The sequence below is a fragment of the Roseobacter sp. OBYS 0001 genome (assembly GCF_019654895.1).
Taxonomy (GTDB): domain Bacteria; phylum Pseudomonadota; class Alphaproteobacteria; order Rhodobacterales; family Rhodobacteraceae; genus Roseobacter; species Roseobacter litoralis.
The window spans coordinates 57672-115342 of record NZ_BPES01000001.1 but is presented as its reverse complement, the minus strand read 5'-3'; the positions used below and the strand labels follow the sequence as shown (position 1 = coordinate 115342).

The 57671-nt window shown below is 57.9% G+C and carries 55 protein-coding genes, 1 tRNA gene and 1 other RNA gene (2 of these 57 cut by a window edge); 29 read left to right on the top strand and 28 right to left on the bottom strand.

Features of this window, described 5'->3' with window-relative positions; translation table 11 throughout:
* The 4 genes from betB to K5Q35_RS00540 all read right to left on the bottom strand — a co-directional run.
* Positions 1-750, bottom strand: the 5' portion of a protein-coding gene (gene betB, locus K5Q35_RS00555) for a betaine-aldehyde dehydrogenase (protein ID WP_220798052.1). The gene continues 708 nt to the left of window position 1, outside the view; the window shows 750 of its 1458 coding nt (coding positions 1-750); it begins with the start codon at positions 748-750; its stop codon lies beyond the left edge, outside the window.
* Positions 751-789: 39 nt separating this feature from the next.
* Positions 790-2298 carry a choline-sulfatase gene (betC, locus tag K5Q35_RS00550; RefSeq protein ID WP_220798051.1) on the bottom strand — a complete coding sequence of 503 codons (1509 nt, stop codon included), beginning with the start codon at positions 2296-2298 and terminating at the stop codon, positions 790-792.
* Positions 2295-2870 (bottom strand): choline-responsive transcriptional repressor BetI, encoded by a 576-nt coding sequence (gene betI / locus K5Q35_RS00545; RefSeq protein ID WP_220798050.1) that lies wholly within the window; start codon positions 2868-2870, stop codon positions 2295-2297. Before betI ends, betC begins: the two co-directional genes overlap by 4 nt.
* 76 nt (positions 2871-2946) lie before the next feature.
* Positions 2947-3852, bottom strand: coding sequence for a DMT family transporter (locus tag K5Q35_RS00540; protein WP_220798049.1), 906 nt, complete (start codon positions 3850-3852; stop codon positions 2947-2949).
* 192 nt (positions 3853-4044) lie between these two features.
* Between K5Q35_RS00540 and K5Q35_RS00535 the strand changes: the two genes are divergently transcribed.
* Entirely contained in the window at positions 4045-4299 is a 255-nt protein-coding gene (locus tag K5Q35_RS00535) for a hypothetical protein (protein WP_220798048.1), read from the top strand.
* Between the two features lie 66 nt (positions 4300-4365).
* On the opposite strand, the gene K5Q35_RS00530 is transcribed toward K5Q35_RS00535, so the two are convergent.
* A complete protein-coding gene (locus K5Q35_RS00530; protein ID WP_013961105.1) occupies positions 4366-5106 on the bottom strand; it encodes a YebC/PmpR family DNA-binding transcriptional regulator in 741 nt (246 codons plus the stop codon).
* Between the two features lie 456 nt (positions 5107-5562).
* Between K5Q35_RS00530 and K5Q35_RS00525 the strand changes: the two genes are divergently transcribed.
* On the top strand, positions 5563-7335 hold the full coding sequence (locus tag K5Q35_RS00525) for an SLC13 family permease (RefSeq protein WP_220798047.1): 1773 nt from the start codon (positions 5563-5565) through the stop codon (positions 7333-7335).
* Positions 7336-7615: 280 nt separating this feature from the next.
* On the opposite strand, the gene K5Q35_RS00520 is transcribed toward K5Q35_RS00525, so the two are convergent.
* From K5Q35_RS00520 to mgtE, 6 genes are all read right to left on the bottom strand, one after another.
* Positions 7616-8086, bottom strand: coding sequence for a hypothetical protein (locus tag K5Q35_RS00520; protein WP_220798046.1), 471 nt, complete (start codon positions 8084-8086; stop codon positions 7616-7618).
* A gap of 3 nt (positions 8087-8089) precedes the next feature.
* A complete protein-coding gene (locus K5Q35_RS00515) occupies positions 8090-9871 on the bottom strand; it encodes an SLC13 family permease (RefSeq protein ID WP_013961101.1) in 1782 nt (593 codons plus the stop codon).
* A gap of 51 nt (positions 9872-9922) precedes the next feature.
* Positions 9923-10828, bottom strand: a complete 906-nt coding sequence (locus K5Q35_RS00510) for a DMT family transporter (RefSeq protein WP_220798045.1) — start codon at positions 10826-10828, stop codon at positions 9923-9925.
* On the bottom strand, positions 10825-11637 hold the full coding sequence (locus K5Q35_RS00505) for a TIGR00282 family metallophosphoesterase (protein ID WP_220798044.1): 813 nt from the start codon (positions 11635-11637) through the stop codon (positions 10825-10827). Before K5Q35_RS00505 ends, K5Q35_RS00510 begins: the two co-directional genes overlap by 4 nt.
* Before the next feature lie 242 nt (positions 11638-11879).
* Positions 11880-12452, bottom strand: a complete 573-nt coding sequence (locus K5Q35_RS00500) for a 5-formyltetrahydrofolate cyclo-ligase (RefSeq protein WP_220798043.1) — start codon at positions 12450-12452, stop codon at positions 11880-11882.
* Positions 12449-13840, bottom strand: a complete 1392-nt coding sequence (gene mgtE, locus K5Q35_RS00495; RefSeq protein ID WP_220798042.1) for a magnesium transporter — start codon at positions 13838-13840, stop codon at positions 12449-12451. The genes K5Q35_RS00500 and mgtE overlap by 4 nt, the downstream gene beginning before the upstream one ends.
* A gap of 106 nt (positions 13841-13946) precedes the next feature.
* Between mgtE and guaD the strand changes: the two genes are divergently transcribed.
* The gene (gene guaD / locus K5Q35_RS00490; protein WP_220798041.1) at positions 13947-15245 is read left to right on the top strand and encodes a guanine deaminase; all 1299 of its coding nucleotides are present in this window, start codon (positions 13947-13949) and stop codon (positions 15243-15245) included.
* Positions 15246-15257: 12 nt separating this feature from the next.
* Here the strand turns inward: guaD and K5Q35_RS00485 are convergent, their stop codons facing one another.
* From K5Q35_RS00485 to K5Q35_RS00470, 4 genes are all read right to left on the bottom strand, one after another.
* Positions 15258-16598, bottom strand: a complete 1341-nt coding sequence (locus tag K5Q35_RS00485; protein ID WP_220798040.1) for an 8-oxoguanine deaminase — start codon at positions 16596-16598, stop codon at positions 15258-15260.
* Positions 16595-17401 carry a histidinol-phosphatase gene (hisN, locus tag K5Q35_RS00480; protein WP_220798039.1) on the bottom strand — a complete coding sequence of 269 codons (807 nt, stop codon included), beginning with the start codon at positions 17399-17401 and terminating at the stop codon, positions 16595-16597. Before hisN ends, K5Q35_RS00485 begins: the two co-directional genes overlap by 4 nt.
* Positions 17402-17479: 78 nt before the next feature.
* Positions 17480-17857 (bottom strand): helix-turn-helix domain-containing protein, encoded by a 378-nt coding sequence (locus K5Q35_RS00475; protein WP_013961093.1) that lies wholly within the window; start codon positions 17855-17857, stop codon positions 17480-17482.
* 472 nt (positions 17858-18329) lie between these two features.
* Positions 18330-19205: a LysR family transcriptional regulator gene (locus tag K5Q35_RS00470; protein ID WP_013961091.1), complete on the bottom strand. Its 876-nt coding sequence runs from the start codon at positions 19203-19205 to the stop codon at positions 18330-18332.
* Positions 19206-19327: 122 nt separating this feature from the next.
* Here K5Q35_RS00470 and K5Q35_RS00465 point away from each other — a divergent pair, with 122 nt between their 5' ends.
* From K5Q35_RS00465 to rnpB, 7 genes are all read left to right on the top strand, one after another.
* Positions 19328-19543 (top strand): DUF1127 domain-containing protein, encoded by a 216-nt coding sequence (locus tag K5Q35_RS00465; protein ID WP_220798038.1) that lies wholly within the window; start codon positions 19328-19330, stop codon positions 19541-19543.
* 176 nt (positions 19544-19719) lie between these two features.
* A complete protein-coding gene (locus tag K5Q35_RS00460; protein ID WP_013961089.1) occupies positions 19720-20457 on the top strand; it encodes a Bax inhibitor-1/YccA family protein in 738 nt (245 codons plus the stop codon).
* A gap of 315 nt (positions 20458-20772) precedes the next feature.
* A complete protein-coding gene (gene gatC, locus K5Q35_RS00455) occupies positions 20773-21060 on the top strand; it encodes an Asp-tRNA(Asn)/Glu-tRNA(Gln) amidotransferase subunit GatC (protein ID WP_013961087.1) in 288 nt (95 codons plus the stop codon).
* Positions 21060-22547: an Asp-tRNA(Asn)/Glu-tRNA(Gln) amidotransferase subunit GatA gene (gatA, locus tag K5Q35_RS00450; RefSeq protein ID WP_220798037.1), complete on the top strand. Its 1488-nt coding sequence runs from the start codon at positions 21060-21062 to the stop codon at positions 22545-22547. The genes gatC and gatA overlap by 1 nt, the downstream gene beginning before the upstream one ends.
* Before the next feature lie 41 nt (positions 22548-22588).
* Complete coding sequence (locus K5Q35_RS00445) at positions 22589-23296, top strand: hypothetical protein (protein ID WP_259650422.1); 708 nt, start codon at positions 22589-22591, stop codon at positions 23294-23296.
* Between the two features lie 2 nt (positions 23297-23298).
* Positions 23299-23931: an N-acetylmuramoyl-L-alanine amidase gene (locus tag K5Q35_RS00440; RefSeq protein WP_220798035.1), complete on the top strand. Its 633-nt coding sequence runs from the start codon at positions 23299-23301 to the stop codon at positions 23929-23931.
* A 59-nt stretch (positions 23932-23990) separates the two neighbouring features.
* Positions 23991-24391, top strand: an RNA gene (gene rnpB / locus K5Q35_RS00435) — RNase P RNA component class A.
* A 231-nt stretch (positions 24392-24622) separates the two neighbouring features.
* Here rnpB and K5Q35_RS00430 read toward each other — a convergent pair.
* Positions 24623-24844 carry a DUF2061 domain-containing protein gene (locus tag K5Q35_RS00430; RefSeq protein ID WP_013961081.1) on the bottom strand — a complete coding sequence of 74 codons (222 nt, stop codon included), beginning with the start codon at positions 24842-24844 and terminating at the stop codon, positions 24623-24625.
* Positions 24845-24968: 124 nt separating this feature from the next.
* On the opposite strand from K5Q35_RS00430, the gene K5Q35_RS00425 reads away from it, so the two are divergent.
* Both K5Q35_RS00425 and rpmG read left to right on the top strand, forming a co-directional pair.
* Positions 24969-25817: a helix-turn-helix domain-containing protein gene (locus K5Q35_RS00425; protein WP_220798034.1), complete on the top strand. Its 849-nt coding sequence runs from the start codon at positions 24969-24971 to the stop codon at positions 25815-25817.
* A 233-nt stretch (positions 25818-26050) separates the two neighbouring features.
* On the top strand, positions 26051-26218 hold the full coding sequence (rpmG, locus tag K5Q35_RS00420; protein WP_013961079.1) for a 50S ribosomal protein L33: 168 nt from the start codon (positions 26051-26053) through the stop codon (positions 26216-26218).
* Between the two features lie 101 nt (positions 26219-26319).
* On the opposite strand, the gene K5Q35_RS00415 is transcribed toward rpmG, so the two are convergent.
* Positions 26320-26979, bottom strand: coding sequence for a ceramidase domain-containing protein (locus K5Q35_RS00415; protein WP_220798033.1), 660 nt, complete (start codon positions 26977-26979; stop codon positions 26320-26322).
* A 98-nt stretch (positions 26980-27077) separates the two neighbouring features.
* Between K5Q35_RS00415 and K5Q35_RS00410 the strand changes: the two genes are divergently transcribed.
* The gene (locus K5Q35_RS00410; RefSeq protein ID WP_220798032.1) at positions 27078-27767 is read left to right on the top strand and encodes a metal-dependent hydrolase; all 690 of its coding nucleotides are present in this window, start codon (positions 27078-27080) and stop codon (positions 27765-27767) included.
* A gap of 10 nt (positions 27768-27777) precedes the next feature.
* On the opposite strand, the gene K5Q35_RS00405 is transcribed toward K5Q35_RS00410, so the two are convergent.
* Positions 27778-28227 (bottom strand): nucleoside deaminase, encoded by a 450-nt coding sequence (locus tag K5Q35_RS00405; protein ID WP_013961076.1) that lies wholly within the window; start codon positions 28225-28227, stop codon positions 27778-27780.
* Positions 28228-28290: 63 nt separating this feature from the next.
* On the opposite strand from K5Q35_RS00405, the gene K5Q35_RS00400 reads away from it, so the two are divergent.
* The 15 genes from K5Q35_RS00400 to K5Q35_RS00330 all read left to right on the top strand — a co-directional run bounded on the left by K5Q35_RS00400 (position 28291) and on the right by K5Q35_RS00330 (position 45152).
* A complete protein-coding gene (locus tag K5Q35_RS00400) occupies positions 28291-29148 on the top strand; it encodes a pseudouridine synthase (protein WP_220798031.1) in 858 nt (285 codons plus the stop codon).
* Between the two features lie 275 nt (positions 29149-29423).
* Positions 29424-30308 (top strand): 5-bromo-4-chloroindolyl phosphate hydrolysis family protein, encoded by an 885-nt coding sequence (locus K5Q35_RS00395; protein ID WP_013961074.1) that lies wholly within the window; start codon positions 29424-29426, stop codon positions 30306-30308.
* 33 nt (positions 30309-30341) lie between these two features.
* Positions 30342-31538 (top strand): toxic anion resistance protein, encoded by a 1197-nt coding sequence (locus K5Q35_RS00390; protein WP_013961073.1) that lies wholly within the window; start codon positions 30342-30344, stop codon positions 31536-31538.
* 79 nt (positions 31539-31617) lie between these two features.
* Positions 31618-32490, top strand: coding sequence for a DUF2927 domain-containing protein (locus K5Q35_RS00385; protein ID WP_374758565.1), 873 nt, complete (start codon positions 31618-31620; stop codon positions 32488-32490).
* Between the two features lie 27 nt (positions 32491-32517).
* Positions 32518-33654, top strand: a complete 1137-nt coding sequence (locus K5Q35_RS00380) for an SPFH domain-containing protein (RefSeq protein ID WP_220798030.1) — start codon at positions 32518-32520, stop codon at positions 33652-33654.
* Positions 33655-33741: 87 nt separating this feature from the next.
* Entirely contained in the window at positions 33742-34167 is a 426-nt protein-coding gene (locus K5Q35_RS00375; RefSeq protein WP_220798029.1) for a hypothetical protein, read from the top strand.
* The gene (locus tag K5Q35_RS00370; protein ID WP_220798028.1) at positions 34164-35270 is read left to right on the top strand and encodes a TFIIB-type zinc finger domain-containing protein; all 1107 of its coding nucleotides are present in this window, start codon (positions 34164-34166) and stop codon (positions 35268-35270) included. The genes K5Q35_RS00375 and K5Q35_RS00370 overlap by 4 nt, the downstream gene beginning before the upstream one ends.
* Before the next feature lie 43 nt (positions 35271-35313).
* Positions 35314-35760 (top strand): D-aminoacyl-tRNA deacylase, encoded by a 447-nt coding sequence (gene dtd, locus K5Q35_RS00365; RefSeq protein ID WP_220798027.1) that lies wholly within the window; start codon positions 35314-35316, stop codon positions 35758-35760.
* A gap of 30 nt (positions 35761-35790) precedes the next feature.
* Entirely contained in the window at positions 35791-36903 is a 1113-nt protein-coding gene (locus K5Q35_RS00360; RefSeq protein ID WP_220798026.1) for a glycerate kinase, read from the top strand.
* A 53-nt stretch (positions 36904-36956) separates the two neighbouring features.
* Positions 36957-38948 carry a CocE/NonD family hydrolase gene (locus K5Q35_RS00355; protein WP_220798025.1) on the top strand — a complete coding sequence of 664 codons (1992 nt, stop codon included), beginning with the start codon at positions 36957-36959 and terminating at the stop codon, positions 38946-38948.
* Positions 38949-39065: 117 nt separating this feature from the next.
* Positions 39066-40661: an ABC transporter substrate-binding protein gene (locus K5Q35_RS00350; RefSeq protein WP_013961065.1), complete on the top strand. Its 1596-nt coding sequence runs from the start codon at positions 39066-39068 to the stop codon at positions 40659-40661.
* 13 nt (positions 40662-40674) lie between these two features.
* A complete protein-coding gene (locus K5Q35_RS00345) occupies positions 40675-41631 on the top strand; it encodes an ABC transporter permease (protein ID WP_013961064.1) in 957 nt (318 codons plus the stop codon).
* Entirely contained in the window at positions 41628-42440 is an 813-nt protein-coding gene (locus K5Q35_RS00340) for an ABC transporter permease (protein ID WP_013961063.1), read from the top strand. The genes K5Q35_RS00345 and K5Q35_RS00340 overlap by 4 nt, the downstream gene beginning before the upstream one ends.
* The gene (locus tag K5Q35_RS00335) at positions 42437-44074 is read left to right on the top strand and encodes an ABC transporter ATP-binding protein (RefSeq protein ID WP_220798024.1); all 1638 of its coding nucleotides are present in this window, start codon (positions 42437-42439) and stop codon (positions 44072-44074) included. The genes K5Q35_RS00340 and K5Q35_RS00335 overlap by 4 nt, the downstream gene beginning before the upstream one ends.
* A gap of 241 nt (positions 44075-44315) precedes the next feature.
* On the top strand, positions 44316-45152 hold the full coding sequence (locus K5Q35_RS00330; protein WP_220798023.1) for an alkaline phosphatase family protein: 837 nt from the start codon (positions 44316-44318) through the stop codon (positions 45150-45152).
* A 56-nt stretch (positions 45153-45208) separates the two neighbouring features.
* Here K5Q35_RS00330 and K5Q35_RS00325 read toward each other — a convergent pair whose 3' ends face one another.
* From K5Q35_RS00325 to K5Q35_RS00315, 3 genes are all read right to left on the bottom strand, one after another.
* Entirely contained in the window at positions 45209-47092 is a 1884-nt protein-coding gene (locus tag K5Q35_RS00325) for an acyl-CoA synthetase (protein ID WP_220798022.1), read from the bottom strand.
* 114 nt (positions 47093-47206) lie between these two features.
* A complete protein-coding gene (locus K5Q35_RS00320) occupies positions 47207-49018 on the bottom strand; it encodes an ABC transporter transmembrane domain-containing protein (protein WP_013961059.1) in 1812 nt (603 codons plus the stop codon).
* 248 nt (positions 49019-49266) lie between these two features.
* Positions 49267-49340: transfer RNA gene (locus tag K5Q35_RS00315), tRNA-Gly, on the bottom strand.
* Positions 49341-49535: 195 nt separating this feature from the next.
* On the opposite strand from K5Q35_RS00315, the gene K5Q35_RS00310 reads away from it, so the two are divergent.
* A complete protein-coding gene (locus K5Q35_RS00310; protein ID WP_220798021.1) occupies positions 49536-49700 on the top strand; it encodes a hypothetical protein in 165 nt (54 codons plus the stop codon).
* A gap of 321 nt (positions 49701-50021) precedes the next feature.
* Here K5Q35_RS00310 and K5Q35_RS00305 read toward each other — a convergent pair whose 3' ends face one another.
* The 7 genes from K5Q35_RS00305 to K5Q35_RS00275 all read right to left on the bottom strand — a co-directional run.
* Positions 50022-51521: a phospholipase D family protein gene (locus tag K5Q35_RS00305; RefSeq protein WP_220798020.1), complete on the bottom strand. Its 1500-nt coding sequence runs from the start codon at positions 51519-51521 to the stop codon at positions 50022-50024.
* A 164-nt stretch (positions 51522-51685) separates the two neighbouring features.
* Complete coding sequence (locus K5Q35_RS00300; RefSeq protein ID WP_220798019.1) at positions 51686-52054, bottom strand: cupin domain-containing protein; 369 nt, start codon at positions 52052-52054, stop codon at positions 51686-51688.
* Positions 52055-52095: 41 nt separating this feature from the next.
* Positions 52096-53763, bottom strand: coding sequence for a mechanosensitive ion channel family protein (locus K5Q35_RS00295; RefSeq protein WP_259650421.1), 1668 nt, complete (start codon positions 53761-53763; stop codon positions 52096-52098).
* A 46-nt stretch (positions 53764-53809) separates the two neighbouring features.
* Positions 53810-55123 (bottom strand): mechanosensitive ion channel family protein, encoded by a 1314-nt coding sequence (locus K5Q35_RS00290; protein ID WP_259650420.1) that lies wholly within the window; start codon positions 55121-55123, stop codon positions 53810-53812.
* 50 nt (positions 55124-55173) lie between these two features.
* Positions 55174-56304 carry a BamA/TamA family outer membrane protein gene (locus K5Q35_RS00285; RefSeq protein WP_220798018.1) on the bottom strand — a complete coding sequence of 377 codons (1131 nt, stop codon included), beginning with the start codon at positions 56302-56304 and terminating at the stop codon, positions 55174-55176.
* A 159-nt stretch (positions 56305-56463) separates the two neighbouring features.
* The gene (locus tag K5Q35_RS00280; RefSeq protein ID WP_220798017.1) at positions 56464-57645 is read right to left on the bottom strand and encodes a carbohydrate porin; all 1182 of its coding nucleotides are present in this window, start codon (positions 57643-57645) and stop codon (positions 56464-56466) included.
* Between the two features lie 9 nt (positions 57646-57654).
* Positions 57655-57671: the end of a hypothetical protein gene (locus K5Q35_RS00275; protein WP_220798016.1), read on the bottom strand. 877 nt of this gene lie beyond the right edge of the window; 17 of the gene's 894 nt are visible here — the last part of the coding sequence; its start codon lies beyond the right edge, outside the window — the gene reads right to left on this strand; its stop codon occupies positions 57655-57657.

The window sequence follows — 57671 nt, the reverse complement described above, 5'->3', positions numbered from 1 at the left end:
CATCGTGACGTGTTTGATGCCGGCAGCCGCTGCGGCATAGACCTTGCGCCCGGTCGGCACAGAACCGGTCAGGGACACCTTGTCGACCCGCGCATCGCTGACCAATGCAGCCCCCACGTCGCCCAGACCCTGAATCACATTGTAGAGCCCCTCGGGCAGGCCCGCAGCATGCAGAATCTCGGCCACCTTCAGGGCGCATAGCGGCGTCATCTCGGACGGTTTGAACACCATCGCATTGCCGCAGGCCAGCGCTGGCGCGCCCTTCCAGCAGGCGATCTGCGTCGGATAATTCCACGCACCGATCCCGACACACACGCCCAAGGGTTCCCGGCGGGTATAGACCCAATCCTCGCCCAGCGGGATATGTTCGCCCGTCAGCGTTGCCGCCATACCGCCGAAGTATTCCAACGCATCCGCACCGCTTGTTGCATCGACCACCGATGTTTCCTGATAAGGTTTTCCGGTGTCATAGGTTTCCAGCACGCTGAGGTCATGATTGGCCGCGCGCATCATGTCCGCAGCACGGCGCAGGATGCGCCCGCGTTCGGTGCCTGTCATGGCCCCCCATGCGGCCTGTGCGCTCCGCGCCGCATCCAGTGCTGCATCAATGATCGCAGGCGTTGCGGAATGCACCGTTGCGATCACCTCACCGGTTGCGGGGTAAATGACCTCAATCGGTGCACCGTCGGTATCTTCGACATATTGCCCGTTGATGAAATGGCTGGCGGTGGGTTGGGTTGGATAGCTCATCAGCTGTGTTGCCTTCGGTGAGGGGAGTTTTGGGCGTGGTTACTCACCGCGCGGAAACCGTTTGCTGTCTTCAAGGATGTTGAGGTCCATGTGATTGCGCATGTATTGCTCGGATGCGGCGCGCAGGGGCTGATAGTCCCACGGGTAATACCCGCCCTCACGCAAAGCTTCATAAACGACCCAGCGGCGCGCCTGACTTTTGCGCACGTCTGCATCAAAGGCGTCGAGATCCCAGCGGGCCTCCGCTTTGCTGCGCAGGGCCGACACCGTACCCTGATGATCCGGGTGCTGCGCAAGGTTTTGCAGCTCATGCGGATCGCTTTCCAGATCGAACAGTTGTTCGGGATCGAGGACACATTTGTTGTATTTCCACTGGCCATAGCGCAGGGACACCATCGGAGCATAGGAGGCTTCCGCTGCATATTCCATCGCAACGGGTTCTGTGCGTTCGACCCCCTGCCCCATGGGCACCAGCGACACCCCGGTGGTCCATGCCATCACCTCGTCCATTGACACGCCCGCAAGGTCACAGAGCGTCGGACAGACGTCGATATTGGACACGGCCGTTGTCTGCAGCCCCGGTTCCATTTGCGGCGCAGAGATCATCAGCGGCACCCGTGAGGATCCCTCGAAAAAGGACATCTTGAACCACAACCCACGCTCGCCCAGCATATCGCCATGATCCGAGACAAAGAGGATGATCGCCTCCTGCCGCGTGTCTTCCAGCGTTTGCAGGATTTCACCGATTTTGTCGTCGAGGTAACTGATATTGGCAAAATACGCGCGTCTGGACCGTTCGATATCGCGTTTCGTGATGTCAAAGCTGCGCCAGTCATTCGCATCGAAAATGCGCTGGCTGTGCGGGTCCTGATCGGCGTAGTCAAAGGCCGCGACCTCAGGCTGAAGATGCGCACAATCCTCGTAGAGATCCCAGTATTTCTTGCGCGCCACGTAAGGGTCATGCGGATGGGTGAAGCTGACCGTCAGACACCAAGGGCGCGCATCCGCCCCGCGTGACAGGTCGTAGAGTTTGCGGGTCGCGTTGAAGGCCACCTCGTCATCATATTCCATCTGGTTGGAAAACTCGGCCACACCCGCGCCCGTGACCGAACCCATATTGTGATACCACCAGTCGATACGCTCGCCCGGCTTGCGATAATCCGGGGTCCAGCCAAAATCCGCCGGGTAGATATCGGTGGTCAGGCGCTCTTCGAAGCCGTGCAACTGATCGGGGCCGACAAAATGCATCTTGCCCGACAGGCAGGTCTGATACCCCGCCCGCCGCAGATGATGCGCATAGGTCGGGATCGAGGAACAGAATTCGGCGGCATTGTCATAAACGCCGGTGGCTGAGGGCAATTGACCCGACATGAACGCGGCACGTCCTGGCGCACACAGGGGGCTGGCGGTATAGGCGTTTTTGAACCGTGTTGAGCGCGCGGCGAGCTTTTTCAGGTTTGGCGCATGCAGCCAGTCCGCAGGGCCATCGGGAAAAAGGGTGCCGTTCAGCTGGTCAACCATCAGGATCAGGATGTTCGGCTTGCTCATGCGGGGCGCTCCAGCAAGGTTGAAAGCGTGGCAAGCGCGGTATCGCGCGCGGCGGCGGCACTTTTTGAACGCGACAGGGCGGCGCGCAGGTATAGACCATCTATCAGCGCGGCGATCACCTCTGCATGCGCGACCGGATCGGGCGAAATCGGGCGCAAGGCGTAAATGAGGTTAGATTGAAGGCGCTGTTGATAGACCCGCAACAGCCGCAGCGTGTCGGGATTTGTCGCGGCCGAGGCATAAAGCGTCATCCATGCGCTGATGGTTGATGGCGTAAAACAGGACGGCGCAAAGCTGGCGTTGATCAACGCCTCCGCGCGGGCGCGCGGTGTCGGGGCAGCACGCAGACTGCGGCGCACCTCTGTTCCGAAATCGCGCAGGATTTGTTGCATCGCCGCCAGAAATATCTGGTCCTTGCCGCCAAAGTAATGATGCGCCAGTGCGGTGGACATGCCTGCGCGTTTCGCAATCTGACCAACGGTGACATCCAGCGATCCGCGCGCCCCGATCTCAGCGATGGTGGCATTGACCAAGGCCGTCCGACGGATCGGTTCCATTCCAACTTTTGGCATTTTTCCTCCGGGTCTGACCACACAAGCCATCCCTAAAAGGATTTTTATTGATCCGTCAATCAATAAAAAACCGACGCTATCCTTTGGTCTCGTTCAGCGTCGGTGTTGTCGGTTTGCGCTTGAGCACCGCTTCGCGCCAAGTGATGAAGGTGACGGAAGACAGGATCACAACTCCGCCGACCACCACCCAGATGTCCACCGCTTCACCAAAGGCGAAATATCCCAAGAGCACCGCCCAGATCAGCTGCGTGAAGGTGACAGGCTGCGTGACGGTGACCGGCGCTGCGGCAAAGGCGAGCGTCATGGTATAGTGGCCCGCCACGGCACAGCAGGCGATGCAAAAAAGCAAAAACAGCTCCCAAAGGGTCGGTGTCACCCAGTCGATCAGCGCAAAGGGTGCCAGCACGATGGTGACGAAAATCGACAACATGGCCACGACCACAGATGGTTTGACCTCATCCGCCGTGACCTTTGCCGTGAGATAAGACGCGCCAAAAGCAAGGGCCGTAAACAGCATGGCAAAATGCCCGCTGCTGATTTCACGAAACCCGGGCCGCAGGATAATGAACGCCCCGATCAGCGCCATCACGACAGCGGCAATGCGCCGAAAGGCCAGCTTTTCGCCAAGAAACACGGCGGCCCCAATGGTCACATAAATCGGGGCGAGGTAATTCATCGCCGTGACATCCGCGAGCGGAATGCGCGTCATGGCGTAGAACCATGAAATCACGCCAAGCCCGTGGATCACGCCGCGAAACCCGAAGAGTTTCCATTGGCGCGGGGTCAGATGCGCGGCCCGCAAGGCCCCGATGGCCGGGATCAGAAAAACAAGCCCGAGCAGATACCGCAAGAAAGCCATCTGTGCCGGCGGCAGCCCGGTGCCCATGAACTTCACCAGCGCCGTAACGGAGATGAAACACACACCCGTCACGAGCATCCAGAAAATGCCGGTCAGGGGTTGAGAGGTCTTGGTCATGGACATGCGCCATAGACACCTTCGTGGTGAAGTAGTGCAAGGGGGATATCTGAAAACACCGCGCTTATTGGTCTGAGCTACGTCGTTCCGTTCACGGATACTTTATCCATGAAACTCTAATCACATAAATCTGATCAGGGATGATTGGCGTATAAATTATCAATGACCATATCTTGTTGAGAGTAAAAGGGAGGCCTGATGTTTGAAAATCTGAACCGCCTCGATCTGACGTCGAAAGACATCGACATGATCGAGGCAGCGCTGCACACGCAAAAGAAAATTCTGGCTGTCCAGAGCGAGGCAGGCGGTACAGGCGCGCGGCGCAAACTGACAGACATCAAGCAGTTGATGAAACGTGTTGGCCGTGCACGGAACATGAACTACAAAGGGCCAGCCCAATCATGGACGCAAATGGCCCGAACGATGCTGACCGGGCAAAGTACATCCGGCTGATGTGAGGGCCACATGGTGGCTCTGCCCCCGGATGTATGACGGCGCCTGTGTCGTTTGTTGGCCGTATTAGATCTGCTCCATCACCTCGTCAGAGGCTTCAAAATTGGCGGTGACACGCTGCACGTCGTCGTCATCCTCCAAAGCGTCGATCAGGCGCATCAGTTTTTGCATCCCCTCAAGGTCCATTTCCGTTGTGGTCGTTGGCTTCCACACCAGCTTGGTTGACTCGCTTTCGCCCAACTCAGCTTCAAGCGCCGTCGCAACCTCATTCAGGTCCGTATCAGCACACCAGATGATGTGACCATCCTCAGAGCTTTCGACATCCTCTGCCCCGGCTTCAATTGCCGCCATCAGCACCGTATCTGCATCGCCCACCTCGGCTGGGTAGGTGACCTCGCCTTTGCGGTCGAACATAAACCCGACACTGCCTGTCTCACCGAGGTTCCCGCCGTTTTTGGTAAAAGTCGAGCGCACGGTGGAGGCGGTACGGTTGCGATTGTCCGTCATCGTTTCCACAATGACCGCCACACCGTTCGGGCCATATCCCTCATAGCGGATTTCTTCGTATTCGTCGCCGTCACCCACCTGCGATTTCTTGATCGCGCGGTCAATGTTATCCTTGGGCATGGATTGCGATTTGGCTTCTTTTACAGCCAATCGCAAACGCGGGTTTTTCTCAGGATCAGGATCGCCCATTTTTGCAGCGACTGTGATCTCCTTACTGAGTTTGGAAAAGAGCTTTGCCCGCACGGCGTCCTGACGCCCTTTGCGATGCTGGATGTTTGCCCATTTTGAGTGGCCTGCCATGTGGTTTTCCGTCCCTGACTTCAGCGTGAGCGCATTCTATAAAACAGGAGCGCCAGAAGGGGCAAGGCCACGGCCTCTAAACCTGCGCATTTTACCCTGCCGCAGGCGTTCAAATCTCACATAACCATAAACGCGTTTCAGCCTCGCTCCAACGGTACGGGTTAACGCATTGTACCGCGCGGGAGAGGCTTAAACGCTTGTGATTAAACCAGATTTCGCGCGGTCATCTACGTCAAGACTTGCGGTTGGCCTTTGGGATGTTGGGCGTTGGACACTTATTTGCCTGCCAAATTGCGCACAGATGTCATCGACAGCCGAAAAAGACCAACACACCCCAGATCCGCCCGACCGCCCCCCGCGCCAAATGCCCGAGTGGTCCGTTGATCCGATCGTGGAGTAACATTCGGCATATTCCCCCTTCCCCCCCGGGACCGCCTATGCGTAGATCGACAGGTTATGACAACCGAACAAATCATCCTCTTTTCCCTTTTTGCTGCAGTTTTCGCCATGCTGTTATGGGGGCGTTTACGATATGATATTGTTGCCTTTTCTGCCCTGTTGATTGGCGTCGTTTTGGGCGTTGTGCCCACGCAGGACGCGTTCTCAGGCTTTGGGCACCCGGCCACGCTGGTCGTGGCATTGGTGCTTGTTGTCTCGGCGGGTCTGGTGCGATCTGGTGCGGTTTTTCTCATAACACGCACTTTGGTGGACGCGTCGCGCAGTCTGGGCGCGCACATCGCACTTATGGGGGCCATCGGCGGGGTTTTGTCAGCCTTCATGAACAATGTGGCCGCCCTCGCCCTGTTGATGCCGGTCGACATACAGACCGCCCGCAAGGCGGGTCGTACCCCCGGGTTGAGCCTGATGCCGCTGAGTTTCGCGACAATCCTTGGCGGCATGGTCACGCTGATCGGCACGCCGCCCAACATCATCATCGCTGCAATCCGTGAAGAAAGTCTCGGCGCGCCATTCGCGATGTTTGATTTCGCCCCCGTCGGCGGTGCCGCGGCCATCGCGGGGCTGGCATTTGTGTCGCTAATTGGCTGGCGGTTAATCCCCAATCGCGAAACGGATGCAGGGCAAAGCAATGATATTTCACAATATATCGCCGAATTGACAGTGCCCGACGGAAACAAACAAATCGGCAAACGCGTTGTGGAATTGACCGAAGCCGCAGACAAGGCCGATGTCGCCATTATCGGCCTTATTCGCGGCGGCAAACGCCGCTATGGACAGGCGCGCAACACCATTATTGAAGCAGGCGACGCACTGGTTTTGGAGGCAACGCCCGAAGCCCTGGATGAATTCCGCTCGAGCCTTGATCTGGCCGTCGCAGATGCCACGCGCGAAGAGGCGCTGAATGCGGCCGGCGAAGGTGTGGAAATCATCGAGGTCGTGGTGCCGGAAGACGCGCGCATCCAGGGCAAGACCGCGCAGGCCATTGGACTTGCATGGCGTCAACGCAGCGTGCTGCTGGGCGTGTCGCGTCGTGGCAAGCGTCTGACCAAACGTCTGCGCCAAACGCCCATTCAAACGGGGGACATTCTGTTGCTACTGGTGCCGCGCGACAGTGGCCCGGATGTTGCGGACTGGCTTGGCTGTCTGCCACTGGCGGATCGTGGACTGGCGGTCACCGTCAACAAAAAAGTATGGCTGGCCATAGGTTTGTTCGGGGCTGCGGTCTTTGCGGCCAGCGTGGGCCTGTTGTATCTGCCAATTGCCATGGGGCTGGTCGTCGTGGCCTATGTCCTGACAAAGATCATACCCCTCGCTGAGCTTTATGATCACATCAACTGGCCGGTCGTGGTGCTGCTTGGCTCCATGATCCCGCTGGGGGCCGCACTCGAAAGCTCGGGCGGCACGGAGTTGATTGCAGCTGCTTTGGTGTCTTTGACCAACGGGCTGCCCGCATGGGCCGTTCTGACGGTGCTGATGATTGTCACGATGAGCCTGTCTGACGTCCTGAACAACACGGCAACCACCATCGTCGCAGCCCCTGTGGGCATCCAGATGGCGCAAAGTCTTGGTGTGTCACCGGATCCCTTTTTAATGGCCGTCGCCGTTGCCGCCTCAAGCGCGTTTCTGACGCCCATAGGCCATAAAAACAACACCTTGATACTGGGTCCGGGTGGATACGGCTTTGGGGATTACTGGCGCATGGGCCTGCCGTTGGAGATTATCGTCGTCGCCGTCAGTATCCCCGCAATTCTGGTGTTCTGGCCGTTGTAGCATCGGCAAAAAACGTCTGCATCGCTCGTTAGGATGGGTTTTTTGGTCATCCTCCGACGTCGTGCTGAACCTGCATAGGCTGGGCCCCCTCTGCGATGCTCTTATCTGGCTCGCGAATAGTATGTCCGGTCGGTGGCTGCCGCATCCGAGTTCAAAAGCACTGACCGGGAACTAAATCGCGACACGAAACCATTCTTTAACGGGTCAAAGACTAAGGTCTAATGTGGTTCAAGGACAGGCCCGGAACATGCTTTCATACTCAAGAAACGAAATGTATCAGTCACGCAGAAACGCCAGTGAAGTTACACCCGCCTATGAGGATGCTGGGCTTTTCAAGACTGCAATATGCCAGCAAATGCTTGAGCTTATTCCGCAAATGCGCCGAAATAGCCGGGATGATCTTATTGTGCGCGGGTTTGTCGACAGGAAAACCGAAATCGATATTTTCTTTTCCGGTCGTCGAACGGCTGAAGTCGGTCCATTGGAAGCACAACTCAAAGCACTGATGTCGATCGCGCGCAAAAAAGCCTCCGATGCTGGCGGCCGGCCGCCTGACGTAGATAAAATCAGGCTGCCCGTCCGCGTTGAAGGCGCTTGGCGACGCAGCAGGCAAATTGATGACAGCGGTTGGGAAACGGGGTCCTACCATTTCGTTGTTGCGCGGTGGTCCCTGCTCGACAAAGACGGCAGCACCGTTTCCTTTGGTGAGCCGCCAGTTGTCTAGGGGTTGAACACTGCACTCAAAGGCCATGTTTCAAAGCGGCCAAATCAGCGGAATGACGAGTGACACGATCACTGCCATGCTTAAGTTCAACGGCAAACCCACCCGCGTAAAGTCGGTAAACCGGTACCCACCGGGACCATAGACAAGGGTGTTGGTCTGGTATCCGATCGGGGTGGCAAAGGCGCAAGACGCCGCGATCATCACTGCGACAACCAAGGGGCGCGGGTCCAATCCCAAAGCCGTACCCAACCCAATCGCGAGCGGAGTCATAATGACCGCAACCGCATTGTTGGACACGATTTCAGTCAAGGTGGACGTCATCGCAAACACCACCAGCACGACGACGGCGGGCGGCATCATCATCAAGGTGGGCGAAATACTGTCGACAATCAATGCGATGGCCCCTGATTGCTGCAGCGCCGCGCCGATCGTCAGCATCGAAAAGATCAATGCGAGCAGCCGCCCTTCGACAAAGGAGAACGCTTCATCCGCATCAATGCACCCCGTCACCAACACGACCGCCACCGCGACGACGGCCAAGAGCAAAATGGGCGCGACGTTAAACGCAGCAAAGGCAACGATCCCGGCAAGTGCTGCGATGGCGATGGGCGCATGGCTGCGCCGATACGCCCTTTCCGTGGGGTGCGAGACGTCAACAACATCCATATCATCGGCAAGGCGCTGAATATCCGCCGGCGCCCCCTCCAGCAGCAGGGTATCACCAACCTTGACGATCAGAGAATCCAGCTTCTGCCCGATGTTCTGGTTCCGACGGTGCACGGCCAACGGATAAACGCCATACCGTCGACGCAGGCGCATCCCGCCCAGCGAGCGCCCGACCATGCGACACCCCGGCGTGATCAACACCTCAACTGTGGTCGTTTCCACCGCAGACACCTGATCCACGCGGCGCAATTCCTTGTTAGTTTGCAGGCTCAGCAGTTCGGTCATTTGCGTACGCAAAACCACCCGGTCGCCGACCTCCAGTTCAACAGCCTTCAGGTCGCGGCGCAAAGACAGGTCTCCGCGCACGACATCAATCAAACGCACGCCCTCACGTTTGAACAGTTGCACCCCAAGTACCGCGCGCCCAATCAGGTTGCTGTCCGGCGGAATGACCGCTTCGGTGAAGAATTTCATCTTTGATCGGTCCGTCAGCATGTTCGCCATACTGTCACGGTCCGGCAAAATACGCGGCGCGATAAAGGCGAGATAGATCAGACCCCAGGCGCAAACCACCAACCCAATTGGCATGATTTCAAAAATCGTAAACGGCGCGAGCCCCTCGGTGCGGGCCACCCCATCGACCAACAGGTTTGTCGAGGTGCCAAGCAACGTGAGCGAACCGCCCATGATGGCCGCATAGCTCAAAGGAATCAGCAGTTTGGACGCCTTTACGCCAAGTGTTTTGCTCAACTGCACAACGATCGGTATCATAACCACGACGACAGGCGTGTTGTTCATGATCGCAGAGGCCCCCATGACGGATAAAATCACCCCGGCAACCGCGGATTTGGGCCGGACCTTTGCCTGTTTTTCCGCCGCCCGCGTCAACACATCCAACGCGCCGGTGCGCACCAAGGCCCCCATGACGATGAACATCGCGGCGATTGTCCAGGGCGCTGGGTTGCTCAGGACGGCGCGCGCATCGTCGTAGGGCAATACCCCCATGACCAGCATCAAGGCCGCGCCCGCAATTGCAACAACCTCGGTTGGGAAAGTTTCGCGGACAAACAAAACGAACATGATGCCCACAACAGCAAGTGTCAGGAGCGGCGCTGCCTGTGCGGGAAGCTGAAAGAGGTTTATCAATGCAGAAGCGCTCCGTGCTTTGCTGGCCTGACGGTCACTGTCGCTGATCGGTCAGGCTTGAGCAAGCCCGCCTTTGCTCCGCGGCTGTACAAGGTACATGCCGACAAACATAAGCGCCAAAGCTGCCCAAACCGCAGGCGGGTAGGCTTCGGCAAGTATGACCTTGGCCCACAAAAGCGCAAAGCCCGTAACCAGATAGCTGACCTGCACAGTAAACACAGGTCCCGCCCGACCAACCAGCCAGACATACCCTGCGTAGACCAGCACATGCGCAACCGAGGCCCCCATCAAGGCATGGCCCGACGTTGTGTTCAGGTCGGCCGGGGCGATGAACTGTCCCGATGCAAGGGTCACGGGCAAAATGACCACTGTCCCCAACAGCGATGCCCCGAAAAGGACCTGTACCGCATCCAGACCGGCAGTGCCCCATTTGGCCACCACATTCCCTTCCATCGCATAGCAAAGACCAGCGATCATTGCGACCAGCAGCCAAAACACCGGGGCGGCAAGCGCCGCGCTTACCCCCGGCATGACGATGATCAGAACACCCAGAAGACCCGCAAACAATCCCAATAGGCGTCTCCATGAAAAGCTGTCGAGCCGCAGGAGCAATGCAATGGGAAAGGCGAACATCGGGATCATCGACAACAGAATTGCCATAATACCGGCCGGCACGTGAACCGCCGCCTGAAAGGACGCTGTATTCGGTATCAACGTCCCGATCAGCGCAACAATGGCAAAGACGCGCAATGTCGACCAATTGACTGGCAATCCCTTGCCGCGCACTGCGCATAAAACCGCCATCAGCACCGATCCGATCAAGAGCTGCCAGAAAATCAGCCCGAAATGGCCAAAACCGCTTGAGACAGCTATTTTTGTAAGCGGGATCGTTACGCCCCACCCAGCCCCCAGCAGCACCAGCACAAAGCTGAAAAACACCGTTTCACGGCGGGTCATGGCGCGGCTGGTTGCAGTATCCCACCGTCTCGCACCATGGCGATCCGGGTTGCTTTTCCAGTGCGGTCATCTGTCTCTACATAGACACCTGACAGGGTCGCAGTGCCCGTCGCGGGCGTAAATCGGTCCTTGGGCATGCCTGTAATAAAGCGCCGCAGGGGTTCGGTTTTTTCCATGCCGATCACCGAATGATAATCCCCGCACATGCCTGCGTCCGTCAAATACCCCGTGCCCCCCGGCAACACCATTGCATCCGCCGTTGGCACATGGGTATGCGTGCCAACCGCAAGGCTGACCCGGCCATCGCAAAAATGCCCAAGCGCCATTTTTTCCGAGGTCGCTTCGCAGTGAATGTCAACAAGCGCGGCTGACGCCTGCCCGCCCAGTGGATGGGTTTTCAGCACCGGTTCAAGGGCAGAGAACGGATCGTCAAAGGGGCGTTTCATAAACACCTGCCCCAGGACCTGCGCCACCAGAACCTTGCGCCCATTTTGTGCGGTGAACAAACGCGCGCCCATGCCGGGCGCGGCCTTGGAAAAATTGAGGGGCCTCAGGATGCGCGGTTCGTGCTGGATGAACTGCAGCATGTCCTTTTGATCAAAGGCGTGATCGCCCAACGTCAGGCAATCTGCACCTGCGTCAAGCAGGGTTTTTGCATGGCTGCCCGAGAGCCCCATGCCGGAGGTCGCGTTTTCGCTGTTCACCACAACGAAATCCAACCGCCATTCCTGCCTCAATCGCGGCAGGTTTTCTGTGATCGCGCGCCGTCCGGCCCTGCCCATGACGTCGCCAAGAAACAAAATCTTCATGCAAGATGCCTAGGCCCGCGATACGATCAGGGCAAGAGGCGGGGGAAATTTTTCTCACTCAAACGCAAGGGACTGGCGCAAGCACCGCGACTGGTCCAACCCAAAGCCCGGCAAGCGCACAGGCCAGACCTGATCTCTGGGACAGCGTCGTGATGCGTGCTGCGCCTTTTTGAACGCGCCGAACGCAGATGAAACAGGGCTGCGGTCGAACAAGACAATCACAATATTCTAAAGGTCGTGCTTTATACTGTTCCTAAGCGAAAATCATAGATTTTCTGTTCGGTTACGATGGCATCCAACGGTTGGTCCGTCGACTCCAGTGGTAGCGTGTCTGAAATCTGCGCTGCATAGGCAAACCCAACAGCGAGCGTTGCGCGTTTCGCCCTCAAACCTTCAAGCGTGCGATCATAAAACCCGCCGCCGTACCCCAGCCGCCCGCCTTGCGTATCAAAGGCCACAAGAGGTGCAATCACGATTTCAGGTTCAAAAAACTCTGCGTGCTCAGGAATCTGAACGCCGAATGCACCGCTGATCATTTTCATATCAGGCTCCCAGCGGGCAAAGCGAAGCGGATGACCCGCGCCGATGATCACCGGTACACCAACCGGGCCATGCGCCGCCGCCTCGATCATGGCAGGCATAGGGTCAATTTCCGAACGGATTGGCATATAACCAGCCGTGGGCACCCCGCGATAGCCCGCCAGCACACTCGACAACAGCGCCGCGCCGGTCCCTGTATTGTCCGCATGCGCCGCTTCGCGACGTGCAAAGGCAGCCTTGCGCGCGGCCGCTTTGATTTCGGTCATATCCGTCACAATAGCACCATAACTGCAATTCCAAGGAAGGCGAAAAAGCCCACCACATCCGTGACGGTCGTTACGAATGCGCCGGAGGCCAGTGCGGGGTCAATTCCGATCCGATCTAAAATGACCGGAATAGCCGTGCCTGCAAGCCCGGCAACAATCATGTTGATGACCATCGCGATTGCGATGACAAATCCCAAGGCGGGTGAGCCAAACCAGATTACACCGACGATGCCGATCACCACCGCAAAGATCAGCCCGTTGATCGCGCCGACCAGAACTTCGCGCCTGATCACGCGCCAGACGTTTGCCCCGGTGAGGTCCTTGGTCGCCAATGCGCGCACCGCCACGGTCAGCGACTGCGTGCCAGCATTCCCTCCCATCGAGGCCACAATCGGCATCAGCACCGCCAACGCAACGATCTGCGCGATGGCCGCTTCAAACTGGGCAATCACCAGAGAGGCAGCAATGGCCGTCAGCAAGTTCACAGCCAACCATGGCAACCGCTGCTTGGTCGTTTCTGAGACACGGTCCGACAAGGAGCCCTCCCCGACCCCGGCGAGCCGCAGGATGTCTTCCTCGTGCTCTTCATCCAGAACCGCCATGGCATCGTCTATGGTGATAATGCCGATCAATCGCCCCTCCTCATCAACCACGGGGGCCGAAATCAGGTGATATTGATTGAACGCATAGGCAACGTCGGATTCTTCTTGCGTTGCAGGTATGATCTGGAAGGTTTCTTCCAGCAAATCCATCAGCTTGGTTTCACGCCGCGACCGCATCAGCTTGCCAAGCGTGACATTGCCTACCGGATGCAGGCGCGGGTCCACGATCACGATGTGGTAAAACTGATCCGGCAATTCCTCTTCGGGCGTGGCGCGCAAATGGTCAATCGCCTCGCCGACGCTCCAATGCTCCGGTGCCATGACGACTTCGCGCTGCATCAGGCGCCCGGCGGAATACTCCGGATACCCCAGAGCCTGCTGCACAGCCGCGCGGTCCACGTCCTCAAGCGCATCAAGGATCGTTTCTTGCTGATGATCCTCCAGATCCTCGACCAGATCGACCACATCGTCGCTGTCCATCTCGCGGACCGCTTGCGTCAAAACCTGCGGCGTCAGAACGCCAATGACTTCTTCGCGGATGCTTTCATCCAGCTCCGACAGGATTTCCCCGTCAAACTCGCGATCATAAAGCCGGATCAGCCGAGAGCGATCGAATGCGTTGATCTGTTCCAGAAGGTCCGCGATGTCCGCAGGGTGCAGCGGCTCCATCAGCTCTGTGAGCTTGGCCTGATCCTCGATATCCACAGCATAGAGGATGGCTGATATCGCCTTGGGACCCAGCACATAAGCGGCGTCCTCAAGCTCAATTGGTACTGGTTCGGTTTGCTCCGACATCTGCGTCCTCCTGATGCAAACCCGACAATAGGCGCGCGCCAATATGGTTACAATGGTCCGCCCGATGATCGTTGCTGTCCGCACAGCAAGTCCCTAAGAGTTGGGTATGAGCGTATGTGATTTAATCCTTGGACAAACCTTCGAAGTCAGCGGAAACCCGATGACATCGCCTTGGCAAGAGGCTGTGGCCGTCACGCGTGACAGCGCCGTCTTGCTCAAAGGCGGGCGCATTGAACAGGTCGGGAAAGCAAGCGCATTGCGCAGGCAACACCCGCAGGCCCGGGTCACGGACTATGGTGACAGGTTGATTTGTCCCGGTTTTGTCGACGCCCATGTTCATTACCCGCAGACGGCCATTATTGCCAGTTGGGGGAAACAGCTGATCGACTGGCTGAATACATATACCTTTCCCGAAGAACTGCGTCTGTCTGATCCTGACTATGCAGGCATCATCGCGGATCGCTATCTGGATCTGACTTTGGCGCATGGCACCACCACGATGTGTTCCTATGCAACATCGCACCCCGCGAGCGTGGATGCGTTTTTTGAGGCTGCTGAAACGCGGAACCTGCGCACGATCGCCGGGAAGACCTGCATGGATCGCAACGCGCCGGACGCGCTGTGTGATACCGCCCAGCGCGCTTATGACGAGAGCAAATCGCTGCTGGAACACTGGCATGGCCGGGGGCGTGCGCAATATGCGATCACGCCGCGGTTTTCGCCTACATCAACGCCTGCGCAACTGGAGGCTCTGGGTGCGCTTTGGGCGGAGCATCCGACCTGCCTGATGCAAACGCATCTGAGCGAACAGGTGCCGGAAATCGAATGGGTGCGGGGGCTTTTCCCGACAGCGCGCGATTATCTCGACACGTACGAAATGTATGGTCTGATCGGCGAACACGCGGTTTTTGGCCACGCCATTCACCTTGAGCCTCGCGAAATTGACCACATCGCCGAAACTGGTTCGGCCCTTGTGCATTGCCCGACCTCGAACACCTTTATCGGGTCAGGGTTGATGGATGTGGCAGGGCTCGCTGCGCGGTCAGTGCCTTTGGGGTTGGCGACGGATACCGGTGGTGGGTCGTCGTTTTCGATGCTGCGCACCATGGCCGCCGCTTACGAGGTCGCCCAACTGCGCGGCACCGCGTTGCATCCGGCCCAATTGCTTTATCTGGCGACTGCCGGGTCGGCGCGTGCGTTGCATTTGCAGGACACAATCGGCACCGTCGCACCGGGGTATGAAGCTGACCTGACGATCCTTGATCTGGCCTCCACCCCGGCGATTGCCCAACGTGCAGCTGAAGCGGAAAACATCTGGGAAGCGATTTTTCCCACGATCATGATGGGCGATGACCGGGCCATTGCGGATGTCTGGATCGCTGGAAAACGGTGGGTCACAGGCTAATCGCCCGGCTCTTCACATCCCGTCACGCAAACCCTGCACCAAATCGTTCTGGCGCGCGATCACGGCATTTGTGTCGATTGCGACCATCTGGCCATCGCGCACGACGTCCCGCCCCTCGACAATCAGGTCTCTGACCGTTGTGGGCCCCGCGAGCAGCAACGCGGATGGATCCCAACTGCCTGCGGCCTCAATGCCACCCATGTCCCAGATGGCGATGTCCGCGCGCGCGCCCACCTGCAGACGGCCGCATTCGGGACGCCCCAGAACATCCGCGCCCCCGCGTGTTGCGATCTCCAGCGCTTCGTCAGCGCTCATGGCGTCCGCACCAGATGCCACACGTTGCAACAACATGGCCTGCCGCGCCTCTGCGATCAGGTTGCCTGCATCATTGCTTGCAGAGCCATCAACGCCAAGGCCCACCGGCACCTGCGCATCCCGCATCTTGCGGATCGGCGCGATCCCACTGCCGAGACGGCAATTCGAGCAGGGACAATGCGCAATACCCGTCGATGTGTCGGCAAAGAGTTTAATCTCGGCGGCATCCAGTTTGACGCAATGCGCATGCCACACATCCGGACCAACCCAACCAAGGCTTTCGGCATATTGACCGGGGCGACAGCCAAAATTCGCGAACGAATAGGCGATGTCTTCGTCGTTTTCCGCCAGATGCGTGTGCATCATCACGCCTTTGTCCCGCGCGAGCAGAGCGGCATCGCGCATAAGCTCGCGGCTGACCGAAAATGGCGAACATGGCGCAACCCCGACCCGACACATCGAAGACGGCGCCGCATCGTGAAAGGCATCGATCACACGGATGCAATCCTCAAGGATATCCGCTTCTTTCTCGACGAGCGTATCGGGCGGCAGACCACCGTCAGAGATACCAATACTCATCGCACCGCGCGTTGGCTGGAATCGCAGGCCAACCTCACGGGCGGCATGGATGGTATCTTCCAGCCGGGTCCCATTGGGGTAAACGTAAAGGTGATCACTGCTCAGGCTGCATCCCGAAAGCGCCAGCTCAATCAATCCCACCTGCGCTGAAGTAAACATATGATCCGGCGTGAACTTTCCCCAGATCGGATAGAGGGTCTGCAACCACCCGAACAACAGCGCATCCTGCCCCTCCGGCACGGCACGGGTCAAAGACTGGTAAAGATGGTGGTGCGTATTCACCAGACCGGGCGTGATCACACAGCCGCGCGCATCCATCGCGGGCAGATCGCCGGCGGCATCTGGCCCGATTGCACGAATTGCACCGCCATCAATCACGATGTCGGCACCTGCGAGCTTTCTGCGCGCATCGTCCATCGTCACGATCACATCTGCATTCTTGATCGCCCAGATGGTCACTGCCCACAACGTTTCAGGATATCAAGCGCCTGCTTGTGAATGTCGGCATTGGCGGCGGCGATTGCACGACCGCCCTCATGTGCAGGTGCACCATCCCAATCGGTCACAATTCCACCCGCTGCCTGCACCACAGCAATCGGTGCTTGAATGTCATAAGCCTGCAAGCCAGCCTCGATGACCAGATCGATCTGCCCGCTGGCCAGCAGGGCATAGGCATAGCAATCCATACCATACCGCGTGAGCTTTGCCTGACCTGCGACCTGTTGAAAGGCCTCCCTGTCCGCCGGGCTGCCGACTTCGGGAAAGGTGGTGAACACCGTGGCTTGCGACAACGCACGCGGTGGCAGGGTCGATAAGGGGCTGGGGCCCGACGGCCCTGTCATATGGGCAGCAGTGGGTGTGCCAATGAACCTCTCGCCAATATATGGCTGATCGATCAGTCCGTAAAACGGCCCCCTTGCATCGCGCACCGCGATCAGGACACCCCATGTCGGCGTCCCGCTGACAAACCCGCGCGTCCCGTCAATCGGGTCCAGCACCCATGTCAGGCCGGTTGTGCCGGACGTGTAACCAAGCTCCTCTCCCAAAATGGCGTCATCCGGGCGCATCTGCGCCAAGAGGCCACGCATTTCCTGCTCCGCCGCGCGATCCGCCTCGGTCACAGGATCATACCCACCGGCCAGTTTATTGTCCTGCGTCAGTGACGGCGACCGGAAAAATGGAAGAATAACCGCGCGTGCCGCGTCAGCCAATTGGTTGGCGACCGCATCGATTTCGTGAAGGTGGGTGTGTGACAGGTTCATGGCGTTTGAACGTGCCAGTTTATACCGCCCCTCGCAAGGGGCAGCACAGGCAAATTTACCGAAACACAGTCAGCAAATTTATGCTACATCGCTTAGAACGCGCGCCAATTCAAACAGACGACGACGTTGGTTTTCAGGTATGGCGTAATAGGAACGGACAAGGTCCATCGCCTCTTTGTCACCCATCATGTCAGCGGGCACGGATGATGCCGGCTCTGGCGCATCCTTACCTGCTTCTTCGCGCAAACCTTCAAAGAAAAATGCAACGTCTACGTCGAGAGCGTCAGCAATGTCCCAAAGGCGCGATGCACTGACGCGGTTCGCGCCAGTCTCGTATTTCTGAATTTGTTGAAACTTAATACCAACACATTCTGCCAGCTTCTGTTGCGTCATTCCAACGAGCCACCGGCGCTGCCGAATGCGCTTGCCAACATGTACGTCTACAAGGTGTGCCATATGATATTCCTCACTCTTACCCAAATTACAAACGCGTCACCGCCACAGTACCGACATAGTTGTGTCACTGTTTCAGCAACTGATACTTTCCAATAGGGGCAACAATACGAAAGTTGTCATTTGGATCAATACCAAAGACCGCACCATCCACTGTGCCCAATCGCGCGATAGACAATCTATACGTGTTTTATCGTGCCGAATTCTGCGCTTAGCGTCGCAGGATTAAAAGCAGCGAATTTGCGTAAAAATTGATATTTCCGGTGATTTTCCGACAGTTAGGACACAATCAGGCGTTGAATGGACGGAAATTGCACAATTTATGCCGATTCTAGCGGTGCGGGAGTGATACGGATTGAGGCGAAAAAGTGACGCTTCAAAGGGTCTGAGCCCACCAAAACCACGGATCGTTCGATCAGCGGAATTCAGCTTACCGTTTGACTTCAATGGGCTCTCCCGTATAATCTCACGCCCCCTATACGGCTTTCAGCCTCGGCTGCTCAGACGCCAAAAATGCGCGCCTCAGATAATCCGCCAATGTATCGTGAATCACGCCCTTGCTGCCCTGCGCCCCATAAAGGTTGATTTGCTGCTGCGGTAAGTCAGGCAAAACTCCGCCGTGATCTATCCGTTCCAGATGTGGTGGCTCAGTGCCTTCGATCATCGTGTGGACGGCGAGATCGGCGCTGACCGTTGCTTCAATCGTGCGGTCGCTTTCTGTTTCGACAATGACATCCCACAGGATACCGGCCGTATCCAGCGCCTCCACCACACGCGGGCGGAAGGTGCAGTGTCGCCCAAACGCCAGTTTCAGCGGTTTTTGCCGCCATGCGGCACCGCCGGGCGCTCCAACCCACCGCAAGGGCTTGCGGCATAAAGTTTCCGCGCCCGCATCCAGCGACGTTTCGGTCGTAAGGATGACATCACATTCACCCCGCCCGAACTTGTCCTTGAGCGCGCGTGTGTAAGAGGAGACGAGATGCACCTTTACCCGCGGGAAAGCCGCGTGAAACTGTTTCAAAACCTGCGGAATCGCCGGGTACACAATATCATGCGGAACGCCCAGTACGATTTCGCCCTCATAGGCTTGGTCGGTCAATCTGCCGATCACCTCATCATTCAGTGCCACCATGCGCCGCGCATAGACCAACAGCTGCTCTCCCGATGCGGTCAAGGCAATGGTGCGCCCCGATCGGTCCAGCAAAGAGACGTCAAGCACCTCTTCAAGGCGCTTAAGCTGCATCGACACCGCCGATTGCGTCAGGTGCAGAAACCCGGCGGCACGGGTGACGCCGCCAGAATCGGCGACCGCGACAAAAGAGCGGAGCGTTGTGACGTCCAGATTTCTCATATCAGCATCCCTGATGGTTTTCTTCACAAACATTCGTTTTAAACATCTTATCATCTCTGCCATATACATCAAGAAGATTGATGCAAACCGAAAACGCATCACAGGATCGAAAGGAAAAGACCATGGCACTGATTGATTTTGGAATTGTCCGGGGAAGACGCACAGCACAGCCATTGCGCCTCGCACTTTCGACCCGGTTGGCTTTGTGGAAATCCCGCCGCGCGCTGGCAAAACTGGACGACCGCGCCTTGGAAGATGTCGGGATCTCACGGGTTGACGCTGACCGCGAGGCACAGCTGACCGTTTGGGATGTTCCGGCAGCCTGGAAACGCTGCTAACTGTGTCTGATTGCGCGATTTGACCAGAGATTAACGCTACATTAGCCAAATCTGGTCAAATCGGCACATTCCTGACCGAAAAGCCTTGAAATGGACGCAAGACGCCACGATATTCAATCGCGAGAGCGCGTAGAAAATCTGACGCGCCAGATACGTCAATTTGGAGGTCTTAAAAAATGGCTGACGTGAATACAATCCGGACCGCTGCCGGATCCCGCGCCGCCCAGATAGATGCGGGTTTGCGCGCCCACATGAATAAAGTCTATGCGACAATGTCGATAGGCATGTTGATCACCTTTGCTGTGGCATGGGCGGTCGGGACCGCACCGCAACTGATGGCGGTTTTCCGCGACCCGGTGACCCTGTCGCCGAACATCCTTGGCTGGATCATCATGTTCGCGCCGCTGGGCATGGTGTTTGCGTTTAGCGCAATGATCAACAAAATGTCCGCCGCTGCCGCTCAATTGTTCTTCTACGCGTTTGCAGGCGTCATGGGATTGTCCATCTCGTGGATTTTCGTCGCCTTCACCGGCATGTCCATCGCTCAGATCTTCCTGATCACATCTATCGCGTTCGCGGGCCTGTCCCTTTGGGGCTACACGACCAAGAAAGACATCTCCGCCTGGGGTAGCTTCCTGATCATGGGTGTGATCGGTCTGGTGGTTGCATCGATCGTCAACATCTTCCTTGGCTCGCCTGCGATCATGTTCGCGATCTCTGCCTTGGGTGTTCTGATCTTTGCGGGCCTCACAGCCTATGACACGCAGAACATCAAGAACACATATCTCGCGCATGCCCACCATGGCGACAGCGAGTGGCTGCAGAAGTCTGGTATCATGGGCGCGTTGAGCCTTTACCTGAACTTCATCAACATGTTCATGATGCTGTTGTCCCTGTTCGGAAACAGAGAATAAGTCGCACGCTTTAAGCGATTACAGAACAAAGCCTGCCAGTCACCTGACTTGGCAGGCTTTTTATTTGATGACTCGTTACCTTCAGACCGCGAACCCCGGTCAATTGGCCTGTTTGCGAGCCATGCAAAAGCCGCGCTTGCTTGCGCGCGCGCTCAGGTCCCGATCATCCTGAAACGCGATAAGCACCAGCGCACCGCCGCAAAGTTTTGCACCCGGACGAAAACAACCACCCATCGTAGAGCGCTCAGCGCAGACTGAGACTTGGCAAGGGCGCGCATGCGCGGTACATGGCGGCCAAGTAAATGAGGAACCCGCATGTCCATTGATGAAAGCACCGCCGCCCGCGTGGCGAAACTGGCCCGGATCAAGGTTGAACCAGCCGCATTGCCCGCGCTGGCCGGAGAGTTCAACACCATTCTCGGCTTTATCGAACAGCTGAACGAGGTGGATATCGACGGCGTCGAGCCCATGACATCGGTGACACCGCAAGTGTTGAAACGCCGCGCGGATGTTGTCACCGACGGCGACCAGCAAGCACGTGTCCTGTCCAATGCGCCAGATGCCCGCGAAGGGTTCTTTGCCGTGCCAAAGGTGGTTGAATAATGAGCAAGCTGAATGAACTGGGACTGGCCGAGGCGCGCGATGCGCTGCGCGCAGGAGAAACCACGTCGAAAGACCTGACCGAGGCCTGCCTCACGGCCATCGAGGATGCAGGCGTGTTGAACGCCTTTGTGCATCACACCGCCGATCTTGCGCTTGAGCGGGCAGCAGCAGCTGACGCGCGTCTGGCACAAGGGGCGGCCCCTGCGATGTGCGGTCTGCCAATCGGCATCAAGGATCTTTTCTGCACCAAAGGTGTGGCGTCGCAGGCCGGATCGCGTATTCTCGAGGGCTTTTTGCCTGAATACGAGTCCACCGTCAGCCAGAACCTTGTGGACGCCGGTGCGGTCATGCTGGGCAAGCTCAACATGGACGAATTCGCCATGGGCTCGTCCAACGAAACCTCGGTCTATGGCGATGTGATCAACCCCTGGCGACGCGCGGGCGATGAAAAACCGCTGACACCGGGGGGATCTTCCGGAGGGTCGGCGGCGGCGGTCGCCGCTGATCTGTGCCTTGCCGCAACCGGTACGGATACCGGCGGCTCCATTCGCCAGCCTGCGGCCTTTACCGGCACTGTGGGGATCAAACCGACCTATGGGCGTTGTTCACGCTGGGGGGTTGTGGCTTTTGCCTCCTCGCTCGATCAGGCGGGGCCGATGACGAAATCGGTGCGCGATGCTGCGATCATGTTGGAGGCAATGTCAGGTCATGACCCAAAGGACAGTACTTCTGCCGATCTGGTCGTTCCGGATTTCGAGGCGGCGCTGAGCGGGGATATTCGCGGCAAAAAGATCGGCATCCCCAAGGAATACCGCATGGACGGCATGCCCGATGAGATCGAAGCGCTGTGGCAAACCGGCATCGCCATGATGAAGGACGCAGGCGCTGAAATCATCGACATCTCCCTGCCGCACACGAAATACGCGCTGCCCGCCTATTACGTGATTGCCCCGGCTGAGGCGTCGTCAAACCTCGCGCGCTATGACGGTGTGCGCTATGGGCATCGCGCCAAACTGGATCAGGGCGATGGCATCACGGAGATGTATGAAAAGACCCGCGCCGAAGGCTTCGGACCCGAGGTGCAGCGCCGCGTGATGGTTGGTACCTACGTGCTCTCCGCAGGTTTTTACGACGCCTATTACAACCGCGCGCGCAAGGTGCGCACGCTGATCAAGCGGGACTTTGAAACCGTTTTTGCGCAGGGTGTTGACGCGATATTGACGCCTGCGACCCCGTCGGCGGCCTTTGGACTGGGCGAAATGACCGACGCTGATCCGGTCGCGATGTATCTCAACGATATCTTTACCGTGACCGTCAACCTTGCCGGATTGCCCGGAATTGCGGTGCCGGGCGGGCTTGACGCAAATGGTCTGCCGCTTGGCCTGCAACTCATCGGTCGCCCGTGGGAAGAGGCGGAGTTGCTGAACGCCGCCTATGCGCTTGAACAAGCGGCGGGTTTTGTGGCCAAGCCGGATAAATGGTGGTAACCTTTGATATGAGCCAAGAGGGCAAAAAGATGGGAATTCGCATGCGACCGCATCTATCCGTTGTACTGCCTGCTGTACTGATACTGGCGGCCTGCGCGCCACAGGTGTCCGACAGTCCGCGCGGTGCCGGGTTCACATCGGCCGAAGCGATACAGGCACGCGATGCAGCGCTGCAAGGCGCCCCCCTCGGCGCGCCCGACACGGTTTTACCCCCCGTTGATGGCACCATTCCGGTTACAGGAGCAGTGCCGGCAGACGGGTCTGCTGAACAAACCGCTGCCGATACCACGCGGATTTTGCAACAGACCAGCACGACATCGACGCTCCAGCCTGTTCCGCCAACGGTTTCGAATACAATCGGCATATCCAATGAGAACAATTTCGATGCCGTCTCTGAGCAGCGCAGCATCGAAAGTGACGCAGAACGCATCGCCCAGAACCGCGCGCAATATCAGCTCATTCAACCAGAAGCATTGCCGGAACGCACGGGCGACAACCAGCCCAACATCGTCGCCTTCGCGCTGGCGACAACCCATCCGGTCGGCACAAAGGTCTACGCACGCGCCGGTCTGAATGGGGCCGCGCGGGCAGAACGTAACTGCGCGCAGTATCCGTCGCCGGACAAGGCCCAGCTGGATTTTCTGGCGCGTGGCGGCCCCAAACGGGATCGCAAAGGCCTTGATCCGGACGGGGATGGCTATGCCTGCGGCTGGGATCCAACGCCTTTTCGCAGCGCCTCGCAAGGCTAACCATGCGGCACTGCCCTTCGCCGAATTTTGGCCCGCGGCGCAATGGTCTGGCGCCTACGCTAATCGTGATTCATTATACCGCCATGGCAAGCGCCGACGCAGCCATCGCGCGCCTGTGTGATCCGGATGCCGAGGTTTCCGCACATTATCTGATTGATCGCAGCGGCCCCGTGACGCAGATGGTCAAGGAGGATCAACGCGCCTGGCACGCGGGCGTCGGGGAATGGCGCGGGCTGACTGACATCAATTCTCGGTCTATCGGCATCGAACTGGATAACGACGGCACGCATCCGTTTCCCGAACCACAGATGGCCGCGCTGGAGGATCTGTTGCAGGGCATCCGCAGCCGCTGGCCAGTGGCTGCAAGCGACATCATTGGCCATTCCGACATGGCGCCGGGGCGCAAATCAGACCCCGGGCCACGCTTTGACTGGGCACGGCTGGCCCGTCAGGGGTTGGCCGCACCCGTGGCCCCGGAGACGCAGTGCGATGGGTTTGAACACGCCGCACAGCGCGCAGGTTTTACCGCCCCTGTGGATCACGCAACGCTGCTGAGGGCCACGCGGCTGCGCTTTGCGCCATGGCGCGAGGGCCCGCTTACGGACGACGATCTGCAGTTGTATCACCGGGTTTGACCCCGGGCCGCTGCAATGGCCATTGACGCTGCTGCGATTTACGCGCATCACGCACCCGCGCGGAGGGCCGGATGGCCGCGGCACTGGCAACAGGGTCGAGGAAAGTCCGGACTCCAAAAAGCAACGGTGCCGGGTAACGCCCGGGCAAAGCGATTTGACGGAAAGCGCCACAGAAAACAGACCTCCTGTCGCGCAGGTCGGGCAACCGAAACCGCCGACAGGCAAGGGTGAAAAGGTGGGGTAAAAGCCCACCGCGTCGCTGGCAACAGGGACGGCATGGCAAGCCCCACCGGGAGCAATGCCAAATAGGGACCGCGCGTCGCAAGACGGGGCCGCTTTTGCCCCAGCAGGTCCGGGTTGGCAGCTAGAGCCTTGCGGGCAACCGCCGGGCAAGAGGAATGGTCATCGAACCGGGGGCAACTCCGGGGAACAGAATCCGGCTTACAGGCCCTCCGCGCACTTTAAAAAAGCAACCGATCTGTCGCACTCTTTCTGTGCCCGTCAGTCGGTGAACGGTAATGCATGCAGGACCAGAACCGGCCCGTTCTAGAGTGTCTGACGAAGTACCTGAAACATCAAGTATCACGTAACGCGTTGAAATCTTTTATTTCAGGCAGCGTTATGTAATTCAGGTTTTTCGCCTGACGCATTAAACGGTGCGTGATTAATCGTGGCCCGTAGATCAACGATCCTACCTTTTCATCGCAGGGACACCGCCCCTGCCCCATGCAACTTTCGACCACAGGATCTCATGCACAAAATATGCCAAAAACCCCGCCACTGATCCGGCAAATGCGATGCCACCACTCGCTGCAACTGACCCCGTGAACATGAAACCGATCAACATCATCGTGAAAAACCCGGCAACCTGCCAAGTGACGGCTTTGGTCAATAATCTGATTTTGGTGTCCATCGGAAACTCTCCATGCAAGCCTTTGGATTTTCATTTTGCTATCGCAAACTGTGCCCGGTGGACATTTGGTGAATTTGCTGCGTAAATTCAATTTTGGTGCATTTTATCTGCAAAGTTGATCACAATGGACAAACGCCTGCGTGCGACCCTGTTTCGAAAACGGCTTGAAGAAGCAATGATGCTCAAAGGGGTGACGAAAAGTGCGCTTTCCCGCGCGACGAAGGTGGACCGCTCCACCATTGGCCAATTGCTGAAAGATGACCACCCGCGCCTGCCAAACGCACAATTGGCCGCAGATGTGGCGGATGTGTTGAGCGTGAGTACCGATTGGCTGCTGGGCTTGACGAACAGGCCGGAAACACCGGGCGATATCGTGGCGGCGGCCCTGTCGCTTAGCCCGGCCGAGCGAACCTCTGCGGATGAACAACTGCTGGAATGGCATCACGAGGCGGCCGGGTACAAGGTGCGCCATGTCCCGGCGACCCTGCCCGATATCCTGAAAACAGAACGCATGTTGGAGTGGGAATACGCCGCCGTGCGCGAACGCCGCCTGCCCGAAGCCTACCGCGCAATGCAGGATCAACTGGCATGGTTGGCATCCGGCGTGTCGGATTACGAAATCGCCCTGCCGATCCACGAAATCGAAGCCTGCGCGGCGGGCACCGCTTATTATAAAGGCGTTGATGAAAGCACCCGCTTTGAACAGTTGAACTTCATTGCCGACCAATGCGATCAGATGTTTCCACGGCTGCGCGTTTTCCTGTTTGACGCCCATCGGGTGTTCAGCTCCCCCGTAACCGTGTTCGGACCGAACCTCGCCGTGGTCTATGTGGGGCAATGCTATCTCGCGTTTCGCGAGATCGAACGGGTGAAATCGCTCTCCAGTCACTTTGACTGGCTGGTACGCGAGGCCGTTGTGGATGCACGCAATGTCCCGCAATTCATCCGGTCCCTGACCGGTGGCCAACACTGATATGGCACTGATCGCGTTCGACCTGAGCGGCCCTCGCCCATCACACGATATCTCAAGCCATGCTCAGCGGGGGTTTTGCATGCGCCGGCCACGGCGGTCTGCGCTTGACCGGGCAAGATTGGGGTGATGAATACATCGTTTAGCTGTTGACTCACTGCTTGATCCGGGTAAAAGCCGGGTTTCAGGATTTACGCGACCCCTCGGCGGAGTTGGGACGCAGCAGGAGAGAAAACATGGCCAAGCCAACCACGATCAAAATTCGTCTGAACTCCTCGGCGGGGACAGGCCATTTCTATGTAACGAAAAAGAACGCGCGTACCATGACCGAAAAGATGGTCATCAGAAAGTATGACCCCGTTGCGCGCAAGCACGTTGAGTACAAAGAAGGCAAGATCAAGTAAACTGATCTTCCGGCGAAGCGAATGAAAAGGCTGTGCAGAGTGCGCAGCCTTTTTTCATGAACCGCGCCCTTTCTAGCACCACGCTTTGTCCCACATCTGCGTCAGGCGTGAGAGTTGCGCGCCTTTTGGTGCATGAGGCGCACGTATATATAGATCATCCAGCCCAGCATGACGCCATTCAGCACATGCCACATGAAATGCGTGCCCATCGGGATGGCCTCACAGATCGGTTCATCCAAGGTGCGAAACGCCAGTGAAAGCACAAGCAACCCCGCGCCAATCGCCAGACCGCGGGCAAAATCCGGCAATCGGCGACGCAGAAATCCGGCGTAGAGGAAAATCAGCAGGGGCACGGGCGCATATGCCGCTGACCCGCCAAGCGCCGGGACAAGCGAGAACACCGGGACCATCATACCGGCGTAGGGAATGAAAAGCGCCGTCAGCCCAAAGGCAGCCCACCCGCTGACGTCAAAGGCCGCGCGATTCACCGCAAACAGATAGAGCAGAATGAAACCGATGATGGGCAATACATCCGCCATCGCAGCCCAGACCTGCGCATGGGTGTGAAACAGGTAGCTGCCGATCCCGATCAGCCCCAGCACCACGCATAAGGCGCGTGCCAAGGGGACCCCGCGCGCACGCCGCCACATCACAAGTGCTGCAAGGACAAAGGCGAGATTGGTGATCGCATTAATGGGTTCCGCCCAGTATTCAGGCCCCATACGCTCACAGTATCCGTCAACGTAGCGCGTCCACTCCACCTTTGTCTCCCTTGCACCTGAACATGCGGCCAACGACGGTTTTGCCTAAAGCGGCATCCGCGTCTAAGGTCCAAGTATTGCAGACAGGGAGGGATTCAATGCAAATCATTTGGCTCGGGCATGGCAGCTTTCGCATCGAAATCGAAGATCAGGTGCTGCTGATTGATCCGTGGCTGACAGGCAACCCGATGTTGCCTGAGGATCAGCACGCGGCCGCCACCACGGGCGCGACGCATATCCTGATCACCCATGGCCATTTCGATCACACGGCGGACGTTGTGGCCCTGTCAAAATCGCTGGGTGCACCTGCCGTGGGAATTTATGATTTCATGAGCTATCTCGAGTCCAAGGAAGGCCTGAGCGTGATAGGGTTCAACATGGGCGGCACGGTGAACCTCGGCAAGGTGGCCGTGTCGCTGGTCCCGGCCCTTCATTCAACATCATATGGGCCGGACGCGACGGCCTCCCTCGGGCGCGAAGCGGGGTTCATCGTGCAGGGCGAGGGTCATACCATTTACGTTTCAGGTGACACCGGTATCTCCGCCGAAATGGACTGGATCGGCGATTACTACAAACCCGATATCGGCATCCTCAGCGCGGGCGGGCATTTCACCATGGATATGAAGGGCGCGGCCTATGCCGCCAAGCGGTACTTTGACTTCAAAACCGTGATCCCCTGCCACTACAAGACTTTTGAGCTGCTTGAACAGTCCGCGACCGACCTCATCGACGCACTGCCAGAGGTCAATGTGATTGAACCGCAGGTCATGAAACCGATACCCTTTTGAGCTACGCCTCCTACCGCCGCGCGGTAAAGAACCCTTTGAGCATGGCCTCGGATTCCGCAGCGGCGATGCCATCAAACACCTCTGGCGCATGGTGACATTGCGGATGGCTAAAGACGCGCGCGCCCTGTGCCACGCCACCCGATTTCGGATCACCCGCACCGTAATACAGCCGCGATATCCGCGCCGCTGAAATTGCCGCGGCACACATCGCACAAGGCTCAAGCGTCACATAAAGCGCATGATCGATCAGCCGTTCCGTCCCCAGCACAGCACAGGCCCGGCGGATCGCCAGCATTTCAGCATGCGCTGTCGGGTCGAGGTCCGCGCGGGTCTGATTGCCTGCAGCGGCAATAATCAGGCCATCCGGGTCCACAACGACAGCACCGACCGGGACTTCACCGCGCTTGGCGGCTGCACGTGCCTCAGAGAGGGCCGCTTGCATATGCGTGTTGAACTGCATGGGCTTACTTGCACGCAAACTGTTCTCTTTCGCAAGCCCGACAAACACGGTATGCCCCGCCTCATGACATCAGAACCCACGCCGCAGGGCGACCGCATTGCCAAAGTCCTCAGCCGCGCAGGTGTTGCCAGTCGCCGCGAGGCGGAGCGTATGATCGAGGCCGGCCGCGTCAAGGTGAACGGACAGCATATTTCCTCCCCGGCACTGAATGTTCAGGGCACCGACAAGATCACGGTGGATGGCAAAGAAGTGTCACCACCAGAACCCGCACGGCTTTGGCTTTACCACAAACCCACGGGCCTCGTGACCACCGACAACGATGAAAAAGGCCGCGAAACGATTTACAGCGCCTTGCCGGAGGATATGCCCCGTGTGATGAGCGTCGGGCGGCTCGATATCAATTCCGAAGGGCTGTTGCTGCTGACCAATGATGGCGGGGTCAAACGTCGCCTTGAACTGCCCACGACGGGATGGCTGCGCCGATACCGCGTGCGTATCAATGGCAGACCAACCGATGCAACACTGGACCCGCTGCGGCGCGGGATCAGCAGCGAGGGTGAAAATTTTCAACCCATGCAGGTCACGCTGGACCGCCAGCAAGGTGCAAATGCATGGCTGACCGTGGGGCTGCGCGAGGGTAAAAACCGCGAAATTCGCCGCGCATTGGCGGAACTGGACCTATCCGTGAACCGCCTGATCCGGATCAGCTATGGTCCTTTTCAACTCGGGGAATTGAAGCCCGGCGCGGTTGAAGAGGTGCGGCGCAAGATCCTTCGTGACCAATTGGGCCTTGAGGGCGAGGTTGAGGAGAGCGCACCAAAACACCCGGGTGCTGGCAAAAAACGGGGGCCAAATGTGAATCGGACGCGCACAGCAGCCCCGGGCAAATCATTCAAACACACCAAAAAACCGCGTAAATGACGCATCCTTTGCGGCTTTCCCCCTCGTAGTATTGAGAAAAATGTCGTCAAACTCATCTATCGCTGCATCATTTCAGTGATAACAGTATTACACTGGTTCAGGTGCAGTTTGTTCGGAACTCAACCCTAGCGCAGTTTGCGGCAAGGGCCTATATTTGACCAAGACATCGGTTTAGGGGACCAAATGAGACCAACGACGCTTCAAAAAACGGCCTATCTTGCGCTGCTGCTTCTGATGGTTGGTGTGGCTTCCGGTCTGATGGGGGGTCTGTAATCATGGCCAAACGCTTTGGCGGCCAATTCAGTCCGAAAGGCGCTCCTCAGGAAGGTTCGCAGGCCGAAGCGACGTTTACCGCGGCCACTGTGGACCCTGTCGGTGCCCGCGCGAACCTGATGTTCCTGCCAGCCGTCGCGTTGCTTTTTACCGCAGTCTTCAACGGCGCGCTCGCGCTTGTTCTAGGGTTGGCCGGGGCGGGAACCTTATGTCTGGGGGCGTGGCTTTTGCGCGGCGGCTTGCAGGCCGAAGCCGCGTATCGTGATCGCAAAGCTGCGCGCCGCCCTGCCCTGCCCCGCAAGATACTGGCGGCCCTGCTGGCGGGCGGGGGCATCGCCCTTGGCGCGCTGAGCCATGACAATGGCCTTATCGCCGCCGTTCTTTATGGTGTGGCCGTGACGGGCCTGCATCTTGCCGCCTTTGGCATCGACCCGCTGTCCGACAAGGGCATGGAAGGCATCGACACTTTTCAGCAGGACCGCGTGGCACGTGTTGTCGATGAGGCCGACGCGCACCTCAAGGCCATGACAGACGCACTGCTGCGCATTGGGGATCGTCAGATCAATGAGCGCATGGCCGCCTTTCAATCCGCCGCGCGCAAGCTGATCCGCACGGTTGAGGAAGACCCGCGTGACCTGACTGCCGCGCGGAAATACCTCGGCGTCTATTTGCTCGGCGCGCGCGATGCGACGGCGAAATTTGTGGATTTTTACGCACAGAACCAACGCACCCAGACGCGTGACGACTACTTGTCGCTGCTGGATGACCTGCAACGCAACTTTGCGGCCCGCCACGAGAAACTACTGCTCGATGATCATAGTGATTTGACCGTCGAAATAGACGTCCTGCGGGATCGTCTGGACCGCGAAGGCGTGCGTCTAGACTAACGCATCTTTTGATACTTGATTAAGGGAGTTACCATGTCCGAAGAAATACGCGCCAAGGCTCAGGAGACCCTCGCCATGGTCGAAGAAGTGACCGCAGCGACCTTGCCGGAACCCATCGAAGCGAACGCCATCGTTCCCTTGGCCGAAGCAGATGCCCCCGTCAGCGCAGAAATCACCAAGCGCATGGCCGAGATCGACATGTCGGATACAAATTCGATTGTCTCTTTCGGCAGCCGCGCTCAGGTGGAACTGCAGGAAATTTCGCAAGCCATGCTGGGCGGTGTGCGCAACAAGGATGTGGGTCCTGCGGGCGACAGTCTGCGCGATATCGTGACCACAATTCGCGGCTTTTCCACTGCCGAACTGGACATGCGCCGGGACCGAAGCTGGTTTGAGAAACTGCTGGGTCGCGCCGCCCCCATCGCGAAATTCACCGCGAAATACGAAGAGGTGCAGGGACAGATTGACCGGATCACGGATGAGCTGCTCAAGCACGAGCACACGCTGCTGAAGGACATCAAGTCGCTCGATATGCTCTATGAAAAGACGCTGAATTTCTATGATGAACTGGCGCTTTACATCGCGGCGGGCGAAGAGAAACTGACCGAACTGGACGAAACGGTGATCCCCGCCAAGGCCGCGGAGGTCGATGCGGCAGCCGAGGACGATCAGGTCATGGTCGCACAGGAATTGCGCGATCTGCGCGCCGCACGCGACGATCTGGAGCGGCGTGTGCATGATCTGAAGCTCACACGTCAGGTCACGATGCAGTCGTTGCCGTCCATCCGGATGGTGCAGGAAAACGACAAATCCCTCGTCACGAAAATCAACTCGACGCTGGTCAACACCGTGCCCCTTTGGGAAACCCAATTGGCGCAGGCCGTCACGATCCAGCGCTCTGCCGAAGCCGCGCAAGCCGTGCGTCAGGCCAATGATCTGACGAACGAACTGCTGACCGCCAATGCAAAGAACCTGCGCGAGAGCAATAAGGTTATCCGCGAGGAAATGGAGCGGGGCGTCTTTGATATCGAAGCGGTGAAACAGGCCAATGCAGACCTGATCGGCACCATAGAAGAGAGCCTGCAAATTGCGGATGAAGGCAAAGCCAAACGCGCCGCCGCCGAAGTGGAATTGAAAGAGATGGAGAGCAAGCTGCGCGACACATTGGCCTCTGCCAAAGCGCGCGGCGATGGCACAGGCGACACCGCAGCCACTGCGGTCCCCAGTTAGGATCAAGGTGCAGCGGATTTGTTCCATATTACGCTGGGGCGTGGCTTTGGCCGCGCTCCTTGCTGTTGCAGCCTGTGATATGCCCCTCAAAACCAGCATAACACCCAAGGCGCGCCCTGCGGGGCTTGGGCAGCCAGGCGTTCAACCGACCTCAGAACAAAGCGCTGCCTTGCGCAGCTATCTTGTTCAGGTGCAGGCCGCACAACTCAGTCAGGGCCTGCTGCGTGAGGACGGAGGCGGCCCTGACACGCCTTTTACGCCTGACATGCTGGCGCGCAACTTTGAACAGATCGTATTTTACAACGAATACGCCAGTGCCTTGCAGGGCCGTGGCGGAGAAAGCCTGCTGCGCAGATGGGAAGGACCGGTGCGCTTTGACACGATTTTCGGCGCAGGCGTGCCGCCCTCCGTACGCAAGGCGGAGGATGCGCGCATCCGTGACTATGCCGGCAGGCTGGGGCGCGTCACGGGTCATCCGGTTAACACACTCGGCCCGGCGAATTTCATTGTGATCGTTGCCGGTGAAGATGATCGCGACGCGGCCCTGAACACAGCCGCCGCGCGCCTCAGTGGCCTCAACGCGCAAGACCTCGACCCCTTGCGCGACTTTGGCCGCGACAACTATTGTATTGTCATTGCCTTTGCCACCGGATCAGATGCAAACACCTACACGGCGGCCGTGGCTGTCGTCCGCGCTGAAAACCCGGACCTTTTGCGGCTCAGCTGCATCCACGAAGAGCTCGCCCAGGGGCTTGGGCTGGCCAATGACAGCCGCGATGCGCGCCCTTCGATCTTCAATGATGACGATGAATTCGCGCTACTGACCGCGCATGATGAGCTTCTGCTGAAAATGCTCTACGATCCGCGCCTCGATATCGGGATGAGCGCTGCCGAGGCCGCGCCGATCACACGGATCATCGCACGTGAACTGACCAATTCTGGCCCCTTGTAGGGGTCACAGACCAAAGGACTGAGACATATGGGTATATTTGATTTTCTCTCCGGCGAATTCATCGACGTCATCCATTGGACGGATAACACCCGTGACACCATGGTGTGGCGTTTCGAGCGGGAAGGGCATGAAATCAAATATGGGGCGAAACTGACCGTGCGCGAGGGTCAGGCGGCCGTATTTGTGCATGAGGGGCAACTTGCGGATGTCTTTACGCCGGGGCTTTACATGCTTGAAACCAACAACATGCCGGTGATGACGACGCTGCAACACTGGGATCATGGCTTTCGCAGCCCGTTTAAATCCGAGGTATATTTCGTCAATACGACCCGGTTCAGCGATCTCAAATGGGGCACTAAAAACCCGGTGATCTGCCGCGATCCGGAATTCGGCCCGGTCCGGCTGCGCGCCTTTGGCACCTATACGATCAAGGTGAGCGACCCGGCCAAGTTCCTTGTCGAAATCGTTGGGACCGATGGCGAATTCACCATGGATGAGATCAGCTTTCAGATCCGCAACATCATCGTGCAGGAATTTTCGCGCACCCTTGCGCGCGCGGGCATCCCGGTCATGGACATGGCTGCCAACACGCGCGAACTGGGTCAGCTGGTGGGCAAGGAAATCAGCAGTCAGCTGGCAGAATACGGGCTGTCGATGCCAGAGCTTTACATCGAAAACATCTCGCTGCCGCCGTCCGTGGAACAGGTCATGGACAAGCGATCGTCGATGGGTGTGATCGGGAACCTCAACGAATACATGCAGTTTCAGGCCGCTGAAGCCTTGGGGCGCGATGGGGGCGGGGCGGCTGCCCTGCAGACAGGTCTGGGTGCCGGTCTGGGCATGCAGATCGGGCAGGCCGCCGCGCAACAGGCAGGCCCCTGGGGCGCGCGGGCCGAGGCGGCACCGGCTGCTGCGGCGCGGCAAATGGCCCCTCCCGCCCTGCCCCCGGTCGAACATGTCTGGCACATCGCAGAGCAGGGTCAGACAAAGGGCCCCTTTTCCAAAGCCAAGATGGGCCGCATGGTGAGCGAAGGGGCGCTGACGCGTCAGACTCTCGTCTGGACGCCCGGTCAGGATGGTTGGATGGCCGCCGAGGACGTAACGGAACTCGCACAGCTTTTCACCGTCCTGCCGCCTCCCCCGCCCCTGCCGAACGCGGGATAAACCCTTGAGCAAACGTCAGAAACCATATGCCGCGCCGCCACAACTGAGCCGCACCGCGCGCCATAGCCCGGCGAAAGCGCGCGTGTTATGACCCGCCGCCGTGCCACCATCCTGTTACACTGGCTGGTGCTGGTTCTGCTTTTGCTGGTTTTGGCATCGGGGCGCGAAACCGCACTCTTTACCGCCGCCTTCGGGCTGAGCGGTCTGGCCATGGGCGCGCTTGCCCTTGCGTTTGGCCGGATGAATGGGCCGGGTCCGAAACTGACGGGGCCGTTTCGACAGGCGCATCCATGGCTCAATCGCGCCATGTATCTTCTGCTGGTCTGGACATCCCTCAGCACGCTGGCGCTGAGCTTTGGGGCGCATTTACCCGGCCCTGGCACGCATGCGTTGCTGGTCGCTCTGGTCGCCGCCACTGCCCTGCACGCACTCTTTAACCTTTGGCGGCACATGGCGCTGATGGATGGGGCGCTGCGCCGGATAACGCCAAGATCCCTGCATGGTATGTTATGAGCACAGAGGCGCAAATCCAGCAGGCAGAGCATCATTTTCCCTGCGACACCTGCGGCGCAGACCTGCGGTTTGACCCGGCACAGGGGCAAATGGTCTGTGCGCATTGCGGGCATATCGAAAGCCTCGATCAAGGGCCATGGGCGGCGGCGAAAATCCGCGAGCTTGATTTCAACACGGCCCTGAAAGGCGATCTGCCCGCACCCGAAATGGAAGAGACGCGCGTCTCCTCCTGCCCCAATTGCGCCGCCGAAGTCGCCTTTGATCCCAATGTGCACGCCAAGGAATGCCCGTTCTGTGCAACGCCTGTCGTCACCGACACCGGCACTCACCGCCACATCAAACCGCGGGCGGTTTTGCCTTTCGCACTGGATGAGCGCACCGCCCATGATGCGATGAACGACTGGCTGGGCTCGCTTTGGTTCGCGCCAAACGGGCTGCAGGATTACGCCCGCAAGGGGCGCAAGATGGATGGCATCTATGTGCCCTACTGGACCTATGATGCAGACACCACGTCGCGCTATACCGGCGAGCGGGGCACGGTCTACTATCAGACCCGTCAGGTCATGCGCGACGGAAAACCAACAACCGTCCGGGTCGCCAAGGTGCGATGGCGCGCAGCGCGCGGGCAGGTTGCGCGGTTCTTTGATGACGTTCTGGTGCTGGCGTCAAAAAGCCTTCCCAAAAGGTTCACCGATGGTCTGGCCCCTTGGGATCTTGCCGCACTTGAACCCTATACGCCCGAATACCTCGCAGGCTTTCGCGCCGAAGGATACGCCGTCACGCTGGAGCAAGGCTTTGTTGAGGCGCGCGCCATCATGGACGCCACGATCCGCCGTGACATCAAATTCGACATCGGCGGCGACCGGCAACGCGTTCACCGCGTCGATACGCAAATTCGCGATGTCACGTTCAAACATATCCTCTTGCCGGTCTGGCTTGCCGCCTACAAATACCGCGGAGAAACCTATCGCTTTGTGGTGAACGGGCGCACGGGCAAGGTGCAGGGGGAGCGGCCGTATTCAGCGATCAAGATTGCACTGGCCGCCATCGTCGGCTTATCTGTGGCCGCCGCTGTGGGATATTTTTACGCGATGAACCAATGATCCGAACTGTCAAATCGAAACACCACGGCGCGGCGGCGACGCGATGAGGGCGCTGCTGCAACGCGTCAGTGCGGCATCGGTCGCGGTCGACGACAATACAATCGGCGCGATTGACCATGGGCTGCTGATCTTGGTCTGCGCCATGCCCGGTGATACTGCGGACACAAGCGCGCGACTGGCCGCCAAGATATCACGGATGCGCGTATTCAAGGATGACGCCGGTAAAATGAACCTGAACCTTGCACAAACCGGCGGTGCCGCCCTTGTGGTCAGCCAGTTCACGCTGGCCGCCGACACCTCACGCGGCAATCGCCCCGGTTTTTCCGGTGCTGCCAAACCCGCAGAGGCGCAAGCGCTATACGAGCAATTCGCGCAAGATCTGCGCGCGCTGGACATTCCCGTGCAGACCGGCCAGTTCGGCGCGGATATGGAGGTATCGCTTCGCAACGATGGGCCTGTTACCCTCTGGCTTGATACAGCCGATGCCTGACCTTTTCCTTTCAACTGCACAAGACACCGCATGACACATAAAAACACATTGGTATCCCTTTTTGAGGCTGGCGTTATGGCCGCGCGCGGCGACAGTGCCGTGCAGCATGCGCTGTCAACGGGTGCTGTGACCGACAGCCCCGATCAGATCATCGCCGTGGGCAAGGCCGCCACGGCCATGGCGATTGCGGCCCATGAGAAATTCCCCAACGCCCCTGTCTTGATTGTCACGAAACATGACCACGCGGACGGTGCCCCCGCGCGTGCAGAAATCATCGAGGCGGCGCACCCGGTACTGGACGAAAGCTCGCTGCTGGCCGGGGCGCGCATGCTGGATGTGGTGTCGCGCATGGCGGCTGGCAGCCACTTGCTGATGCTGGTGTCCGGTGGCGCCTCTGCCCTTGCCGAAGCCCCGGTCGAGGGGCTTGATCTGGCCGGGCTTAAAGCCAGAACGACCGAAATGCTTGGCTCTGGCGCGGATATTCACGCGATGAACAAAGTGCGCAAAACCCTCAGCCGGGTGAAGGGTGGCAAGCTTTTGTCCAATTTCAAGGGCGTGCAGGTGACGAGCCTCGCGATTTCGGATGTGGAGGGCGATATGCTCTCCGTCATCGGATCGGGGGTTGCAGATGCGCCGGAGGATCCGCCGTTTTCTTTCACCGCGCAGATCGTCGCCAGCAACGCCATCGCCAGACAGGCTGTCGCGCAAAAGGCCACGGATCAGGGCCTGCCGGTCAGATCAAACGAAGAGAGCCTTTATGACGACATCAAAACGCTCGGGCCGCGTCTCGGCCGCGCGCTTGTGTCCGGGCCTGCGGGCGTGCACATCCGGGGCGGTGAGCCCACCGTAATTCTGCCGCCGCAGCCGGGACGTGGCGGGCGCAATCAAGCGCTCGCCCTGCTGATCGCGCGCGAAATCGCGGGCCAGTCCGGAATTGAGGTGCTGGTTGCCGGAACCGATGGCACGGACGGGCCGACTGATGCCGCCGGGGCCATTGTCAATGGCGAAACATGGGATATCAGCGGGCAGGACGCGCTTGATCGCGCCGATGCAGGGACATGGCTGGACGCGCGCGGGGCGTTGCTGCGCACAGGGCCCACGGGCACAAATGTGATGGACCTCGTCATCGCGCTCAAGGAGTGAAAGGGCGGCGCTGACCGCTTGACAACAGGGCACAGGGCGGCAACCGTTGGCGCATGAATAACGACACCTCCCTACGCGACATCGAAGAAGACGCAGATTTCGGCATCACGCTTTCAGACGGATGCAGGCTGTCTGCGCGATTGTGGAAACCCAAGGACGCAGGGTCAGATCCTGTGCCGGTGATCCTCGAGTACTTACCCTACCGCAAGCGCGATGGTACCTGCGCGCGAGACGCCCTGACCCACCCGTGGTTTGCAGAACGCGGCTATGCCTGCCTGCGGGTCGATATGCGCGGCAATGGTGACAGCGAAGGGGTGATGCAGGACGAATACACCCCGCAGGAACTGGCCGACGCGGTCGAAGTCATCAACCAGATCGCAGCACAGGACTGGTGCAACGGACGTGTCGGGATGATGGGGATCAGCTGGGGCGGCTTTAACGGATTGCAGGTTGCGGTCCTTGACCCTGCCCCGCTCAAAGCCGTAATCACGCTCTGTTCGACCGTGGATCGCTACGCAGATGACATCCATTACAAGGGCGGCTGCCTGCTGAATGAAAACCTCGGCTGGGGCTCCACAATGTGGGCCTATTCCAGCCGCGCCCCCGACCCTGCCCTGCGCCCGGACTGGCGCGCCATGTGGTTGGAACGCCTTGAAAACGAACCGTTTTTACCCTCGGTCTGGCTGCGCCACCAAAGGCGCGATGCCTATTGGGAACACGGCTCGGTCTGCGAAGACTACAGCGCCATCAAGGCCAAGGTGCTTGCCATTGGCGGCTGGGGGGACGCCTATAAAAACGCGGTGCCGAAACTGGTCGAAGCGCTGCCGGATGCCAAGGGCATTGTCGGGCCATGGGTGCATAAATACCCCCATTTCGCCGTGCCCGAACCGCGCATCGGTTTTCTGCAGGAGGCGCTGCGCTGGTGGGATCACTGGCTCAAGGATATCGACACCGGAGTGACGCAGGACCCCGATTACCGCGCCTACATCATGGACGGCGCACGCCCCCAACGCTGGTATTCCGAACGTCCTGGTCGCTGGGCAGCAGAGGAATATGGCGCAACAACACATATCCCCCATCGCTCCCTGCATCTGACGAACAACGGCCTATCCGATGGCGCAGGGGCCTTGCGGGCAGAGGTCTCATCGCCACAGGATTGCGGTGCGGAATCCGGTGAATATTGCGCCATCTGGCTGGGGCCGGAAATGCCGGGCGATCAGCGGCGCGATGATACGCATTCCGCCACGTTTGACAGCGCCCCGGCGGAGGATGACACGGATATCTTCGGCGCGCCACGCATCACCTTGCGGCTGAGTTCCGACCAGCCACAGACGCAGATCGCCGTGCGGCTCAATCACGTGCATCCCGATGGTGCGACGACGCGCATCACATATGGCGTGATGAACCTGAGCCACCGCGACGGGCATGCCAACCCCAGCCATCTGACGCCGGGGGAACCCTTACGCGTGGTTTTCCACCTCGATCATATTGCATACCGGCTGCCCAAAGGTCACCAACTGCGGGTTTCCGTGTCGACAAACTACTGGCCGCTGATCTGGCCCGCACCGCAAGCGGCACGCATTACGCTGCATAGTGGGACGATGAACCTGCCCGTGCGTCGCAAGGCACGGCGCGACGAATACCGATTCGAACCGCCGACCGCCGCCCCCCCGTGGGAGGTTGAAACACTGCGCGAGGCCAAAAGCGTGCGGCGGCGCGAAACGGACATGACCACAGGGGTTGTCTCGCTGATCATCGAAGATGATTTCGGGAAACTGCGCGATAAGCAACATGGCCTGATCGCGGGTTCAGTTGCGCGCGAACGCTGGGACATTCACCCGGATGATCCGCTGTCGGCCTGTGGCACCTGCCATTGGACCGAGGAAATCGAGCGGGACAACATACGCCTGCGTACTGAGGCGCATAGCAAAATGTGGTGCGACGCGGATACGTTCTTCCTTTCGGCGCGCATCGAAGCCTATGAGAACGACGAATGCATCTATGCGCGTGATGTGTCAGACCAAATTCCCCGCGACCACATTTAGATGGGTACAATCAAATTCGTGCAATAAGCCTTGCGGCATGGCAGGAAATGCGCATGCTTACTGACATCACGAAAAAACAGATAAGCGCACAAAGCGCATCACAATCGGGAGATGACGATGAACGACGAACTCAAGCACCTTAGTACACGTGTGACCAAAGGGTTGATGACCCGCCGCGAATTCGTGGGGCGCGCGGCAGCGCTTGGTGTCACAGCCGTGGTTGCTAATGCCATGCTTGCGAGCGCTGCAAAGGCAGCAGGCCCCGTGCGCGGTGGCACGTTGAAACTGGGCGCCTCGGGTGGCGAGAGCACGAACACGCAAGACCCGGCCCTGACCGCCTCCGAAGTGCCGCTCTATAACCTGCGCCACTGGGGCGAGACGCTCGTGGATGTCGGTGCCGATGGCAGCCTTGAGATGCGCATGGCCGAAAGCGTGGAAGGATCATCTGACGCCAAAAAATGGGTGTTCAAAATCCGCAAGGGCATTCCGTTTTCAAACGGCAAGGAAATGACTCCCGAAGATGTCATGATGACCATGCAGCGCCACTCCAACGAAGACAGCCAGTCGGGTGCCCTCGGCATCATGCGCGGCATCGAAGAAATGTCCGTGGATGGCGACAACTTCATCGTTGACCTGTCCACCGGCAATGCCGATTTGCCCTACCTGATGGCAGACTACCACCTGATGATCCAGCCTGGTGGCGGCATGGATAACCCCGCCGCAGGCATCGGCACCGGCCCCTATACAATTGAATTTGACGAACCCGGCGTGCGTCATGGCTTCAAACGGCGCGATGATTACTGGGACGCAGACAACCGCGGCTTTGCAGAGTTCTCAGAGCAACTGGTGCTGAATGATGCAACCGCGCGCACCGCCGCGTTGCAGTCCGGCCAAGTGCATATGATCAACCGCGTAGACCCCAAAGTGGCGGCCCTTCTGGACCGTGCACCCAGCCTCAGCGTGAAATCGACAGCCGGTCGCGGGCACTACGTGTTCATCATGCACATCGACACTGCACCCTTCGACAATAATGAACTGCGCCTTGCCCTGAAATACGCCATCAACCGCGAAGAGCTTGTCGACAAAATCCTGCGCGGCTATGGCTCCATCGGGAATGACTTCCCGATCAATGCCGGATACCCTCTGTTCGACACGACGATCGAGCAGCGCCAACATGACGTGGCCAAAGCGGCGGAGCATTACAAGAAATCCGGCCATGACGGATCGCCCATCATTCTGCGCACAGCCGATGGGGCCTTCCCCGGCGCGGTTGATGCCGCCGCGTTGTTCCAGCAGTCCGCACAAGCCGCGGGTATTCCACTGGAAATCAAACGCGAGCCAAATGACGGCTACTGGTCCGAAGTCTGGAACGTACAGCCGTTCTGCGCGTCCTATTGGGGCGGTCGCCCGGTGCAGGACCAGATGTATTCGACCGCCTATCTGTCGACTGCAGACTGGAACGATACGCGCTTCAAAAAACCGGAGTTCGACGAAAAACTGCTGGCGGCCCGCGCCGAGATCGATGAAGCCAAACGCAAGGCCATCTATTCGGAAATGGCCATGATGGTGCGTGACGAAGGCGGTCTGATCCTGCCCATGTTCAATGATTTCGTCGGGGCGATTGCCAGCAATGTGGGCGGTTGGGTCGATGATCCGAACGGTCCGCTGATGAACAACAAAGCACCGATCAAATGCTGGCTGACGGACGCTTAGGGCGGTCGGTCAGATGCATCCCATCCTGAAACTGGTAACCCAGCGCGTTGCGCTGGGTGTCCTTTTGCTCTTCGCCGCCTCTGTGCTGATCTTTGCGGGAACCTCCATTCTCCCCGGCGATGTAGCTCAACAGATCCTTGGCCAATCCGCCACGCCAGAGGCCCTTGAAAATCTCAGACGTGAACTTGGCCTGAACGAACCTGCGCTGACCCGCTATTTTTCATGGCTCGGTGGCGTGATGCAGGGCGACCTGGGCACGGCCCTGACCAATGGCCGCGACATCGCCGAAAGCCTTGGGTCACGCCTGTCAAATACGCTTTTCCTCGCCTTCTGGGCTGCCGTTATCTCGGTGCCGCTGGCGATTTTCCTCGGCCTTCTGGCGGTACGCTACAAGGACCGCTGGCCCGATAAACTGATCTCCGGGGTGACGCTGACCACGATCTCCGTCCCGGAATTCATGATCGGCTACATCCTGATCTACTGGGTATCCATCAAGTTCGGCTGGTTCTCCTCCGTCGCCATAATCAACGATGGCATGAGCCTTGGCGAAAAGCTCAACGCGATTGCCATTCCCGTCATGGTCCTGACGCTGGTGGTGCTGGCGCATATGATGCGCATGACGCGCGCGGCGATCCTCAATGTGATGCAATCGGCCTATATCGAAACCGCCGAACTCAAGGGCATGCCGATGCTTAAAATCATCGCCACACATGCCTTCCCCAACGCCATCGCGCCCATCGTGAATGTCGTCATGATCAACCTCGCCTACCTCGTCGTGGGCGTCGTCGTGGTCGAGGTCGTCTTTGCGTACCCCGGCATGGGCCAGTACCTCGTAGATCACGTGGCCAAACGGGACATCCCCGTGGTGCAGGCCTGCGGGCTGATCTTTGCCGCCGTCTACATCGGTCTGAACCTCGTCGCGGACATCGTGTCGATCCTTGCAAACCCAAGGTTGAGGCATCCGAAATGAGAATACCCATCGCGGCCCTTGTCGGCCTGTTTTTCACCTCCCTGTTTTTCCTCATGGCGATCTTTGCGCCCCTGATTGCGCCCTATGGCATGGCCGAAGTCGTTGGCGATGTCTGGGAACCGCCCTCTGATCAATTCATGCTGGGCACCGATAATATCGGACGCGATCTGCTCTCGCGCATGATCTATGGCGGGCAAACCACGATCTTTATCGCCACCGCCGCCACGGCGCTCAGCTTTATCACAGGCTCCGTGCTGGGCTTTTTTGCCGCTGTCTCTGGCGGCTGGGTCGATCAAGCGATCAGCCGTTTTGTTGACCTCATCATGTCGATCCCCTCGCTGATCTTCGCGCTTGTGGTTCTGTCTGTCATGCCCACGACGATCACCATCCTGATTGTTCTCATGGGGCTGCTGGATTCCACGCGGGTCTATCGGCTGGCGCGTGCCGTCGCCGTAGACATCACGGTCATGGATTACGTCGAAGCGGCGCGCCTGCGCGGTGAAAAAACCGGCTGGATCATCTTTCGCGAAATCCTGCCCAATGCGCTGTCGCCACTGGTGGCCGAAATGGGCCTGCGGTTCATCTTTGCTGTGCTCTTCGTGTCCACCCTGTCGTTCCTCGGCCTTGGCGTGCAGCCCCCGCAGGCGGACTGGGGTGGCATCGTGAAAGAGAACAAGGAAGGCATCAACTACGGCATCGCGGCGGCCCTTTATCCGGCCTATGCCATCGCCGTGCTGTGCATTTCGATCAACCTCGTGGCCGACTGGGTGCTGAACCGCACCACGAGCCTGAAAGGGGGCCGGGGATGAGCGAACCACTTCTCAGAGTCCGTGGCCTGAAAATCGGCGCAACGATTTATCCTCCGGGCGAAAAAGCGCGCGACATCGAGATCGTGCATGGTGTGGATTTCGATCTGGCCCCCGGCAAGGTATTGGGTCTGATCGGGGAATCCGGCGCGGGCAAATCCACGATCGGCCTTGCCTCCATGGCCTATGGGCGCGGCGGTGTGGAACTGACGGGCGGCTCGGTTGAGGTCAACGGGCGCGACATCCTGCAATCTGGCATCCGTGACATCCGCCGGTTGCGCGGGGCCGAGGTAACATACGTCAGCCAATCCGCTGCCGCCTCTTTCAACCCGGCCAAGAAGATACTGGAACAGGTCACCGAAGCCGCCATCCTGCAAGGCAAATTCGCCCGCAAGCAAGCCGAAGAGCGCGCGGTTGCCCTGTTTGCCAAACTCGGCCTGCCCGATCCGGAAAACATCGGCCAGCGCTATCCGCATCAGGTCTCCGGCGGGCAGTTGCAGCGCTGCATGACCGCCCTTGCGCTCTGCCCTGAACCGGACCTTGTTGTCTTTGACGAACCCACGACAGCGCTGGATGTGACGACACAGATTGATGTGCTGGCCGCGATCAAGGACGCGATCCGGGACACCGGTGTCGCCGCCCTCTATATCACCCACGACCTTGCTGTGGTCGCGCAGGTGTCGGACCATATCATGGTGCTGCGCATGGGCGAAATGGTCGAGTTCGGCACGGTCGATCAGATCATCAACCACCCGCAGGAAGAATACACCCAAGCGCTGGTTTCCGTGCGCTCCATCGAGCATGAGGAAAAACAGCCCTCGGCAGAACCTGTGTTGAAGATCGAAGGCATAACCGCCCGCTATCCCGGCACCAAGTTCGACGTTCTGAAAAACATCAACGTCGATCTGCACCCCGGTCAGACGCTCGCGGTCGTGGGCGAATCCGGGTCCGGCAAATCGACGCTGGCGCGGGTGATCACGGGGCTTTTGCCACCCAGCGCGGGTCAGATCACTTTTGACGGGCGCGTGCTGACGCCTGACCTGCCTACCCGGCCACTGGAAGATCTGCGCGAGTTGCAGATGATTTATCAGATGGCCGACACCGCGATGAACCCGCGCCAGACCGTCGGCACGATCATCGGGCGACCCCTCGAATTTTACTTCGGTCTCAAGGGTGCGGAGAAACAAAAACGCATTCAGGAACTGCTGGATGAGATCGAGCTTGGCACAGGGTTTCAGGATCGATACCCTGCGGAACTCTCCGGCGGACAAAAGCAGCGTGTCTGCATCGCCCGCGCACTGGCCGCAAAACCCAAACTGATCATCTGCGACGAGGTCACATCGGCGCTCGACCCACTGGTCGCGGACGGAATCCTCAAATTACTGCTGAGCCTGCAAAAAGCAGATGACGTTGCCTACTTGTTCATCACGCATGATCTGGCGACAGTGCGCGCCATTTCGGACAGCATCGCGGTGATGTATCAGGGCGAAGTCGTGCGTTATGGGCCAAAGTCACAGGTGCTCAGCCCACCATTCGACGACTATACCGACCTGCTGTTGAGTTCGGTGCCCGAGATGCGTCTTGGATGGCTCGAAGAAGTCATCGCCAACCGGAAAATGGAGAGCGCGGGCAACTGATCCCGCGCGACCAAACGCCCCTGTCAGGTGCGAAGGTCCAAAGCCGTCGCGCGGCGGGCTTTCCCGCGCATTCGCGCAAATGCACGCGGTTCCGGACCGGTTGTAACGTCCGACAACGCACCAGAAACATCACATATCGCCCAACTCGGTGGGTGATTCAGGTTTTTGGCATGACACTTTCGGCGTTGCCTTGCGCCCTCAAATGGCCTCAGATGCGGTTGCGACAGGCTGAGGGTTTGATATGGACGCCAAATTGCTTCTGATCATCATCGACGGGGTGCCCTATCGGAATTTCCGCAGGCTCTTTGGCAATCTTGAGGGCTGGGTAGACAGCGGTGCCGCGCGGGTCTGGAAACACCGTTCGGTGCTGCCTTCCATCTCGGCCCCCTGTTACGCCTCCCTTCACACAGGCGTCAGCCCAGCGGTGCATGAATGCACCGGCAATCACGCGGTTTTCCGGCTCAAACAGGCGGATGTGTTTTCTCAGGTGCGCGCAGCGGGCGGTGTCACCGGCGCTGTCGCCCATTCCTTCTGGTCAGAGTTTTTCAACCGCGCGCCCTTCGATCCGGTCCGCGATATCGAATATGACGAGCCGCAAAGCGGCAGCATCAACCATGGCCGATTTCATACGATGGAAGGCTATGGGCTGGCCAACCAGATGACCCCGTCGGATGCTGATCTCTTTGCCACGCTGACCCGGCTGTGCACGCGGTTCGATCTGAACTACGGGATCTATCACAGCTGCACACTCGACAGCATGGGGCACCGGTTTTTTCACGACTGTCAGGAGATGGACGACGCCTGCGCCAAGATGGACGAGATGCTCGCGCCCTATATCATCAAATGGCGCGCGGCGGGCTATGAGGTGATTGTCACCGCAGATCACGGGCAGGACGCGCGCGGGCATCACGGCGGGCGCGATCCGCTGCAACAGGAAACCGCGCTCTATTACTTTGGTGAGGCCGATGGCCCCGATCCGGATACCGTGATTGACCAGTTGCAACTGGCGCCGACGATCCTGTCGCGTCTGGGGGCGCCCATCGCCGCCACAATGCAGGCGCCAGTCTTTCTGACGTAACCGCAGCTTGGCACGTTTGTCGCAGTAGATGCCGACCCTTTATGGCAGAACGCGGCTCAGGCGGTGGTGCTGAATTCCCACGGGCGGACAAACTGGCCAAGCACTGCAGCGACCTCATCTTCCGCCGCCCCATGTGCCGCCACCTGCGCCACCAGACCGCGCTTCTTGTCATCCACCACCGTCACCACGCGCGCAGAAAGGCCCGCCGTTTCAAGTGCGCGGTTATAGATGCGCATCACCGCATGTTTACGCAAATCAGGTTTGAAAATCTTGCCCACGGCCGTTTTCGGCAACTCCGGCAGGATCGTCATATGTTTGGGCTGCGCGGCACGCTCATGCACGTGTGATTTGCAGAACGCCAGCAACTCGCCCTCGCTGACCTCTGCCCCCTCGACCAGTTCGACAAAGGCACAGGGCACTTCACCTGCATGGGCATCCGGCTGCCCGATGGCCCCGGCAAAAGCGACCGCCTCGTGGTGCAGCAGCGCCTCTTCAATCTCGGCGGGATCAATGTTGTGACCGCCCCGGATGATCAGATCCTTGGCCCGCCCGGTGATCCACAGATACCCATCGCCATCCACGCGCCCCAGATCGCCCGTGCGCAGGTGATCGCCATGAAACAGATCAATGTTCTTTTCGGCCTCCGTATAGGTGCTGCCGACGAACACACCGGGGTTTGAGACGCAAATCTCACCAACCTCATCGACCTTAGCCTCCACATGGCCTTCTCCGGTGGTCTTGAGAATCTTGACGCTGCAATAGGGAAACGGAATGCCGATGCTGCCCACTTTCTTTTCGCCATCCACCGGGTTGCAGGACACAAGGCAGGTCGCCTCGGTCAGCCCATAGCCCTCCACCAGCTTCACGCCCGTGGCCTCTTCGAAGCGCCTGAAAAGCTCAAGCGGCAGAGGCGCCGAGCCTGAGAACGCGATCTTCACGCTGCTCACATCCGCATCAATCGGGCGCTGCATCTTGGCGGAAATTGCCGTCGGCACCGTGATGATGAAACTGATCTTCCAGCGTTCCACCAGCTTCCAGAAATTGTCCATCACCCCTTCACCGCGATAGCCCTGCGGGGTCGGAAACACCACATGCGCACCCGACACGACCGCTGCCATCAGGATCACGTGACAGGCGAAAACATGAAACAGCGGCAAGGGGCACATGATGTTGTCCTGCTCGGTAAAGAGCAGCTCCGTCCCGACCCAGCCGTTGTAGATCAGACCGGAATAACGGTGCTGCGCCACCTTGGGCATACCGGTCGTGCCACCGGTATGAAAATAGCAGGCCACGCGATCCTCAGTGCTGTCGGCAAAGCTGAGGGTCTTGGGCTGTTTCGCAATTTCCGCTGAGAAATTCAGGTATTGCGCCTGATTTTGCACCGCGCGTTTGGGGCGGATCAGCGGCACGATCCAGGACTTCGGCGGCGTGAGATAACGCAGCAGATCGACTTCGAGCACGGTTTGCACATTGGGGGCCAATGCAACCGCCTGCGCGGCCTTATCCGCAACATCCGTCTTGGGAAAGGGCCGCAGGGTGACCACGACCTTCGCATTGGTTTCACGCAGGATCGATCCGATCTGTTCAGCATCCAACAAGGGATTGATGGGGTTCGCAATGCCTGCCACCGCGCCGCCAAGAAGGGCAAGAACCGTCTCATTCGCGTTGGGCAGAATATAGGCCACCACATCCGTCTCACCGATACCCAGCGCGCGGAACAGGTTTGCCGCCTGCGTCACCTGATCCTTGAGCACGGACCACGTCAGCGTCTCCGCCTTATCTTTGGGTCCGGAAAATATCTGATAACTGATGGCGTTGCGGTCGGGATGTTTTGCCGCCGTTTCGCTCAGCGCCTGATAAAGCGTGACAGGCAGGCGCCGCTCCGCCCATGCCATTTCAGCTTCAATCGCGTCGCGATCCTCAAAACCGGCAAAGCCCATGCGTGCTCCTCCCAAAACATGTCATGCTGCGTCGTGCTACGATGCAATATGCAGAATGGGCGGAACCGCGCCACAGCGCAAGCGATCTGGCGAAAACGTAAGGTCACTTCCGACTTATTCGGCGGCGATCCCTTCGGTGAATTGCAGCTTGGCCAGACGGGCATAGAGGCCCCCCTCAGACACAAGCTGATCATGCGGCCCGGTGGCAACCACGCGGCCCTGATCCAGCACGACGATACGATCTGCCTTTTTCACCGTGGCAAGCCTGTGCGCCACGATCAGCGTGGTGCGTCCCTGGCTCAAGGTGTCCACCGCAGATTGCACCGCGCGTTCGCTTTCGGCATCCAGCGCGCTTGTCGCCTCATCCAGCAGCAGGACCGGCGCATCCCGCAGGATGGCCCGCGCAATCGCGATGCGCTGCTTTTGCCCGCCTGACAACATCACGCCCCGCTCGCCAAGGTATGAATCATACCCATCCGGCAGCGCTGCGATGAAATCATGCGCCGCTGCCGCCTGTGCCGCCGCTTCGATTTCGGCGTCACTTGCATCGGGGCGCCCAAACCTGATGTTCTCCCGCGCCGAGGTGGCAAAGATAACCGGATCCTGCGGCACCACAGCAATGTATTTACGGAAATCATCGCGGCGCAACTCGGCCAGATCAACCCCGTCAAGCAGAATGCGCCCGGAGCTGGGGTCATAAAATCGCAGCAACATCTGAATGATCGTCGTTTTTCCGGCCCCAGACGGCCCCACAAAAGCGACCGTTTCCCCCGGTTCAATCGCCAGCGATACATGTTCAAGCGCCTTGGTACCCGGTCGGGAGGGATAGGCAAAGGTGACATCGTCAAATGTCAGCTGTCCGACAACCGGGCTCGGCAAGCTGCGCGGGTTGGTGGGGTCAACCACCGCATCTTCGGTTTGCAGCAATTCAACCAAGCGCTCCGTCGCACCCGAAGCACGCTGCAACTCGCCCCAGATCTCAGAGAGCGCCGCAACACCGCCCGCAACCATCACCGCATAGATGACAAACTGCACAAGCGCGCCCTGCGTCATGTCGCCCGCGCGCACATCCCGCGCCCCGATCCAGAGCACGCCAACAATGCCTGAAAACACAAGGAAAATTACGATAACGGTCATGATGGCACGGGTGTTCACGCGCCGCCGTGCTGCATCGTAAGACAGCTCAGTAAATTCGGAAAACTTTGCCTGGCTGGCGCGTTCATGGGTAAAGGCCTGAACCGTTTGCACTGCACTCAACCCTTCAGAGGCATTGCCCGACGATGCAGCAATCCAGTCCTGATTTTCACGGCTCAACACCCGCAACTTGCGCCCCAACACGAGGATCGGCACAACAACCGCAGGCACGATCAGCAAGACCATCGCGGTCAGTTTCGCAGAAGTGAACAGCATCAACGCCAGTCCACCGATGAAAATCAGCAAATTGCGCAGAGCGATGGAGACGGACGAGCTGATAACGGACAGGATCAATGTCGTGTCCGTGGTGATCCGGCTCAGCACTTCGCCGGTCATTACTTTTTCATAAAAGGCCGGGCTCATCCCGATCACACGATCAAAGACGGCTTTTCTGATGTCCGCGACCACGCGCTCACCCAGCCGCGTCACAAGCAGGTATCGCAGGCCTGTGCCGATGGCCAGCAACCCCGCGATCCCCAAGGCAGCGGCAAAATAGAGGTCGAGCGTTTGCGCGTCCTTGGTGTAAAAATTATCAACCACCCGGCGAACGGCAAGAGGCAAGGTCAGGGACAATACAGCCGTGACCACAAGGGCCGAGACCGCCGCGAGCAACAAACTGCGATAAGGACGCATAAACGGCAGCAACGCCTTGAGAGACCCCAGTTTCTTGGATTTCTCACGCTCTTCTGTCTGTCCCGGTGCGCCGGGAACCGGTGGTGTTGACCGGGTCATGCCTTGTCCTTTTTGGTGTCGCACTCTGTGATGGCTGGCCCAGCATCCCTCGTCAAGCCATCGATGAGTATAGGGGACAAAACCACGCAGCCAAATGAGCACAAAGCTTCGAAAATCCCGGTTCAGGCGGTGACATATTTACCGCGCGTTTCACCGCCCATGACGTGACTACGCGACAGGTCTCGAAAACCATTCTCAAGACCACGGAAAAGAGAAAACAACCAAGATATCTGCGGGAAAATATTTTCTGGAGCGGGCGGCGGGAATCGAACCCGCGTCATTAGCTTGGAAGGCTAAGGTCTTACCACTACACAACGCCCGCCCAGTACTGCGACGTACTATTTCATACCTATACTGGCGTCAAGTGGAACCAATTGCGGCACTGTTTCAAAGAACCTCCCGGCCCAAACCAGTCATCCAGCCGCAACCTGCGATGCGGCGTCTCCCGTGGTCTTTCGGACGGCATTGCGGCTTCAAAGGGCCTGTGTTGCAGTCATGTTTAGCGGCGCGGTATCTGATGAACCCGTTTTTTGCCACCATTGGGTTTTCGCGGTTTGGATTGGCACTCGACGCCAAAGCTGTGGCCACCAACCAGACCTTCATCCATGCAACGCTGCGAGACTGTCTCGAACAGATGTCGAAACAAGCCGCTTTCACGGAAACGACTGTGCCTGTAGTTTGAGAAAGTCGAATGGTCCGGGCTTGGATCACCAGATGAGGGGGGTTTTCAACTATATCCGGACAATGCGCCTGTTGCAGTTGTCGCCGATGATCACTTTGAAAGGGATCGCAATTTCTGCAGGTCTCATATGGCAGCGCAACACATTTTACCGAACCGGTCATTCAACCGATGCGATCTGTGGGGGATCTCAAGCTGACCTTTTGCTGCGGTCTGTCAGAGCGTCCGAGCCGCGAAACAGATGAGCATTCCACGCTCTTGCCCCAAAGGCTTTTTCGAAATAGTTCAATTTGTTACTTGCAAAATATGTAAAGCTGCCAACCTTCAAAGCTGTTGTTCTACCGGCAGCCACCCTGTCAGTGTCGCCAGCAGTTTTCGAAAGAACCCCGCATTGGGTTCACTGCGGTAAATTTCGTTTTTGCCAGAACCTTGATACCGCCAGACCGGGTTACCGTCGGGACCCGCTGCGACGTCAAATACGTATTCTTGAACCTCAGCGTTCAACCGCGCCAACACGTCCGAGGCCAAGGCGGGGCTTTCTATGATCATGGCGATTTCAGAGTTCTGACGGATGGAACGGGGATCTATATTTGTTGAACTGACAAACAACCTGCCCGCATCAATGATCGCCAATTTCGAATGAAGAACCAATGGCGTGGTGCTGCCTTCGACGATCAACGGTGCATCCGCACGGACTTCCATGAACTCGACACCTGATCGCAAAAGTCGGTTGCGGTACTTTGCATAGCCTCCGTGCACGTAAGCGTGGTTGGTCGATGCCAGCGAATTTGTCACAATGCGCACGCGCACGCCTTTGGCGACGAGGCGTTCGAACACTTCGGCGCCGTAATCCTCAGGCACGAAATAGGGCGTGATGATCAAAACCTCGCGTTTTGCGGACAGAAGCGTGTTGTAAAAAGAATTCCCAACCGTGAACGGGCCCTGACCTGGCGGACGGCGCAATTTCTGGGGATCATCCGTGACCACAGTTGCGGTCCCGACATAGGACGGTTTCCGCCCTTCCCTGAGATCACGAAGATATTGCGAGTTCACCGCCCCCTTGTACACTTTGGATCTCGGATCATCGGGGACGGCCCTTAAACCCGCCAGCGCCTCGCGCAAAGCTGCGGCATCGCCTTGTGCAAAACTATTGACCGGTACTGCCCATTCATCATTCCAGAAAAGGTCGAAGGATGCGGAGAGTTGCTCAACAGGCCGACCCGCAATAAACAAATCAAAGTCGGCAAATTCGCTTTCTGTCTCTATCTGATAGTATTCGTCCGCGATATTGCGACCGCCAACAACGGCAAACGTGCCATCAACGATGAATGCCTTGTTGTGCATACGCCGATTGACCCGTTTGAAATCAAGCAGGAAATTCCCGACAAATGTGCTGTTTCTGGAAAGCGGATTGTATGTGCGGATATCGATATTCGGATGCGCGTCAAGCGTTGCGATCTGTTCGTCCTGCGCATTGGTGAATACATCGTCGTAAAGCACCCGTATCCGGACGCCCCTTTCGGCAGCGTCAAAAAGCGCAAGCCACACCAGCGCGCCAGCCGTGTCAGGTTTGATGAGGAATGTCTTGAGATCGATCGTATGCCGCGCTTCTTCAATCATCCTCAGGCGGGCACCCAAGGCATCATTGCCATTGTTCAGCGGCGCCAGCAAAACCTGATCGCCATTGATCTCTGCGCCAATTGTGCTTTCGATGCGGCTCACTGTTGATGGCGCGGGGGGCGCTGCGGTTTCTGCTGGCCGGTTCGTTTCGAAGGGCACGTAAGTGCAGGCGCTCAGATATATGACGCCAGACAGAAGTGTCAAAATTGAAACGGTTCTTTGCGCAAAAAGCTCTGATGGCGGGCGATCTGTACCCCTACCGGTTCCAAAACGTGCCTTCCCTTGCGAGCATCGGAGTTTTAAGCATCTGATTGCGTGGACATGCCAATCTTTCAGGGTTTCCATCCCAAACGCTGGCGATAAAGGCTTCATGCCTGCACAACCATGATGGTCACAGTTTCCTGACCAACGACCTCGAGTGTGTGACTTGAGGTTTCGGCCTGCGGGAGACGAAAAACTTCGCCAGCTTGAACGCTCCTCACCGCTCCCTCTGTTGCCACAATGCGCAGCCTACCGCTCAGCACTACAGCTATTTGGTCACAATCAGGAACCCGTGTCGTGCTCTGGAAGCCGGCAGGCAACTCAATGAACACCATATGCCGGCAGCTCGTTGGCTCTGACATTCTAGCCATTTTTCCCAATAGATCATTGTTACTTGAACGAAATTCAACATCCGAAGAGTCGAGGAACGGTTGACCGTCAGGCGCAGTCAGCAGTTCAATCAGATTTAAGGCCAAGGCATTTCCTTCTCTCTTCATTTGCGCGGCTAGATCAGACCTTATGGCGACTTTTGCACTGCCAGTTTTCCGGTCCAGACTTCGGTGGGAATTTTCGGCGCTTGGGGATCGGCTTCATAGGACGGTGTCATAATCTGAACGCCGTTTTCGTGGAACACATCTACAATGTTGCGGTGCAGATCTGACAATATGCGGGGCATACTTGAGCCGCGCGTCGTGAATGCATTGATCTGATAATTGATCGCATAATCGGCCAATTGCGCCCAAAGCACAAAGGGGCTGGGTGTTTTCTTGAGGTCACGCGTTCTCTTGGCCGCTTCGATGAGCATGGCTTCGACTTTGTCCTGTGGCTCCTCGTATCCGATGCCCACAGTGGTATGAACAAGCAATCCGCGCCCGTCGATTTTTCGGGTATAATTAACGACCTCGGAATTCAAAAGCTGTGCATTGGGGATACTCACCATCTCATTTTTGACTGACTTGATGAGGGTCTCCATCATCTTGATCTCCACAACATCGCCGACCTGATCCCCCACCTTGATGCGGTCCCCGATATTGGTGCTGCGGCGGTAAATCACGAACAGCCCGGCCATCATGTTGCTCACGACCGTGTTGGACCCCATGGAAACCATGAGACCTGCAAGAATGGTCAGGCCCTGAAATGCACGACTGTCTGATCCGGGGATATGTGGATAAGCGAAAACAATGGCGATTGCGATGATCAATACGCGCAGAATGTTGAACGTCGGCTTTATCCAACTCTGTTCGAAGTTCTTCCATTCTATTGTACCTGCTTCCATGTTTTCCATGAAAAGGCGCAGGCCCTTTATCAGGTAGCGGGTGACCATCAGAATAATGACCAATGTGATCAAATTGGGTAGATAGCTGAAAACTCCGAATATCACGTCCATCAGCGGCTGCGATACATACGTCAGCAGTAATTGTGCGAATGGACGGGTCTGCACAAAGGACAAAAGTACGAAGGTGAGATAATAGTAAAAGACGAAAAGATACCCGATCCACAGACCCATACCGGCACCAAAACCAACCAGCTGCGCAACAGCCTGTCCTTTTACAACCGCGTTGGTGGCCTCTTCAAATCGGGTGAAGCGTTTAATGGTGAACCGTTGAATCCACTGAATGAGCCTTGTGCGCCCTTTCAGAAACAGAAAGGTCAACAAAGCAAATCCAACGGTCCATGCCACCGCGACCAATGCACTCTCGACCAGCGCCTCGTCAGAACGACCAAAACGAAAACCGGCCACAGATCGTTTGATCGCCTCCGCGTGAAGCTCTGCCAGAAGTACAAGGCTGATTTGCTCCCATTCGGCATCAGCATTGGTTGTGACCGTCAAAAGACGCCCGTTCGCTAAAATAGCAAGCCCGCGATCATCTTCACGGATCTCATACTCAAGCTGCACAAATTCCGGCAATTCAGCGATCTCCAGAACCCGCTGTTCGATCCTTGCTGCTCGTTCATTAGCAGGTAACGCACTGAAACCACGCACAAAGAACAGGGTTTCGCCATCAACCACAACCGGGGCTGCAAACGTCTCATCCGCCTGTGTCTGGGGTTCGCGAGGTTCTGAGATGTTCTCTTGTGCATGCAAGGGCGCGGCGAACAGTGCCGTCAAAACAACGAGTGACAAAACACGCAAGGCAAACCGGATGGCATGCTCAAAACCGGAGCGGGATTTCAACTTGATCATCGCACGGGTACCCCGTTTTGTGTGACCACGATGACAACGCCAATAATCATGTTGTAGCCACGATCGATCCAGCATTCTCGCCCTGAATAAGATGCACGTCGCGTTGTGGAAACGGGATGGATATCCCTTCTTGATCAAAGCGTTCTTTCGCCTGACCCGTCAAATCCCAATAGACCGTCCAGTAGTCTTCTGATTTGGTCCAGGGGCGGCAATAGATATTGACGGAACTGTCACCCAGTTGACCAACAAAGATCTCCGGAGCAGGGCTTTCGAGGCATTTAGCATGGGCTGCAACAAGGCCTTTGAGCACCTCAATGGCGTGCTCCGCGCTATCTGAATACCCGACGCCAAAAACCAGATCGACGCGCCGCTCAGGCGACACGCTGACGTTCGTGATCACGTCCCCCCAGATCTTTGAATTGGGTACGATAATGATCTGATTGTCGAAGGTACGAATTTGCGTGGACACAACAGACATTTCGTCAACGAAACCAGATGCCCCGCCCACCTCGATGTAATCGCCCGTATCGAAAGGCTTCATGATCATGATCATCAGCCCACTGGCGAGATTGCCAAGCGTGTCCTGCATTGCGAACCCCAAGATGAACGACAGCCCGCCAAAGATCGCAAACAAGGGTGTCATATTGACACCAAAGGCGCCTAAAACTAAAAGAACGCCCAAAACAAATGTCGCCCAATATACGGCATTCACGATGAAACGCTGAAGCAATCGTGACAAGTTCGGCACCCGTGACAAGCCCCTGCTCACGGCGCGGCGCAAAACCCGCGCGACAAAATACATGCCCCATAGGGCGACCAAAAATCCGGCGACCTTCAGCAAGAATCCCAAGCCCCCTTCAGCAGATGCCAGCCAGCTTGCCGCCAGTTGCAAAAGCGAACGAAGATCGGTCGTGCGCACCGCTTCCAGCCTGAGCGCGTTGAGATAGGTGTCATGAACTTGAATGTCTTCGATCAAAGCGCCTTTTGTGCGCCATGCGTCAAGGACGGCCCCGTAACTGTCTTGCACCATGCTTTGGAGTCCGAAGGTTTTTGCCAATTCATCGCGCAGAACTTCCTCCCGCGCACCTTGTGCTATCGCCAGTTCCAGATTGAGACCTGCGATGTCTTCAAGAACCGATTTTACATGGTTTTGCCATATTACAGCCAGCTCTGACAGATCATCAGCGGTCATCGGCACGGTGAGGATTTCAAGTTCACTTGCAGTCGTGGTTACGCTTGTTGGCGCAGGCGGTGAAAATGAAGAAGCGCCCTGATCTTGCGCAACTGCCACGTCCCCGAGTCCGAGGACCATCACCAGAAAGGAAATCGAAAGGAGTATCGAAAGACGAAGGTGGCTCATTTAGTATTCACTTTTCCTTTAGGCTAAGGCGTAACCACTCGTTTCAAATGTTAAAAACGCTGACCTACGAATATGTAAAGAAACTCTTCGGAATCGTTGTTTGTGGAAACGTCGACTGAAAAATCCACCGGGAATTTCTGAGAGACCCGATACCGAAGGCCAACGCCACCAGCGATGCGGTCGCCGTTTTCTGTCAGCGAGCCGAATTCGGAACCCGTCCAGCCGATCCCGCCGAAAGCAACAAAACCAAACCGTTTGCCAAGCCGCTGACGGTATTCTGCTTGCGCCGATACCAGTCGCGTGTCGTAGAATTGCGTCGGGTTGAACCCCCGAAGACCGTCTGTGAAGCCAATTGAGCACTTGTCGAAAAAAGGCGCGTCAGATGACGCGGCACATGTTGAAAGCCTTCCGGCGACGACTTTTTCCTCGCCGACAGTATGGTACGTATCCAGATTTAGTGAGGCGTAATTGTAGGCCCGCGAAGCGCTCGACAAAGAGAACCCGCGGTTAACGGCAGCGCTCAGACGGGACCCATTTGTCGGGTAGTCGCCGTCATCCCTGAGATCCCACTCATAACTTACGCCCAAGCTACCGAGTTCAAGCTGCAGGTCTGGCAAAAGCTCGGCGGGAATGCTCGTTCCATCCGTGTTAAGTCCAATGCTCGTGTCCAGATAGCGTAGATTAACTCCAAACGTGTTGGTCTTCGATACGGCATACGAAAGTCCGCCATTAAACAACTCGCCATCTTGCTTGATAGGAAGCTTGAGGCTTCCAAAGAACAAATCGTACTTTATGTCCGCTTCCGCCAAAGCAAGGTTCAAACTCCAGCCACTTCCAAATGACAGATTGGTCGCGAGCCCATGGGCTTGGCTGCCATTGTCCGACCCCATAATACCAAGCCCGACGAACGACGTGTCCGCGTCCGGTGACAACTGAAAGAGGTAGCCTGCCCCCAAGGATAGGCCGGCACCAATGGCCGGATTGGAAAATGGGATTGGAACGACCAGCGCCGAGCCGTTCCTGAGACCGTAGTCAGCGTTTTCTTTGGTCGACTGAACAGGTGATAAACCGCTGTCGACAATATCTGGGTTTGCCAGCAAGCTGTCCGCAGAAACGCTCGTCAAAATGGCAAATACTGTTGAAAACGTGGCAATTTTGCTCTGGTATTTGGCTTGCTTCACAAGTTGGCTCTTTTTTTGTCTCTATGCACGCGCACCGGCGCGCGACCCGCATTCCCAAATCTCAACCGTTTCAAACATCGCTTCCTATTTTGAGCCTCACACATTTTATTCCGTGTCGCGAACAATACTTTCCAATCCGCTTCAGGAAGGCCCCTGGAACTAGAAGACGATCCGCGCCCGCAATCCGAACAATGTGACGCTTGACTGACCTGAACTGAGCAGCGGATCTTTTATGTACTGAACGGAAGGCGTGATCTGTAGGTTTGGTGATATGGAGAACCGGTAAAATGCCTCGATCGTTTTCTGGTCCCCCGAGATACCATCCGCTTCGGCCCAATTGAGGCCGACCCCCGCCAAATCAGTATTGCGCGCATAGTAACCAAGACCAGCTGATACCGATTTGTCATAAAGAGCCGCCCGGCCCTTGGATGTACCCGCACGAAAGAAAGGCATCCACTTGTTCTCAAGAAACCAGGCTGCAGAAAATGCCGCGCCGTAGTCTTCGCGGCGGCTTCCGTCATCGGCGTCGTCAGCATGCCAGAGGGTCAGGTGGATGTTGTCAAAATACACGCGGTCAAATCCGCTGGTATAGCCGATTTCCACACTCTTGAAGAGTTCACCCTCAGAGAAGACATCAAAATCAGGACTGGACGGGTCCGCGTTTGCGTCTGCGATAGCTCCTGTTGCATAAAAATTGGATCCCAGTTTTGCGCCAGCCGCGATGCCGAGCCCGGCGTTAGGGGCGTTGATTGTCGGGTTCGTATTGAATGCAAGGTTTTGAAAGGCTGTATAGGGGCTCACCAGACCGTAGACATCAACGAAATCCGTCGTGTCGATTTGGCCGATCTGAAAGGTCCACGCGCCATCGTCTGCCCTTTGTGTCCAGAAGAAGTTCGTCAACATCGTACCACTGTCATTGAAAGCAGTGCCGGTGATCGACAGCGCGCCGCCGTCAAATCCAAAGTTTTGTGGCGCAATATCTCCGTAAGCATGGCGGTCTTCCAGTTTGAAGGTCAGACTGCCGAACTCGGTCGCCTTCCATGTGCCGTAAAACCGGAATATCCCGCCCGACGCCTCCCCTTCGCCCTGATCGGAATTTGACGTCTGACCAAGTGCCAGATAGTCGAAATTGAAACTAAAGCCTTTTTGCGCGAGGCTTTCTTTCCACCGGAAATAGCCGGGCGCGTTATTTACGGGAAAGTCTGATCGAAACTGCGGGTCGGTAAGCCCGTCGCCCGGCTGCAGATCGGCCTGTACCGACGAGGGTCCGCCAAGACCCTGCGCGAAAGCCGGCCCCGACAGAAGAACCGCGAGAAAGGGAAGTATGAGTATTCTTTTCATCACGGGGTCTTACCTTATTGCTGCAA

Bases quoted from the DNA above. Each gene is read 5' to 3' on its own strand.
- betC (WP_220798051.1), bottom strand. From the start codon at position 2,298: ATGAGCAAGCCGAACATCCTGATCCTGATGGTTGACCAGCTGAACGGC.
- betI (WP_220798050.1), bottom strand. From the start codon at position 2,870: ATGCCAAAAGTTGGAATGGAACCGATCCGTCGGACGGCCTTGGTCAAT.
- K5Q35_RS00540 (WP_220798049.1), bottom strand. From the start codon at position 3,852: ATGTCCATGACCAAGACCTCTCAACCCCTGACCGGCATTTTCTGGATG.
- K5Q35_RS00535 (WP_220798048.1), top strand. From the start codon at position 4,045: ATGTTTGAAAATCTGAACCGCCTCGATCTGACGTCGAAAGACATCGAC.
- K5Q35_RS00530 (WP_013961105.1), bottom strand. From the start codon at position 5,106: ATGGCAGGCCACTCAAAATGGGCAAACATCCAGCATCGCAAAGGGCGT.
- K5Q35_RS00525 (WP_220798047.1), top strand. From the start codon at position 5,563: ATGACAACCGAACAAATCATCCTCTTTTCCCTTTTTGCTGCAGTTTTC.
- K5Q35_RS00520 (WP_220798046.1), bottom strand. From the start codon at position 8,086: ATGGCCTTTGAGTGCAGTGTTCAACCCCTAGACAACTGGCGGCTCACC.
- K5Q35_RS00510 (WP_220798045.1), bottom strand. From the start codon at position 10,828: ATGACCCGCCGTGAAACGGTGTTTTTCAGCTTTGTGCTGGTGCTGCTG.
- K5Q35_RS00505 (WP_220798044.1), bottom strand. From the start codon at position 11,637: ATGAAGATTTTGTTTCTTGGCGACGTCATGGGCAGGGCCGGACGGCGC.
- mgtE (WP_220798042.1), bottom strand. From the start codon at position 13,840: ATGTCGGAGCAAACCGAACCAGTACCAATTGAGCTTGAGGACGCCGCT.
- guaD (WP_220798041.1), top strand. From the start codon at position 13,947: ATGAGCGTATGTGATTTAATCCTTGGACAAACCTTCGAAGTCAGCGGA.
- hisN (WP_220798039.1), bottom strand. From the start codon at position 17,401: ATGAACCTGTCACACACCCACCTTCACGAAATCGATGCGGTCGCCAAC.
- K5Q35_RS00475 (WP_013961093.1), bottom strand. From the start codon at position 17,857: ATGGCACACCTTGTAGACGTACATGTTGGCAAGCGCATTCGGCAGCGC.
- K5Q35_RS00470 (WP_013961091.1), bottom strand. From the start codon at position 19,205: ATGAGAAATCTGGACGTCACAACGCTCCGCTCTTTTGTCGCGGTCGCC.
- K5Q35_RS00465 (WP_220798038.1), top strand. From the start codon at position 19,328: ATGGCACTGATTGATTTTGGAATTGTCCGGGGAAGACGCACAGCACAG.
- K5Q35_RS00460 (WP_013961089.1), top strand. From the start codon at position 19,720: ATGGCTGACGTGAATACAATCCGGACCGCTGCCGGATCCCGCGCCGCC.
- gatC (WP_013961087.1), top strand. From the start codon at position 20,773: ATGTCCATTGATGAAAGCACCGCCGCCCGCGTGGCGAAACTGGCCCGG.
- gatA (WP_220798037.1), top strand. From the start codon at position 21,060: ATGAGCAAGCTGAATGAACTGGGACTGGCCGAGGCGCGCGATGCGCTG.
- K5Q35_RS00445 (WP_259650422.1), top strand. From the start codon at position 22,589: ATGCGACCGCATCTATCCGTTGTACTGCCTGCTGTACTGATACTGGCG.
- K5Q35_RS00440 (WP_220798035.1), top strand. From the start codon at position 23,299: ATGCGGCACTGCCCTTCGCCGAATTTTGGCCCGCGGCGCAATGGTCTG.
- K5Q35_RS00430 (WP_013961081.1), bottom strand. From the start codon at position 24,844: ATGGACACCAAAATCAGATTATTGACCAAAGCCGTCACTTGGCAGGTT.
- K5Q35_RS00425 (WP_220798034.1), top strand. From the start codon at position 24,969: ATGGACAAACGCCTGCGTGCGACCCTGTTTCGAAAACGGCTTGAAGAA.
- rpmG (WP_013961079.1), top strand. From the start codon at position 26,051: ATGGCCAAGCCAACCACGATCAAAATTCGTCTGAACTCCTCGGCGGGG.
- K5Q35_RS00410 (WP_220798032.1), top strand. From the start codon at position 27,078: ATGCAAATCATTTGGCTCGGGCATGGCAGCTTTCGCATCGAAATCGAA.
- K5Q35_RS00405 (WP_013961076.1), bottom strand. From the start codon at position 28,227: ATGCAGTTCAACACGCATATGCAAGCGGCCCTCTCTGAGGCACGTGCA.
- K5Q35_RS00400 (WP_220798031.1), top strand. From the start codon at position 28,291: ATGACATCAGAACCCACGCCGCAGGGCGACCGCATTGCCAAAGTCCTC.
- K5Q35_RS00395 (WP_013961074.1), top strand. From the start codon at position 29,424: ATGGCCAAACGCTTTGGCGGCCAATTCAGTCCGAAAGGCGCTCCTCAG.
- K5Q35_RS00390 (WP_013961073.1), top strand. From the start codon at position 30,342: ATGTCCGAAGAAATACGCGCCAAGGCTCAGGAGACCCTCGCCATGGTC.
- K5Q35_RS00385 (WP_374758565.1), top strand. From the start codon at position 31,618: ATGCCCCTCAAAACCAGCATAACACCCAAGGCGCGCCCTGCGGGGCTT.
- K5Q35_RS00380 (WP_220798030.1), top strand. From the start codon at position 32,518: ATGGGTATATTTGATTTTCTCTCCGGCGAATTCATCGACGTCATCCAT.
- K5Q35_RS00375 (WP_220798029.1), top strand. From the start codon at position 33,742: ATGACCCGCCGCCGTGCCACCATCCTGTTACACTGGCTGGTGCTGGTT.
- K5Q35_RS00370 (WP_220798028.1), top strand. From the start codon at position 34,164: ATGAGCACAGAGGCGCAAATCCAGCAGGCAGAGCATCATTTTCCCTGC.
- dtd (WP_220798027.1), top strand. From the start codon at position 35,314: ATGAGGGCGCTGCTGCAACGCGTCAGTGCGGCATCGGTCGCGGTCGAC.
- K5Q35_RS00360 (WP_220798026.1), top strand. From the start codon at position 35,791: ATGACACATAAAAACACATTGGTATCCCTTTTTGAGGCTGGCGTTATG.
- K5Q35_RS00355 (WP_220798025.1), top strand. From the start codon at position 36,957: ATGAATAACGACACCTCCCTACGCGACATCGAAGAAGACGCAGATTTC.
- K5Q35_RS00350 (WP_013961065.1), top strand. From the start codon at position 39,066: ATGAACGACGAACTCAAGCACCTTAGTACACGTGTGACCAAAGGGTTG.
- K5Q35_RS00345 (WP_013961064.1), top strand. From the start codon at position 40,675: ATGCATCCCATCCTGAAACTGGTAACCCAGCGCGTTGCGCTGGGTGTC.
- K5Q35_RS00340 (WP_013961063.1), top strand. From the start codon at position 41,628: ATGAGAATACCCATCGCGGCCCTTGTCGGCCTGTTTTTCACCTCCCTG.
- K5Q35_RS00335 (WP_220798024.1), top strand. From the start codon at position 42,437: ATGAGCGAACCACTTCTCAGAGTCCGTGGCCTGAAAATCGGCGCAACG.
- K5Q35_RS00330 (WP_220798023.1), top strand. From the start codon at position 44,316: ATGGACGCCAAATTGCTTCTGATCATCATCGACGGGGTGCCCTATCGG.
- K5Q35_RS00325 (WP_220798022.1), bottom strand. From the start codon at position 47,092: ATGGGCTTTGCCGGTTTTGAGGATCGCGACGCGATTGAAGCTGAAATG.
- K5Q35_RS00320 (WP_013961059.1), bottom strand. From the start codon at position 49,018: ATGACCCGGTCAACACCACCGGTTCCCGGCGCACCGGGACAGACAGAA.
- K5Q35_RS00310 (WP_220798021.1), top strand. From the start codon at position 49,536: ATGAACCCGTTTTTTGCCACCATTGGGTTTTCGCGGTTTGGATTGGCA.
- K5Q35_RS00295 (WP_259650421.1), bottom strand. From the start codon at position 53,763: ATGATCAAGTTGAAATCCCGCTCCGGTTTTGAGCATGCCATCCGGTTT.
- K5Q35_RS00290 (WP_259650420.1), bottom strand. From the start codon at position 55,123: ATGAGCCACCTTCGTCTTTCGATACTCCTTTCGATTTCCTTTCTGGTG.
- K5Q35_RS00280 (WP_220798017.1), bottom strand. From the start codon at position 57,645: ATGAAAAGAATACTCATACTTCCCTTTCTCGCGGTTCTTCTGTCGGGG.